Annotated in this window: 53 protein-coding genes, 1 other RNA gene and 1 pseudogene (2 of these 55 only partly in view); 24 read left to right on the forward strand and 31 right to left on the reverse strand. The window is 64.4% G+C overall.

Translation table 11 applies throughout. The features are described from left to right. The 4 genes in view from WBG56_RS12790 to WBG56_RS12805 are tightly spaced (at most 52 nt apart) and all read right to left on the reverse strand, a layout consistent with a single transcriptional unit that may run on beyond the window. Positions 1–189, reverse strand: the 5' end (the start) of a protein-coding gene (locus WBG56_RS12790; RefSeq protein WP_424268908.1) for an efflux transporter outer membrane subunit. Its footprint begins 1,347 nt before the window's first position; 189 of the gene's 1,536 nt are visible here — the first part of the coding sequence; its start codon is at positions 187–189; the stop codon falls past the left edge of the window. Between the two features lie 52 nt (positions 190–241). Then, complete coding sequence (locus WBG56_RS12795) at positions 242–646, reverse strand: cupin domain-containing protein (RefSeq protein ID WP_424268909.1); 405 nt, start codon at positions 644–646, stop codon at positions 242–244. Between the two features lie 29 nt (positions 647–675). After that, entirely contained in the window at positions 676–1,155 is a 480-nt protein-coding gene (locus WBG56_RS12800; RefSeq protein ID WP_424268911.1) for a carboxymuconolactone decarboxylase family protein, read from the reverse strand. Between the two features lie 40 nt (positions 1,156–1,195). Further along, positions 1,196–1,954 (reverse strand): SDR family oxidoreductase, encoded by a 759-nt coding sequence (locus tag WBG56_RS12805; protein ID WP_424268913.1) that lies wholly within the window; start codon positions 1,952–1,954, stop codon positions 1,196–1,198. Between the two features lie 311 nt (positions 1,955–2,265). On the opposite strand from WBG56_RS12805, the gene WBG56_RS12810 reads away from it, so the two are divergent. Then, complete coding sequence (locus WBG56_RS12810) at positions 2,266–3,840, forward strand: winged helix-turn-helix domain-containing tetratricopeptide repeat protein (protein WP_424268915.1); 1,575 nt, start codon at positions 2,266–2,268, stop codon at positions 3,838–3,840. Positions 3,841–4,001: 161 nt separating this feature from the next. On the opposite strand, the gene WBG56_RS12815 is transcribed toward WBG56_RS12810, so the two are convergent. Next, positions 4,002–4,919, reverse strand: a complete 918-nt coding sequence (locus tag WBG56_RS12815; RefSeq protein ID WP_424268917.1) for a LysR family transcriptional regulator — start codon at positions 4,917–4,919, stop codon at positions 4,002–4,004. Positions 4,920–5,119: 200 nt separating this feature from the next. Here WBG56_RS12815 and WBG56_RS12820 point away from each other — a divergent pair, with 200 nt between their 5' ends. The 3 genes from WBG56_RS12820 (at position 5,120) to WBG56_RS12830 (ending at position 7,970) form a co-directional block, all read left to right on the forward strand. Beyond that, positions 5,120–6,379 carry a carboxymuconolactone decarboxylase family protein gene (locus WBG56_RS12820; RefSeq protein WP_424268919.1) on the forward strand — a complete coding sequence of 420 codons (1,260 nt, stop codon included), beginning with the start codon at positions 5,120–5,122 and terminating at the stop codon, positions 6,377–6,379. A gap of 250 nt (positions 6,380–6,629) precedes the next feature. Next, positions 6,630–7,079 (forward strand): acetyltransferase, encoded by a 450-nt coding sequence (locus WBG56_RS12825; RefSeq protein WP_424268921.1) that lies wholly within the window; start codon positions 6,630–6,632, stop codon positions 7,077–7,079. A gap of 540 nt (positions 7,080–7,619) precedes the next feature. Then, on the forward strand, positions 7,620–7,970 hold the full coding sequence (locus WBG56_RS12830; RefSeq protein ID WP_424268923.1) for a Spx/MgsR family RNA polymerase-binding regulatory protein: 351 nt from the start codon (positions 7,620–7,622) through the stop codon (positions 7,968–7,970). A gap of 175 nt (positions 7,971–8,145) precedes the next feature. Here the strand turns inward: WBG56_RS12830 and ssrA are convergent. Next, positions 8,146–8,510, reverse strand: a transfer-messenger RNA (tmRNA) gene (ssrA, locus tag WBG56_RS12835). 98 nt (positions 8,511–8,608) lie between these two features. Here ssrA and WBG56_RS12840 point away from each other — a divergent pair. Beyond that, positions 8,609–9,466, forward strand: coding sequence for a zinc-dependent peptidase (locus WBG56_RS12840; RefSeq protein ID WP_424268925.1), 858 nt, complete (start codon positions 8,609–8,611; stop codon positions 9,464–9,466). Between the two features lie 8 nt (positions 9,467–9,474). Here WBG56_RS12840 and WBG56_RS12845 read toward each other — a convergent pair whose 3' ends face one another. Further along, complete coding sequence (locus tag WBG56_RS12845) at positions 9,475–9,954, reverse strand: VOC family protein (protein WP_424268927.1); 480 nt, start codon at positions 9,952–9,954, stop codon at positions 9,475–9,477. After that, positions 9,951–11,522, reverse strand: a pseudogene (locus WBG56_RS12850) (S10 family peptidase); the annotation flags it as partial. The gene WBG56_RS12845 and the pseudogene WBG56_RS12850, both read right to left, overlap by 4 nt. 133 nt (positions 11,523–11,655) lie before the next feature. Between WBG56_RS12850 and WBG56_RS12855 the strand changes: the two are divergent. The 3 genes from WBG56_RS12855 to WBG56_RS12865 all read left to right on the forward strand — a co-directional run bounded on the left by WBG56_RS12855 (position 11,656) and on the right by WBG56_RS12865 (position 13,656). Next, complete coding sequence (locus WBG56_RS12855) at positions 11,656–12,372, forward strand: outer membrane protein (RefSeq protein WP_424268929.1); 717 nt, start codon at positions 11,656–11,658, stop codon at positions 12,370–12,372. A gap of 100 nt (positions 12,373–12,472) precedes the next feature. After that, complete coding sequence (locus tag WBG56_RS12860; protein ID WP_424268931.1) at positions 12,473–13,141, forward strand: dienelactone hydrolase family protein; 669 nt, start codon at positions 12,473–12,475, stop codon at positions 13,139–13,141. A gap of 191 nt (positions 13,142–13,332) precedes the next feature. Next, positions 13,333–13,656 carry a hypothetical protein gene (locus WBG56_RS12865; protein WP_424268933.1) on the forward strand — a complete coding sequence of 108 codons (324 nt, stop codon included), beginning with the start codon at positions 13,333–13,335 and terminating at the stop codon, positions 13,654–13,656. A gap of 92 nt (positions 13,657–13,748) precedes the next feature. Here the strand turns inward: WBG56_RS12865 and WBG56_RS12870 are convergent, their stop codons facing one another. Beyond that, complete coding sequence (locus tag WBG56_RS12870) at positions 13,749–14,324, reverse strand: NADPH-dependent FMN reductase (RefSeq protein WP_424268935.1); 576 nt, start codon at positions 14,322–14,324, stop codon at positions 13,749–13,751. A gap of 75 nt (positions 14,325–14,399) precedes the next feature. Further along, positions 14,400–15,278 (reverse strand): pirin family protein, encoded by an 879-nt coding sequence (locus WBG56_RS12875; RefSeq protein ID WP_424268937.1) that lies wholly within the window; start codon positions 15,276–15,278, stop codon positions 14,400–14,402. Positions 15,279–15,375: 97 nt separating this feature from the next. Here WBG56_RS12875 and WBG56_RS12880 point away from each other — a divergent pair, with 97 nt between their 5' ends. Beyond that, a complete protein-coding gene (locus tag WBG56_RS12880; RefSeq protein ID WP_424268939.1) occupies positions 15,376–16,290 on the forward strand; it encodes a LysR family transcriptional regulator in 915 nt (304 codons plus the stop codon). A gap of 46 nt (positions 16,291–16,336) precedes the next feature. Here WBG56_RS12880 and lipA read toward each other — a convergent pair whose 3' ends face one another. Beyond that, on the reverse strand, positions 16,337–17,323 hold the full coding sequence (gene lipA / locus WBG56_RS12885) for a lipoyl synthase (protein WP_424268941.1): 987 nt from the start codon (positions 17,321–17,323) through the stop codon (positions 16,337–16,339). 162 nt (positions 17,324–17,485) lie between these two features. On the opposite strand from lipA, the gene WBG56_RS12890 reads away from it, so the two are divergent. Continuing rightward, positions 17,486–19,066 (forward strand): glycosyltransferase family 39 protein, encoded by a 1,581-nt coding sequence (locus WBG56_RS12890; protein ID WP_424268943.1) that lies wholly within the window; start codon positions 17,486–17,488, stop codon positions 19,064–19,066. On the opposite strand, the gene WBG56_RS12895 is transcribed toward WBG56_RS12890, so the two are convergent. The 3 genes from WBG56_RS12895 to WBG56_RS12905 form a co-directional block, all read right to left on the reverse strand. Beyond that, a complete protein-coding gene (locus WBG56_RS12895; RefSeq protein ID WP_424268945.1) occupies positions 19,027–21,171 on the reverse strand; it encodes a putative bifunctional diguanylate cyclase/phosphodiesterase in 2,145 nt (714 codons plus the stop codon). The two genes, WBG56_RS12890 and WBG56_RS12895, sit on opposite strands and share 40 nt — an antisense overlap. Before the next feature lie 181 nt (positions 21,172–21,352). After that, the gene (ribA, locus tag WBG56_RS12900; RefSeq protein ID WP_424268947.1) at positions 21,353–21,997 is read right to left on the reverse strand and encodes a GTP cyclohydrolase II; all 645 of its coding nucleotides are present in this window, start codon (positions 21,995–21,997) and stop codon (positions 21,353–21,355) included. A 66-nt stretch (positions 21,998–22,063) separates the two neighbouring features. Then, positions 22,064–23,032, reverse strand: a complete 969-nt coding sequence (locus tag WBG56_RS12905) for a LysR substrate-binding domain-containing protein (RefSeq protein WP_424268949.1) — start codon at positions 23,030–23,032, stop codon at positions 22,064–22,066. A 135-nt stretch (positions 23,033–23,167) separates the two neighbouring features. Here WBG56_RS12905 and WBG56_RS12910 point away from each other — a divergent pair, with 135 nt between their 5' ends. From WBG56_RS12910 to WBG56_RS12920, 3 genes are all read left to right on the forward strand, one after another. Beyond that, positions 23,168–23,740, forward strand: a complete 573-nt coding sequence (locus WBG56_RS12910; RefSeq protein ID WP_424268951.1) for a DUF4863 family protein — start codon at positions 23,168–23,170, stop codon at positions 23,738–23,740. Positions 23,741–23,754: 14 nt separating this feature from the next. Next, positions 23,755–24,330 (forward strand): NADPH-dependent FMN reductase, encoded by a 576-nt coding sequence (locus WBG56_RS12915; protein ID WP_424268953.1) that lies wholly within the window; start codon positions 23,755–23,757, stop codon positions 24,328–24,330. An 84-nt stretch (positions 24,331–24,414) separates the two neighbouring features. Then, on the forward strand, positions 24,415–25,338 hold the full coding sequence (locus WBG56_RS12920) for a LysR substrate-binding domain-containing protein (RefSeq protein ID WP_424268955.1): 924 nt from the start codon (positions 24,415–24,417) through the stop codon (positions 25,336–25,338). 20 nt (positions 25,339–25,358) lie between these two features. Here the strand turns inward: WBG56_RS12920 and WBG56_RS12925 are convergent, their stop codons facing one another. The 11 genes from WBG56_RS12925 to WBG56_RS12975 form a co-directional block, all read right to left on the reverse strand. Continuing rightward, positions 25,359–26,579 (reverse strand): MFS transporter, encoded by a 1,221-nt coding sequence (locus tag WBG56_RS12925; RefSeq protein ID WP_424268957.1) that lies wholly within the window; start codon positions 26,577–26,579, stop codon positions 25,359–25,361. A gap of 187 nt (positions 26,580–26,766) precedes the next feature. Continuing rightward, complete coding sequence (locus WBG56_RS12930) at positions 26,767–27,930, reverse strand: MFS transporter (RefSeq protein WP_424268959.1); 1,164 nt, start codon at positions 27,928–27,930, stop codon at positions 26,767–26,769. Between the two features lie 224 nt (positions 27,931–28,154). Beyond that, on the reverse strand, positions 28,155–28,859 hold the full coding sequence (locus WBG56_RS12935; protein ID WP_424268961.1) for an ABC transporter ATP-binding protein: 705 nt from the start codon (positions 28,857–28,859) through the stop codon (positions 28,155–28,157). Continuing rightward, positions 28,846–30,738, reverse strand: a complete 1,893-nt coding sequence (locus WBG56_RS12940; protein WP_424268963.1) for an ABC transporter permease subunit — start codon at positions 30,736–30,738, stop codon at positions 28,846–28,848. Before WBG56_RS12940 ends, WBG56_RS12935 begins: the two co-directional genes overlap by 14 nt. Then, complete coding sequence (locus WBG56_RS12945; RefSeq protein WP_424268965.1) at positions 30,735–31,601, reverse strand: branched-chain amino acid ABC transporter permease; 867 nt, start codon at positions 31,599–31,601, stop codon at positions 30,735–30,737. Before WBG56_RS12945 ends, WBG56_RS12940 begins: the two co-directional genes overlap by 4 nt. Positions 31,602–31,688: 87 nt before the next feature. Further along, positions 31,689–33,050, reverse strand: coding sequence for a substrate-binding protein (locus WBG56_RS12950; protein ID WP_424268967.1), 1,362 nt, complete (start codon positions 33,048–33,050; stop codon positions 31,689–31,691). A 500-nt stretch (positions 33,051–33,550) separates the two neighbouring features. Beyond that, complete coding sequence (locus WBG56_RS12955; RefSeq protein ID WP_424268969.1) at positions 33,551–33,955, reverse strand: HIT family protein; 405 nt, start codon at positions 33,953–33,955, stop codon at positions 33,551–33,553. A gap of 77 nt (positions 33,956–34,032) precedes the next feature. Then, entirely contained in the window at positions 34,033–35,460 is a 1,428-nt protein-coding gene (locus tag WBG56_RS12960; protein WP_424268971.1) for a YdgA family protein, read from the reverse strand. Beyond that, positions 35,457–36,332, reverse strand: a complete 876-nt coding sequence (locus WBG56_RS12965; protein ID WP_424268973.1) for an NAD(P)-dependent oxidoreductase — start codon at positions 36,330–36,332, stop codon at positions 35,457–35,459. The genes WBG56_RS12960 and WBG56_RS12965 overlap by 4 nt, the downstream gene beginning before the upstream one ends. Positions 36,333–36,418: 86 nt before the next feature. After that, positions 36,419–37,396: a 4-hydroxy-3-methylbut-2-enyl diphosphate reductase gene (gene ispH, locus WBG56_RS12970; RefSeq protein ID WP_424268975.1), complete on the reverse strand. Its 978-nt coding sequence runs from the start codon at positions 37,394–37,396 to the stop codon at positions 36,419–36,421. Continuing rightward, entirely contained in the window at positions 37,396–37,866 is a 471-nt protein-coding gene (locus tag WBG56_RS12975; protein WP_424268977.1) for an FKBP-type peptidyl-prolyl cis-trans isomerase, read from the reverse strand. The genes ispH and WBG56_RS12975 overlap by 1 nt, the downstream gene beginning before the upstream one ends. A 51-nt stretch (positions 37,867–37,917) precedes the next feature. Between WBG56_RS12975 and radC the strand changes: the two genes are divergently transcribed. The 4 genes from radC to WBG56_RS12995 all read left to right on the forward strand — a co-directional run bounded on the left by radC (position 37,918) and on the right by WBG56_RS12995 (position 42,454). Continuing rightward, complete coding sequence (radC, locus tag WBG56_RS12980; protein WP_424268979.1) at positions 37,918–38,595, forward strand: RadC family protein; 678 nt, start codon at positions 37,918–37,920, stop codon at positions 38,593–38,595. Between the two features lie 108 nt (positions 38,596–38,703). Beyond that, the gene (locus tag WBG56_RS12985; RefSeq protein WP_424268981.1) at positions 38,704–38,964 is read left to right on the forward strand and encodes a type B 50S ribosomal protein L31; all 261 of its coding nucleotides are present in this window, start codon (positions 38,704–38,706) and stop codon (positions 38,962–38,964) included. Positions 38,965–39,263: 299 nt separating this feature from the next. Next, positions 39,264–41,018: an ArnT family glycosyltransferase gene (locus tag WBG56_RS12990; protein ID WP_424268983.1), complete on the forward strand. Its 1,755-nt coding sequence runs from the start codon at positions 39,264–39,266 to the stop codon at positions 41,016–41,018. Positions 41,019–41,044: 26 nt separating this feature from the next. Then, positions 41,045–42,454 carry an MATE family efflux transporter gene (locus WBG56_RS12995; protein ID WP_424268985.1) on the forward strand — a complete coding sequence of 470 codons (1,410 nt, stop codon included), beginning with the start codon at positions 41,045–41,047 and terminating at the stop codon, positions 42,452–42,454. 67 nt (positions 42,455–42,521) lie between these two features. On the opposite strand, the gene WBG56_RS13000 is transcribed toward WBG56_RS12995, so the two are convergent. From WBG56_RS13000 to WBG56_RS13015, 4 genes are all read right to left on the reverse strand, one after another. After that, positions 42,522–43,808, reverse strand: a complete 1,287-nt coding sequence (locus tag WBG56_RS13000; protein WP_424268987.1) for a quaternary amine ABC transporter ATP-binding protein — start codon at positions 43,806–43,808, stop codon at positions 42,522–42,524. 1 nt (position 43,809) lies between these two features. Then, positions 43,810–44,664 (reverse strand): ABC transporter permease, encoded by an 855-nt coding sequence (locus tag WBG56_RS13005; RefSeq protein ID WP_424268989.1) that lies wholly within the window; start codon positions 44,662–44,664, stop codon positions 43,810–43,812. A 12-nt stretch (positions 44,665–44,676) separates the two neighbouring features. Next, positions 44,677–45,732 carry an ABC transporter substrate-binding protein gene (locus WBG56_RS13010; protein ID WP_424268991.1) on the reverse strand — a complete coding sequence of 352 codons (1,056 nt, stop codon included), beginning with the start codon at positions 45,730–45,732 and terminating at the stop codon, positions 44,677–44,679. 322 nt (positions 45,733–46,054) lie between these two features. Continuing rightward, positions 46,055–47,254, reverse strand: coding sequence for a class I SAM-dependent methyltransferase (locus tag WBG56_RS13015; RefSeq protein ID WP_424269204.1), 1,200 nt, complete (start codon positions 47,252–47,254; stop codon positions 46,055–46,057). Between the two features lie 162 nt (positions 47,255–47,416). On the opposite strand from WBG56_RS13015, the gene WBG56_RS13020 reads away from it, so the two are divergent. From WBG56_RS13020 to rpmG, 3 genes are all read left to right on the forward strand, one after another. Next, positions 47,417–48,598 carry a Bcr/CflA family multidrug efflux MFS transporter gene (locus WBG56_RS13020; protein WP_424269206.1) on the forward strand — a complete coding sequence of 394 codons (1,182 nt, stop codon included), beginning with the start codon at positions 47,417–47,419 and terminating at the stop codon, positions 48,596–48,598. Positions 48,599–48,681: 83 nt separating this feature from the next. Continuing rightward, positions 48,682–48,918: a 50S ribosomal protein L28 gene (gene rpmB, locus WBG56_RS13025; RefSeq protein WP_066453342.1), complete on the forward strand. Its 237-nt coding sequence runs from the start codon at positions 48,682–48,684 to the stop codon at positions 48,916–48,918. Positions 48,919–48,937: 19 nt separating this feature from the next. Then, positions 48,938–49,105 carry a 50S ribosomal protein L33 gene (gene rpmG, locus WBG56_RS13030; protein WP_094854780.1) on the forward strand — a complete coding sequence of 56 codons (168 nt, stop codon included), beginning with the start codon at positions 48,938–48,940 and terminating at the stop codon, positions 49,103–49,105. A 245-nt stretch (positions 49,106–49,350) separates the two neighbouring features. Here the strand turns inward: rpmG and WBG56_RS13035 are convergent, their stop codons facing one another. Both WBG56_RS13035 and WBG56_RS13040 read right to left on the reverse strand, forming a co-directional pair. Continuing rightward, positions 49,351–50,145: an SDR family NAD(P)-dependent oxidoreductase gene (locus WBG56_RS13035; RefSeq protein ID WP_424268993.1), complete on the reverse strand. Its 795-nt coding sequence runs from the start codon at positions 50,143–50,145 to the stop codon at positions 49,351–49,353. Positions 50,146–50,294: 149 nt separating this feature from the next. Continuing rightward, positions 50,295–50,894: an NADPH-dependent F420 reductase gene (locus WBG56_RS13040; RefSeq protein ID WP_424268995.1), complete on the reverse strand. Its 600-nt coding sequence runs from the start codon at positions 50,892–50,894 to the stop codon at positions 50,295–50,297. Positions 50,895–50,994: 100 nt separating this feature from the next. Between WBG56_RS13040 and WBG56_RS13045 the strand changes: the two genes are divergently transcribed. The 4 genes from WBG56_RS13045 to holA form a co-directional block, all read left to right on the forward strand. Next, positions 50,995–51,876 (forward strand): LysR family transcriptional regulator, encoded by an 882-nt coding sequence (locus tag WBG56_RS13045; protein WP_424268997.1) that lies wholly within the window; start codon positions 50,995–50,997, stop codon positions 51,874–51,876. A gap of 117 nt (positions 51,877–51,993) precedes the next feature. Next, positions 51,994–54,645 carry a leucine--tRNA ligase gene (gene leuS / locus WBG56_RS13050; protein ID WP_424268999.1) on the forward strand — a complete coding sequence of 884 codons (2,652 nt, stop codon included), beginning with the start codon at positions 51,994–51,996 and terminating at the stop codon, positions 54,643–54,645. 5 nt (positions 54,646–54,650) lie between these two features. Continuing rightward, a complete protein-coding gene (gene lptE, locus WBG56_RS13055; protein WP_424269001.1) occupies positions 54,651–55,283 on the forward strand; it encodes an LPS assembly lipoprotein LptE in 633 nt (210 codons plus the stop codon). Between the two features lie 3 nt (positions 55,284–55,286). Continuing rightward, positions 55,287–56,311, forward strand: partial view of a DNA polymerase III subunit delta gene (gene holA, locus WBG56_RS13060; RefSeq protein WP_424269003.1) — the 5' portion only. It continues 22 nt past the right edge of the window; the window shows 1,025 of its 1,047 coding nt (coding positions 1–1,025); the start codon lies at positions 55,287–55,289; the stop codon falls past the right edge of the window.

Here is a 56,311-nt window from a genome sequence, read left to right on the forward strand (position 1 = left end):
CACCGGAACATTCTCCGAGGAGGTCTCCGGCGCCTGGGCATAATCCGCTCTGGGCGATAGCTGAACCGCGGCAAGCCCATCGGCGGGCCCCACAAAATCGGGGCCTACCGTGCAGCCAAGCAGCACAGCCACACAAGACGCCAAACCGGCCCGATACGCAATCTGCAGAAACCGGGACTGCCGGGTCATCGAGGGCGATATTTCGTTGCTTCTTCTCATAGCGGCGCACTGAGCGTGGGGATCAATCCACGGGCGTCAGAATCGGCGCACCGGCATCTTTCAACAGGAACACCACGAATCTCGCAGGCTCGGTCTGGCTGGCGTTGCGCCCGACTGTATGGACGTCGTCCGGCCCCTCGTAGAACGTCTGCCCCGGCGTCAAAGTCACATTCTTGCCGCCGCGCACCCCCATGACGATGGAACCCTTCAACACATAGACAAAAGCATGCGCGAAATGGCGGTGCACCGGGTCGACGCTGCCGGGCGGATAGTCGACCGTAATGATCTCGACCTCTTTGCCCGGAAAATCCTGCAATGCCTTGGTCAATAACGGCGTGACCTGAGCCTCCGGGGACTCGTGCGCCACTGCTGGCATGACATTCATCGACAGCAGCAGCGCCGCTGCCAGGCATGTGAAGATACGCATGATGATTCTCCTTTTATCGCTATCGGCGCTCAGGCCAGGCCCGACTTGTCCACACCAAAAGCCTTGTCGTAGATACCAGGCGGAATACGGAAGGCGACGTTGAGCCGGTTCCACGCGTTGATCGACATGACGTGGAAGGTCAGATCGGACAGCTCCTGCTCGGAAAACTGGGTCAGCGCGTGATCGTAGATATCGTCGCTCACGCCTTCCGGAGAAAGGCGGGTCAATGCCTCGGTCCAGGCCAGCGCGGCACGCTCGCGTGGCGTGAACAAGCCCGACTCCCGCCATGCGGCAACATGATGCAGGCGCAGCGGGCGTTCATGATCGATCGTGGCCTCCTTGACATGCATATCGAGGCAGAACGCACAACCGTTGAGTTGAGAGGCTCGCACATCGACCAGATGGCGTATGGCCACCTCGACAGTGGATTTGCGGAGCGCCAGGCTGAACTCGACGAACTTCTTGAAGAGTTCCGGGGATTGTTTTTGGTAATCAATGCGGGGCATCATGACTTCTCCTTTCTGTGATACGTGGGTGGAACGCAACTGACTAGCTCCGCGCGACAGAGCGGCTGAGCCAGGTATGGAAGTGCGTCGGGCCGACGCGATATCTATCGCCCATGGGGATCAGTGTCCGGTCATCCAGTTCGCTGCCAAAATAGCGGCAGCGGGCATCGGCCACCACGGGCCTGGAGTCCTTTCTCGCCGCCAGGAACTTGCGCGCGAGTTCATCCAGGGGAAAACGATCCTGACCGGCCACCTCGACGGTGCCGTTCAACGGCACGCCAACGGTAAGGTCCGCCAGCTCAGAAGCAACATCATCGGCAGCGATGGGCTGAATAAGCGCGGGCGACAGGTGCACCGCATCGCCTTGGGAACCGGCGTCGATGATGCTGCCGATGAACTCGAAAAACTGGGTGGCGCGCAGCAGCGTGTACGGCACGCGCGATGCCTTGATCAACTCTTCCTGCACGGCCTTCGCACGAAAGTAGCCGCTGCCCTGGAGCCGGTCGGTCCCCACGACGGAAAGCGCGAGATGATGCTCGACGCCGGCCGTCTGTTCGGCGGCCAGCAGATTGCGGCCAGCCGTATCAAAAAAGGCCATGACCGCCGCATCATCGAAAGATGGCGCGTTGGCGACATCGACGACCACCTGGGCGCCATCAAGCGCCTCGCTCAGCCCCCGCCCCGTAATCACGTCGACCCCGGTCTTCGGCGATGCCGCCACCACCTCATGACCATCCCCCATGAGCCGAGCGACAACATTCGAACCAATCAGGCCGCCACCACCAATAACGACAATTTTCATGATACTTTTCCTTGAAATGCGGAGGACGACAGGCCTCCAGCAGCATCAGGAAACGTCCGAACAAGCTTTCACGCCGCACGCATTCGCGCATCCAGCGAACTGCCGCATTGCTCATCACGCATCCCATCCCGAAGCACGGCGCCTGCTTTCCGCCCGTCTCGTTCTGGTTCCTGAATGACTGTCATTGTCTTTTCAGGTCATGGAGCCCGCTTTGCGAACATCTTGTATTTCTGTCCAGAATTTCTTGTATGGAACCCCGAGGCGCCCGATGCCTCCGGCCAGGCCGCGCGCCACCCCTTGAGGAGGCTTGAATGCAATGGCTTTTTGCCGACTGCTGTCTGGACCTGGAGCGCCGCGACCTGCGTCGCGCCTCTGAACCGGTAGCCACCACGCCCAAGGTGTTCAATTTATTGGTGCACCTGGCGACCCACCGCAATCGCGTGGTCAGCCGGGATGAACTGATCGACACGGTGTGGTCTGGGAGGATCGTTTCCGACTCCACCATCGCCAGCCACGTCAATGCCGCGCGTGCCGCCATCGGCGACGATGGCCGACGACAGCGCGTCATCAAGACGGTGCCCCGCCTGGGATTCCGATTCGTGGCCGACCTCAGCGAACGTCAGGCCACACCCCCATCCAGCGACAATGTCGGCCCATCGCCCGGTTCGCAAAACTCGAATCCGGAGATTCCCGGCAAGCCTTCGATCGCAGTCATGCCTTTCGTCAACCTGAGCGGGGACCCGAACCAGGATTACCTGGCCGATGGCGTGATCGAAGAGGTAATCACCGTGTTGTCCCAGTACCGCTGGCTGCTGGTCATCGCCCGCAATTCGAGTTTCACCTACAAGAACCGCAACGTGGACGTGAAGCAGATCGGGCGGGAATTGGGCGCTCGCTACATCCTCGAAGGAAGCTGGCGCCAGGCCCAGGGCCGGGTACGCATTACGGGTCAGTTGGTCGATGCGACAACCGGCGCTACCCACTGGGCAGGACGCTTCGAAGGAGTGCTCAACAACCTTTTCGAATTCCAGGATGACATTGCCGACAGCGTCGTCGGCGTCATCGCCCCCCAATTGGAACAGGCGGAAATCGCCCGCACACGGTACAAGCCCACGGAAAGCCTGAACGCCTACGATTACTATCTGCGCGGCATGGGCCAACTGCACCGCGGCACCCACGACGGAATCGACGCAGCGCTGCCGATGTTCCGCCATGCGTTCGAACAAGACGCCGACTTCGCTTCGGCCTATGCGATGGCGGCTTGGTGCTACTGCTGGCGCAAGATCAATGGCTGGATGCAGGATCTTCCAGCGGAAACGGCCGAAGGGGCGCAACTGGCTCGACGCGCCATCGAACTGGGAAAGTACGACGCGGTCGCCTTGGCGCGCAGCGGGCATGCGCTTGCTCACCTGACGGGCGATATGGTCGAGAGCATCGCGCTGTTGAACCAGGCGCAAGCCTTGAATCCCAATCTGTCCGCCGCCTGGTTTCTGGGCGCATTTTGCCATTTGCTGCATGGGCAAGCCGAGCAGGCCATCGCGCATTTCACGCGGGCCATGCGTTTAAGTCCGGTGGATCCGGAGCTTTACCGAATGCACGTCGGCATGGCCATCGCGCACTATTTCATGGGTGACTTTCCAGAGTCGAACATCTGGGCGGAAAAAGCAACGCTCAGCATGCCAAACCTGATAGCCGGTCAAATTGTCCTTGCCGCCAGCTACGCCATGCTGGGCAAACGGAAGGAAGCCCACCGAAGCGTTGCGCGGCTGCAGGAAATCGCCCCCACGCTGAGCCTGGACAAACTGACCGACTGGCTGCCGCTTCAAAATCACGACGACCTTGCGCTGTTGTCGGACGGCTTGGCGAAGGCGGGGTTCAAGGATTAGCGAATCCGGATGGCATACAGCGGGCATTCGACTCGATGCCAGCCTTGTGGCGGCGCACCAGCACACGGCGCCTTCCTTATCCGGCACACGGTTATCCTAGGCGGTCCACTGGGCGCAGCCCCGGCACCAGAAGCGACACAGGACGAACGACACGGCCGTGGCTATTCCGCGCCCGGAAGGAGCAACGCCATTTTGCGCCGCGCGATGCGTAACAACGCATCCAACTCTGATGCGTGTTGCGCATCCCTGTAGGCGAGGCCAAATCCGATCCAGAATTCCCTTTCCTTGAGTGGCCTGAAAGTCGCACCGGCGCGCCGCATCTTCGTCATCGACTTTGGTATGAAGCCAATGCCCCGTCCGTTTGCCACTTCGGCCAACAGGAGGTGGTGATCCGCGGGTTCCGTCAGTCTGCGACTCGGCGCATGCCCGAGCCTCGCGAACACTTCCTCGTAGTGATCGAAGAATCCGGGATTTGTTCGGCGCTGCGGCCAGAACACGGGTTGGTCACTCAACTGCGCGATCGACAGGACTTTATGCCGCGCGAGCGGATGCTGTGCGGGGATTACCGCGACCAGCGGCTCTTTGTGCAGCGGTTCAACCACCAACTCCCCCGTTGCGCTGGGCAGTCCGATCAAGGCGACATCGAGCGCGCCACGCCGCAGGCGCCGGATGAGCTCGACCGAAATAGCGGCAACGAAAACCAGCGACCCACCAGGAACCGCTTTCTCGAAGGCAGGCTCGAGGGAAGGAAAGACCTCCGGGTCGAAGACCTTGGTGTAACCGACCCTGAGTTGCCGAGGCGTTCCCTTTGAATGCCGTCGTGCGATTTCGATCGCCTCTGCGGCCTGAAGCAGCGTCTTCCGGGCCCCCTTCAGGAATGCGCGGCCCGCCGTCGTGAGTACCGCGCCCGACGAATCGCGACTGAGCAGTGCCACCCCGAGTTCGCTCTCGAGTTGTTTGATCTGGCGGCTTAGCGGCGGCTGCGACATGTGCAGTCGTTCGGCCGCAGCGCGGAAGGTGCCTTCCTCCGCCACTGCGACGAAACACTCCATTTGGCGCAGATCGATTCGTATCCTCATGCAGAAAAGGTATCACGAATTTGGTCTTTGCCCATTGCATCTTCCTGCCCGTATGCTCCGTTCTGCTGATTTCGATAGGGAGCAAATCAGACGTGGATACGTGCAAGCATGGGGACTTTCTGTAAAAGAACACCGCAACTGGAACGCTGGCAGCAGCCGAAGGAAAAACACAGATGAATGGATCTATGGATCAGACAGGCATGACGGCCCTCTTGGGCGTTTCCGCTGGCGAGACCAGTGCAGAACGTTTTACCCGGGGTATCGAGGTGCTGAAGAGGATCGGTGGCGCGGGCTACGATATCCCCGTTAACCGTCTGGCTCAGGTTGCCCCGGATTTGGCACGATTCACCGTTGAATTTGCCTATGGAGACATCCTGTCGCGGCCGGGGCTGGACCTACGCCTTCGCCAGATTGCCACCGTTGCCGCGCTGATGGCCCATGGCAGCGTGCAAGCGCAACTGAAATATCACATGACCGGCTTCCTCAATGCCGGCGGCGAACCGGCAGAACTGGTCGAAATGCTGTTCCTGGCGATTGCCATCCTGGGGTTTCCGGTCTCGATCAACGCCGTGGGCATCGTTCGCGGGATCTTTCAGGAGCGCCGTCTGGATTTCGATCCGATTGCCCCGGTGTCCGACGATGGCACTGCGCGATATCAGCGGGGTCTCGAGGTGCTCGACGGCTTGATGGCCAATCCGGAGGCGTACGTGGAAAAGCTGGAAAGCACTTCACCCGAGCTCGCCCGCTGGTCGGTCGAGTTCGCGTTCGGTGAGATCTTCGCTCGCGAGGGACTCAATCCAAAGGCGAGACAGATCGCGATCATCTCGATGCTCGCGGCAGCCGGCAATCGCAGCGATCTGCTTGGCCTTTATATCGAAGCCGGACTCGACTCGGGCCTGTCCCGCACCGAGATCACCGAAGCCCTGATGCAACTGGCTGTCTATGCCGGGTTTCCCAGCGCTCTCAATGCCCTTGGGGTTGCGGACGCCGCCTTCACGAAGCCGGAGCGGAAAGAGAAAGAAGGGGCAGGTGGCCGCGCAAGCGCGAATGTGATCGTCTCCGAAACTCGCAAGACTCGCAGGGAACGCGGATTGGCGACACTTGCCAGGACTTCTGCCCAGGCGGGCGAGGCCGTGGTCAACAGCTTCAATGACTTGGCCCCAGATATCGGCCGCGCAATCGTCGAGCACTCCTACGGCGACATCTTCAGCCGTGTCGGGCTCGACGCGAAGACGCGCGAGCTTGCCACATGCTCGGCGCTCGCGGCAGTGGGAAGCAAAGCGACGGAGACGCCGCTGCGGGTCCATGCAAATGCGGCGCTGACGGCGGGCGCGACGCGGGCGGAAATCGTCGAAACGCTCCTGAACGTCCTTCCCTATCGCGGATATCCCGCAGTCGAGGAAAGCATGCGTGTCATCGGCGAGGAATTCAGAAAGCGCACCGATGACGCCCAGACCTAAGGGGCGCACGAGCCGCCTACTGACTGTAGAAGACCGAAGTAGACGCTCTAATTGCCTGAATGTCGGCCTTGCCCCGATTCGATCACCGGTTCCGGGAGCGGTCTACGTCGGCTTTGGGTCAGAAACGGACAGTTTCAAAGACGGCTTTCGACCCAAAGCTGGCGTTCAGCACCATCAGCAGGTGCAGCGACGACTTTGCAGGTATGAACAGGCATACTTCACCTAAACCTGGACTCTTTTGAAGGTTGCCATGTACACACTGCGCAGATCACGTCCTGAAGATGGCCCCGCTCTCGTTGACCTTTGGCGGCGCTCCGTGGACGCCACCCATCACTTTCTCAGCATCGAAGATCGAAAGGCCATTGATGCCGAAGTGTGCGGTTTTCTGCCCCATGCACCAGTGACTGTCGCAGTCGATGAAAATGACAATCCCCATGGCTTCATGCTGATCGATGGGACACATATGGAGGCGCTCTTCATCGATCCCAATGTCCGTGGAAACGGTATCGGTCGCCAATTGCTGCAGCATGGACTATCGCTGCATGGGACCTTGACTACGGATGTCAACATGCAGAACTCTCAAGCGGTTGGCTTTTATCAACGGATGGGATTCGTCGAAACCGGACGTTCGGAGGTGGATTCACAGGGGCGACCTTATCCCCTGATCCATCTGCGTTACCCAGGCCAGCTGGAAAAGTAGGCCGCCGCGGCTACAGACGACCAAAGCGGACACTCACATGCCGATCGGATGGGATCAGGGGTGTCTCCACTACCATCCGTGTGTCCGGCTGTGCGTCGGCTTGTGGTCATGAACAGGCATCCACAGTTCCTGTGGACAGCCCTGTGTAAATCCCCTTGCCACTACCCCCAACAGCCAGCACCGGCGTGCCTCTCGCGCCTGTTGGCTGATTTTTTACCACCCTGTTTCCCGGGGTACCCCACGATCTCGCGCAGCCAGATCCATCAGGTCCGCGCGGCCCTCACGCCCCACCACCATGCCAACCGGGCCGACGACTACGCAGCCGAGTCAGGCGATCGCACACAATGAGCATCCCAAAAACCCGCTGATCGACACCTAGATTCACCGGCACAACGAGCGCCGGCTCATGATCTCACTGGCCAGTCGCAGTCCCATCGGGTATCGTCATGCACTAGGCTTGCTGCCTACTCACGCACCAGGCTTGCTGTCTACTTAAGCCGTCCAAAAAAAGGCCCACACCCCAAAAATGAGCAATCCAACATGACGGTTACCATCTACGGCATCAAGAACTGCGACACGATGAAGAAGGCCTTCACATGGCTTGGTGCGCAGGGCGTTGATTTCACATTCCACGATTATCGCGTCGAGGGCATCACCCGCGCCGAAGTCGCGGCATGGGTTGCCGAAGCAGGGCTCGACAAGGTGCTGAACAAGGCGAGCAAGACGTTCCGTGCCCTGCCTGAAGCGGCTCGCGACGGCCTGGATGAAGCCCGAGCGATCGACCTGATGGTCGCAGAGCCGACGATGATCAAGCGCCCGGTGCTGACGACGCCGCACGGCATTGAAGTCGGTTTCAAACCCGAGCGCTACGCAACGATTTTCGGGCTTTGAGCGCAGTAGCGAACCGCCAGGCCCTCGCGAACACTCGGGATGCCATTCTGGCCAGCCCTGCAGGCGATGGGATTGCCGGAGAGCGGAATGGCCGTGGCAAAGCCAGGAAGCCGCGATCAGCGCGGGGCTTCGGGCAAAAAAAATCCCAGCCGATCAAGGCTGGGATCCTGGTAGCTGGTGGAGCCGGGGGGAATTGAACCCCCGTCCGCAAGCCCTCCGCAAGTAGCTCTACATACTTAGTCGGCCTATTTTAAGTTTTAGCCTTGGATCATGCCGGACGACAGGCCCTTCCGCAGCGATTCACACTGATTTAAGAACCGACCCAGTGACCTGGTCGAATCCGATTCCCTGTAAGTGACGCTGCTGTAGGTTTTACCCCACCCGACCCAGGGACAGATCGGTGCAGCGGCTCACCGCTTAAGCGGCCAGAGCGAAACGCTCGTCGTTGGCGTTTGTAGTTTTCCAGTGGATTTACGAGCGAACTGGTGCTCGGTATGCACTATCCTGTTTTGTGACCCACGTCGAAGCCAAATCGGCCCCAGGACCCTCTATTGTACCGGCATTTTCCGGGCAATGAAATTACAATCGGGTCCCATGAGAATGCTTCCCCGCTCCCCCGCCCCGCCCTGGAGCCCGCCATGCTGCGCTGGCTGACCGGGCGCGATGCCCGCGACCGGGAATTCGATCAGGCCCTGGCATCGCTGGACGAGCGGGTCTGGCCGCGGCTGCTGCTGCAGCACGATTTCCTGCTCGGCCTGGACGGGCAGGACGCCGAGACGCTGCGTCGGCACACCGCCTGGATCCTGGCGAACAAGTCCTTCCACGGCGCCCATGGCATGCGGGTGACGCCGGACATGCGCCGCTCGATCGCGGTCCAGGCCGCCCTGCCGATTCTTGGGCTGGACACGTCCCTGTACCGGGGCTGGACGCAGATCGTGGTGTATCCAGGCGGCTTCCTGGTGCCGCGCACGGAGACCGACGAGGCAGGCGTGGTGCATGAATACGTCCAGGAAACTTCCGGGGAATCCTGGGAAGGCGGCCCGGTGATCCTGTCCTGGGAAGATGCCCGCGCCGGGGCGGACGCGCGGGCGAACGTGGTGATCCACGAGTTCGCCCACAAACTCGACCAGCGCGCGGGCGGCGCGGATGGCGTGCCGGGATTGCATGCGCACCGGGACCTGAACGTGCGCCGCTGGCACGAAGTGCTGGACGCGACCTTCGACGATTTCAACGGGTGGCTCGACGAGATCGAAGCTGCCATCCCGCCCGACGTGGACCCGGAATCCGACGAAGCCGCCGCATGGTACGTGGAGCTGCCGCTGGATCCCTACGCGGCCCAGGATCCGGCGGAATTCTTCGCGGTCAGTTCAGAAAGCTTTTTCATCGAGCCCTGGGCCATGGCCGCCGCATGGCCGGACTGGTACGGTTTGCTGACGCAGTACTACCGGCAGGATCCCCTGCGGCGCCTGGAAGGCGCCGGCGCGCAGGGGGCCTGAGACGGCCCTCATCCCTTCCAGGCTCGTTCGATGGCAGCGACATCGATCTTGACCATGTCCATCATCGCCGTGAAGACACGCCTGGCTGCCGCGCGATCCGGGTCCTTCAGCGCGGCCGTCAGCACCCGGGGCGTGATCTGCCAGGATATGCCCCATCGATCCTTGCACCAGCCGCAGGCGCTTTCCCGGCCGCCGTTCCCGACGATGGCCTCCCACAGGCGATCCGTTTCAGCCTGGTCCTCCGTCGCTACCTGGAACGAGAAAGATTCGTTGTGACTGAACACCGGGCCGCCATTCAGGCCCAGGCAGGGAATGCCCATGACGCTGAATTCGACCGTCAGGACGTCGCCCTCCTTGCCGGAAGGGTAGTCTCCGGGAGCACGCACGATGTCGCCCACGGCACAGTCGGGAAACACCTCCGCATAGAACCGGGCCGCTTCCAGGGCCGCGCCGTCGAACCAGAGACAGACCGTATTTTTGCTGCTCATGTCCTGCTCCTTCTCGCATGCTGCTCCTGCAGCGTCCGGATGCGGGCGACCGCCTTGCGGTCGGCGACGGCGGCATCCATCATGGCGGCCAGGTCGGCCTTCAACGCCGTGCGCGACCCGCCATCCAGGTAGATCATGTGTCCGGACGGATAGCAGCGCGTCGTCAGGTTCTTGCGCAGCGGCGCGCTGGCCAGGGGCATGTCCCGCAGGTCCCGCTCCGTCTGGAAGAACGGTGTGACGAAATCGTAATAGCCGTTGGCGGACAACACCTTCAGGTCCACGTTCAGGCTCATCGTCGCCGCCAGGTCGCCGGCCGTGTACAGGATGACGTTTCCCTGGGAATCCACGCCCTTCTGCGCCCCGGTGGGGTCCACATGATGAAAGTCCCAGTACTGGAATGCCTGATCGTTGAGATCCGTGAAGGCCGAATCTGACGTGAACTTCAGTTCGTCGTTCAGATAGTGATGCCACATGGCCGTGTACACGCCCGATACGGCCGTCATCGCCGGATCGTTGCCCCCCGAGTTGGGCGAAATATGGCGGGCGATTCCCGTGTCGACCCCTTTCACCCGGCCGTCGTACGCACCCAGCGCCAGGCCCTGATCATGCAGGAGCCGGATCAGGAACAGGGTGCGGCCCTCGCCGTCTCCGGCGGCGACGTCCAGGCGCCAGGACATGAGCGTCGGCTTGTCGATCCCCGTGTACTGGCTCAGCCGCTCCAGCGTGGCCGCCGCCACATCGGGATAAGCGTGCAAGGCCTGGCTGAAGTCGCCCTGAGCAAAGGCGCAGACTGCCCGAGCCAGGGCGGGAAGCTCGCCCGGCGCGGGGCGCAGGCCCAGCTTGTGGTGATACCAGGCGTCCGCCGCAGCGGTCGGCAGCGCCCCGACGGGATCGCCGGCGCGCGCGTAGTCCAGGATCGACGACTGCAGGGTTACGCCGTTCAGATCCACGCCGTCCTCGTGCAAGGCATAGGACAGCGCGGCGCTGCGGGCCGTGCCGTAGGATTCGCCGAACAGGAACTTGGGCAAGTTCCAGCGGTCGTAAGCGGTCAGGTAGCGCTTGATGAACTGCTTCAGCGATGCGACATCCTGATCCACGCCCCAGAACTCGCGATTCTTCCCCGGCGCGATGGCTGCGGAATACCCGGTTCCGACCGGATTGATGAACACCAGATCGCTTCTGTCGAGCAGGCTGTCCGTGTTGTCTTCCAGGGTATAGGGCGCGGGCGGCGTGAAATCGGGCATGGACGTCCGGATGCGCCGGGGCGCGAACGAGCCCAGCAGCACGAACACCGACGACGATCCGGGGCCGCCGTTGTAGAAAAACGTGACCGGCCGCTCGTGCGCCGCATCGCCGTCCAGCGTGAAGGCGACGTAGAAGATCTTCGCGCTGGGGCGCGAGCTGCCTGCGTCCACGGCGACCAGATGGCCGGCCCGCGCCGTGTAGGCCAGTGTCCGGCCGTTCAGACGCAGTTGATGATGCGTCACTGCGGCGTGCTCCGTCGCATCCGTCACGAAATCATCCGGACCATTGCCGTAGGCCACCGGATCGAAATAGGGTTGGTCTTTCATATCGCACCCCCTGCATGCGCCTGGATCGCCCCCCTCCATCTTCGTCATTTAACTGCCCGACCCAGGGATGGAACAAGCACGGCAAAGAGTGCTTACACATATAATCGGCTCGATACTTCAAGGATTTCTCATGCCATTTTCACGGGCTCGGCTTTCTGCGTTGATCCTCTCGGCCCTCATTCCCGGATCCGGCTTCGCCCAGGAACCGGGGTTTTTCACCGACGTGCACATCTCGGCCGGAATGACGCAAGGATCCTCCGACACTGCGGACGGCGGGGCGGATTTCGCCGGAGGCGGCGTGGTCAAGGACGTGAAATTCCAGAATACGGCAGGCATCGGAATAGACGCAGGCTATCAACTCGACCCGGCCTGGTCTCTTTTCCTCAGCTATCAATATGCCCACAGCGACGTTCGCTGGAATGCGGAATTCCCAGCCATCGGCGTCGCATCCCGATTCTCCGGCGACGCGCTCAGTCACACGGTTCTGGCCAATGTCGGATACGCAATCCCGCTGACGAGCGCCACCACCCTCAGGGCCACGGCTGGGCTCGGAGCCGCATTCAACTCCTTTTCCAACGTAGTCGAACGCGATAAGGCGACGTCGTTTTTCCTGAGCGACGTGGCGGATGGCACTCGGACCAGTCCCGCGGCTCGGCTCGGAATCGGGTTGCGATACGCAGTGACACGGAACACGATGGTCGGGCTGGATGCGTCAGTGACCTACCTGGGCGGGTTTCGCACCGGAGAGACGAGGAGCGGCAACCTCGGCGTCACACGCATCACCCCCTACGAAATCGACGACGTATGGCGCACCGGCCTGAGTGCCTCCGTGGGAGCGAGATTCTGACACGCTCGCGCCGCGGCGCCCTTCGTCCCTGATCCGCGCCGCCTCCGCGCATGCGGTACGATCGGACGGATCCCCCTCTTTCCGATCCTGGAGTCTGACCATGGACACGATTTTGACGGCCAGCGATGGCCACACCCTGACGGCCTATCTCAATGGCCCCGACAATGCCCGCGCCGGCGTGGTGGTGCTGCCGGAAATCTTCGGCATCAATCCGTACATCCGCAGCGTGGTGGACCGCTACGCCGCCCAGGGCTACCGGGCGATCTGCCCATCGTTGTTCGATCGCCGGACCGCGCCCGAGACCGGCCTGCAACTGGGCTACAGCCCGGAAGACGTCCAGCGCGGCCTGGGCTACAAAAAGGCCATCGCCGACGACACGGCCCGCCTGGACATCGAGGCCGCCGCCGCGGCGCTGCAAGGCCAGTCCGTCAAGCTGCTGACCGGCTATTGCTGGGGCGGCTACCTGTCCTGGCGCATGGCGTGCCTGAGCGACACCTTCGCGGCGGCATCCTGCTGGCATGGGGGCGGCATCGCCGGACACGCCCGGGACGCGGCCCGCATTCCGGTGCAGATGCACTTCGGCGGCCAGGATCACTCGATCCCGCTCTCCGACGTGGACCAGATCCGAGCCGCCCAGCCGAATGTGGAAGTGCACGTCTATGCGGATGCCGGTCATTCGTTCGGACGCGACGCCACGCCGGCCTATCGGCCGGAAGCAGCCGGACTGGCCTGGGAACGCACACTGGAATTTTTTGCCCGCCACGCCTGAATACCGCGCCCTCGCCGGCTACCGGCCCACCAAAATGGCCACAGACAGCGGCAACAAGCGTGAAGATTTGTTCCCGATCGGCGTCAAACATGCGCTCCGGTAGCCTTTTGAAGCGACTCTGCGCAAGGTATTCACCATTGGCCCCGCCGCTTCCGCCACAATCGGTGTCACGAATTGGCAGGAGAAAACCAATGAAAAAAGGCATCATCATGGCCGCTTTGCTGGCCGGCGCACTGGCGGCGGGGCCAGCGGCCCAGGCGGGCGACATCGACGTGGGGATTTCCATCGGGGTCCCCGGCGTGATCTGGGGCGGCCCGGCCTACTACCCGCCTCCTCCGCCCCGTTACTATCACCGGCCGCGCGTCGTCGTAGTCCCTGAACCCGTTTATGTGCCCGGACCCGGCTATCGCCAGGGCTGGGTGGATCGGGGACACTACGAGCGCCATGACCGGAAGTACTGGAAAAAGGGCTGGAAACACAATCGCGGCCACCGGGGCCGCGACTGGGACGACTGACAGCGGTAAAAAGGCGGGCGCCACAGGGCGCCCGCCTTTTTACATGCATACCGCTCCTGCGGCGGTCCTTCCGGACCGCCGTCACGGCTGCCTCAGGCGGCCTCGGCCACCGCGTCGCTGGCCCGCAGACGACGGGTATGGGCGACCAGGGCGGTCAGCAGACCGTCCAGGCCTTCGCGCGACGCCGCATCCGTCAGCTCGCCATCGGCGGCGAACTTGTCATGCGCTGCGGAAATGAACAATTCCGGCTTGTTCAAGGGATGCACGTCCAGAAAGACCAGCACCTGGCGCAGGTGATACTGGGCGCGCGAGCCGCCCATGCCCCCCATGGACGCGCTGGCAATCGCCGCCGGCTTGCCCTGAAACGGAGCGCCGGGCACACGAGACAACCAGTCAATGGCGTTTTTCAGCACGCCCGGAATCGAGTAGTTGTATTCGGGCGTGGCAATCAGGAACGCATCGGCCTGCGCCGCCTGCTCGGCGATCCTCAGCACGGACGCCGGGAAACCCTGCGCCTGCACATCGCCGTTATACAGAGGCACGTCGGACAAATCCGCGATTTCAATGCTCACGCCCTGGGGGGCCTGGCGCTGCGCCTGCTTGAGCAACAGATTGTTGTAGGAACCCTGGCGCAGACTGCCGCCGATGGCGAGGACACGAATAGACATACTGACTCCTGAAATTGGTCAACACGGGTCCGCACGCAATGCGCGGACCAAAAAACATCATGAAAATCCACGGGTTCAGGCTGCCGGCTGCGCCAGCACCCCGTCCCGGTAATCGCGCAGGGCCTGCTCGATCTCCTGCTGGGTATTCATCACGAACGGCCCATACTGGGCAATGGGTTCGTTCAAAGGCTTGCCCGCCAGCAACAGGACTCGCACGCCAGCAGCCGAGCCGGCAGCTGGAGCCACGCGCACCACATCGCCCTGCGGGCCATACCAGACGGTATGGCCGGACGGCACGGCCTGGTCGCCGGCCTCGAACTCGCCTTCAAACACATACAGCAGCGCCTGGTGCGAAGCAGGAACGGGAATATCGACCGACTGCCCCGCCATCACGCAGATGTCGGCGATCAACGGCTGCGTCGCGGACGCCGCCGCCCCCTGGCCCGGCCCCTTCAGCGGGCAGGTGGCCCAGGGGACGGTTCCGGCGATCAGCTTGATGAAACCGCCCTCCGGCAGATCGGCGGTCGTGATGTCGGCCGCGGGAATGTCCCGGTAGTGGGCCGGCTGCATTTTTTCCGCCGCAGGCAGGTTCAGCCAGATCTGGAAACCGCGCAGCAGGCCGTTTTCCTGTTGCGGCATTTCTTCGTGGATGATGCCGCGCCCGGCCGTCATCCACTGCACGCCGCCGGCCCGCAGATCGCCCTCGTTGCCCAGGTGGTCGCGATGACGCATGTGGCCATCCACGATGTAGGTGACGGTTTCGAAGCCGCGATGCGGATGCGGCGGAAAGCCGGCGATGTAATCATCGGGATCATCGGACGAAAAGGCATCCAGCATCAGGAAGGGATCCATCCGCACTTGATGCTGATAGCCCACGGCACGCAACAGCCGCACCCCTGCCCCGTCCTGAGTCGCTTGGGCAGGCAGGATCCGGGTGATGGCTCGTGTAGACATGGTCAGCTCCGTATTGAAATCTGATGAATGTCATTATGAATCATATAATTCGATAAACAATCGGAAAAATATCAACTTTTTGATCTATAAATTAGATATGTCAGACATCATCCCGATCACCTACTGGCAGGCGCTGATCGCCGTGGTGGACCACGGCGGCTACGCCCAGGCGGCCGAAGCCCTGGGTAAAAGCCAATCCTCGATCAGTTATGCGATCCAGCGCCTCGAAGAGCAACTGGCGCTGCGCGTCTTTCGCCAGGAAGGCCGCCGCGCCGTGCCTACCGCGGCAGGGCAGATCCTGCTGCAGCGCGCACGCTTGCTGGTGGAGCACGCCCAAGGGCTGGAATCCTCCGCCCGCCAGTTGGCCCAAGGCCGCGAAGCCCTGCTGCGCGTGGCGGTCGATGCGCTATTTCCCGACTGGCTGCTGCTGCAGGCCCTGGCCATTTTCAGCCCGGACTGCGCGGCCACCCGGATCGAGATCCTCGAAACCGTGCTCAGCGGCACGGACGATGCCCTGTTGCGGCGCGAAGCCGATCTGGTCATCACCCCGCGCATCCCGCAAGGCTTCAGCGGCGAGCCGCTGCTGCAGATCCGCTTCGTGGCAGTGGCTGCGCCCGCGCACGCATTGCACGCCCTGGGACGGCCGCTGGCATGGGCCGATCTGCGCCAGCATCGGCAACTGGTCATCCGGGATTCGGGGTCGCGGCGCCAAAGCGCCGGCTGGCTGGATGCGGAACAACGCTGGACCTTCAGCCATCCGTCCAGTTCCATCCAGGCGGCCTGCGCCGGACTGGGATTCGCCTGGTACCCGGAACTGCGCATCCGCGACGAGCTGGCCGACGGGCGCCTGCTGCCCCTGCCCCTGACCGAAGGCCGGCACCGCTACGCCATGCTGTACCGTATATTCGCGCGGCCGGACTTTCCGGGCCCGGCCTGCCGGGAGCTGGCCGACGTGCTGGCGCAGTTGGTGCGGACATCCGGACTGTCCGTGAATCCGCCGTCCCCGGCGTGAACGCGCATCCGGGCCATGGGCCGCCGGCACCCCGGCGGCCATGCCTTCAGAGGCCGACGTTTTCCTTTTCCAGGACCTGTTCGGCCCGGTAGCTGGAACGCACCAGCGCGCCGGACACGACCTCGCGAAAGCCTTTGGACAGCCCCAGGTCGCGGTAGGCGCGGAATTCATCGGGCGTCACGAAGCGGCGCACCGGCAGGTGGTTGGCCGTGGGCCGCATATACTGGCCGAAGGTCAGGATATCGACATTGGCCGCGCGGATGTCATCCATGGCCTGTTCGATTTCCTCGTCGGTTTCCCCCAGGCCCAGCATCATGCTGGTCTTGGTCAGGGTGTGCGGGGCATACGCCTTTGCGTGCGCCAGGACATCCAGCGTCTGCCCATAGCCGGCCCGGGCATCGCGCACGACGTGCGTCAGACGTTCGACGGTTTCGACATTCTGGGCAAAAGTCGTCAAGCCGGCATCCAGGATGGTCTCGATACAGCCATGATCGCCCCGGAAATCCGGTGTCAGGGCCTCGACCGCCGTCTGCGGCGAACGATCGTGGATGGCCCGGATACAGGCCGCGTAGTGCCCCGCGCCGCCATCCAGCAGATCATCGCGGTCCACGGACGTCAGCACCACGTATTTCAGCTGCATCAGGGCCACGGCGTCAGCCACGCTGACGGGCTCGTCGTGATCCAGCCAGCCGTGGGGATTGCCGGTGCTGACCGCGCAGAATTTGCAGGCCCGCGTGCAGACCGACCCCATCAGCATCAGGGTCGCCGTGCCGCGCCCCCAGCATTCGGCGATGTTCGGGCATTTGGATTCGGCGCAGACGGTATTCAGTTTATGGGTTTCGACGATCTGGCGGACTTCCTGGTAGCGGGCGCCGGACGGCACCCGCACCCGCAACCACGCAGGCTTGGGGGCGGAATCGGGGATTTCAGTGAGTTCGCTGGGCCGCATGCCGTCCTTGACGGCGCGGGTACCTTGCGGACTGATGAATTTGGATCCCGAACGGGCGCGGATGAGGGGGACTTCAGTCGTCATGGGGAAACCTGTGCAAAATGAAATTCGGACGCGCGTCAGCCCCGGCGCACGCCTGCGGCGATAGTACCATGCAGCGGGACGCCGGCCGGCGATTCCCCGACACCCCGCGGGGTCGGTATACTGGCGCCCATGCAGCAGGCCCTACGTCCCAGCATCCCTTTTTTGGCACGCCCTCCAAGGGCCGCGCTGGTACTGCTGTGCCTGCTGGGCATGGTGGCCCTCTGGACGATTCTGTGCGGGCTCAGCCATTCGGCCCCCGACCTGGACGGCATGGAAGAACTGGTCTGGGCCGCCAGCCTGGAACTGGGCTATACGAAGCACCCGCCCCTGCCCTCCTGGTTCATGCACTTCGCCACCGAATGGCTGGGGCGGCCGATCTGGCTGCCCTTCCTGATGGGGCAGCTGTTTTCCGCGCTGGGCCTGTGGTTCGTCTGGAAACTGGGCTGCGAACTGACTTCCCCCCGCCGGGCGTTGATGGCGACCCTGCTGGTTTCCGTCACGGCCTATTTTTCCCTGCGCGGCACGATCTACAACCACAATACGGCGCAGCTGTGGTCCATCGCCGCATCGATCTGGCTGTTCTACCGGGCGCTGCGCGACCAGCGCACGCGCGACTGGCTGCTGCTGGGGGTGGTCGGCGGGCTGGCCATGCTGACCAAATACAGCGCCCTGATCCAATTCGCCGCCTTTTTCCTGTATCTGCTGCGCAGCGGCGCCTGGCGCCAACGGCGCACCTGGATAGGCGCGGGCTGGGCCACCCTGGCCTTCATCCTGGTGATCAGCCCCCACCTGTGGTGGCTGGGCCAGCATCGTTTCGAACCGCTGCTGTATGCCGACGATTCCCTGCACGCGGGCGGACGCCTGGCGGCGCTGAACGACCTGCTGTCCTTCTCCCTGGACCAGGCCGGGCGCCTGGCCCCCATGATCGCCGCGCTGGCCGCCTGGTCGTTATGGCGCCGCCGCCGCGGCGACCGCGCGCCCGGCCACGCGGCCAACGACGAATCCTTTGCCGGATCGGGCGCCGCGCCGCGCTACATCCAGGACTTCACCGCGGCGGACCGTCAATTCCTGCTGTGGGTCGGCCTGGCGCCCTTCCTGTCCACTGTGGTGATTTCAACCCTGCTGGGGTCCCGTCTGGAGGCCTCCTGGGCCAGCACGTTTTTCGTGCTGTTCGGCTTCTACGGCCTATGGTGGCTGCGGGGTCCGGAATCCGTGCAGCTGCGGCGCATCCTGATCGTGGTGGCAAGCCTGCACCTGATCATGGCCCTGGGCTATGCCGCCGCGCGCGGCCCTCTGGCCCAGTCCCTGGGGCAGGCATCCCGTTCCACCTACCCCGGGCGGGCGCTGGCCGCGCTGGCCGTGCAGCACTGGCAGCAATACCAGCCGGGCCGTCCTCTGCGCGTCATCGTCTCCAATACATGGCTGGGCGGCAACATCGCCGTGCATGTCGGCCCCCGGACCCAGGTGTACATCGATGCCAGCGATGAACAATCACCCTGGTTCGCACCCGGCACGGCGCTGCACTGCGGCGCTCTCATCGCCTACAGCGCCCGGGGGCGGGCAGCCCCGTCCGAGCGGGTGCAGGCCCTGTACGATGCAGCGCCCTGGAAAGGCATGGATGAAGTCCCGTGGTCCGGCCCCAAGGGCCGCCTGATCGATCTGCACTGGGCCGTCCTGCCGGCCACCCCGGACTGCCTGCGCGATCAGCGCCCGGACGCCCAGCCCGCCGCGTCCCGCCCCTGAGCGCGCCCCGGGCGGATATCGGTGCCCGCCTGCAGCAGGGATTCGAACGCATGGGCCGGCATGGGCCGGGCAAACAGATAACCCTGCCCGTAATCGCAGCCAGCCGCTGCCAGCAGTTCGTACTGCCGGGGGGTTTCGATGCCCTCGGCCACCACGCGCAGCCCCAATTTATGAGCCAGCAGGATGATGGCCTCGCACAGGGCGTGATCGGCGCTGCCCTGGCGCAGATTGGCGACGAACGACTGGTCGATCTTCAGGAAGTCGATATCGAACTTGCGCAGATAGGACAGCGAGGAATAGCCGGTGCCGAAGTCGTCGAGCGCAACCTGCACGCCGGCCTCACGGAAGGCCTCCAGTTGCTGGCGGATGCGGTCGTCATCCGAATCCATCAGCAGCCCTTCGGTGATTTCGATGATGACATGGCGCGAAGGCAGGCCCAGCGTATTCAGGTGCGTGCCCCAGAAGGCCAGATCCAGGCCTTCATGGCGCAGTTGCGCCGGGGAAATATTGACGCTGACCTGGATGTCCTGGCTGAAGCGCTGGCGCCATTCGGCAGCCTGGCGGGTGGCCTCGCAGAACACCCAGTCGCCCAGCGCCCGGATAATGCCGGTTTCTTCGGCCAGGGGAATGAATTCCGCAGGCGATACCAGCCCCCGGACGGGATGATGCCAGCGCAACAGGGTTTCGGCCTTGACCACGCGGCCGTCGTTCAGATCCACGATGGGCTGGAAATGCAGGGAAAACTGATTCTGATCCAGCGCCAGATGCAGATCATTGACCAGGCGCATGCGTGTCTGGGCGCGTTCCTGCATGGAAGCTGTGAAATAGCGGCTGCGGTTGCGGCCATCGGCCTTGGCGGAATACATCGCCTGATCGGCGTTGTTCAGCAGGGATTCGGCGTCAGTCGCATCATCCGGAAAGAACGTGACCCCGATGCTGGTGGAAATGAAGACGGTCTCCACCCCCAGCCGGAAGGGCTCGGCCAAGGCGCGCAGGATGGATCGCGTCAGGCGTTCCACGTCGCGCGGCTCCCGGACGTCATCCAGCAGCACCGTGAACTCGTCCCCGCCCAGCCGCGCCACGGTATCGCTCTGGCGCACGCAGGCGCTCAGGCGCCGGGCGGCTTCCTTCAGCAGATCGTCGCCCATGGCGTGACCCAGGGTATCGTTGATTTCCTTGAAGCGGTCCAGGTCCAGGAACAGCAGGCCGATGCGCCCGTTGCTGCGACGGGCCTTGCGGATGCTCTGTTCCAGGCGATCATGGAACATCTGGCGATTGGGCAGGTCGGTCAGGCGGTCGAAATTGGCCTGTTTCCAGATGATGGCCTCGGCCTGCTTGATTTCGGCGATATTGGAAAAGATCATCACCCGGCGGTGGACCTCGCCGTCATCGCCGAACGAGGTATTGATGCTGAGCCATTCGGGATAGAGTTCGCCATTGATGTGCTGCCCCCAGTGTTCGCCCTGCCAACTGCCGGTATCCATCACGGCGCGCCACATGGCGCGATAGAACTCGCGATCGTGGCAGGGGGAATTCAGGCAGCGGACATGGCGGCCGATGACATCGGCTTCCGAACGGCCGCGCAGGCTGACGAACGCCGGATTCACATCCAGGATGAAGCCCTTGGGGTCGAGCACCAGCATGCCTTCGCTGGTGTTGCGATACACCAGCGCGGCCAGCTCCGCCCGGCGATCGGCATCGTTCAGGCCGGCGCGGCGCTGGCGCATGACGTACAGGTGGCTGCGCCCGGACGGCGAGGGAATGTGGGTAGCCGCGCCGGCCAACTGCAAGAGCCCGGATTGCCGATGCTGGCCGCGGCCGCGCCACAACAGGGTATTGCGGGCGCCTTCCTGGTCCAGCCGGGCATTGATGTCGCCGATCTCGGGCAGCAGGGCATCGACCGGCAGCCCGATGGCGGCCCCGCTGCGGTAGCCGAACAGCCGTTCGGCGCTGCGGTTCATATAGACGACGGCGCCCCGGGTATCGGTGGCCAGGAAAGCATCCTGCGAAAAATCGCCCAGGCGCAGCAGCGCCAGAATATGAGAGCGGTCGGACGCTTCGACCGGCAACAGCGTTGCGGCCTGAAGGCCAGAAATCTGGTCCACGGGCGGATACACAGGAGTGGGAGAGAGGACCATCACGCGAAGCGGGGCGGCTGCAGTGCTAAGACCATGACGGAGGTACCGAAGGAACTTGCAACAGCCAGTTTTTTAACACACCGTCAGGTTCGTCACCATCAGTAATATCCATAGGAACCTGGGAATAGCGCCCGCCGCTTCGCGCGGATCAGGGTGCCTCGCCGAAATATTCCTTGAACTGATGGCCCAGCTTGCGGGCCTTGGTGCGCAGGTACTGCTCGTTGTAGGGATTGCGATTCACCTGCAGCGGGATGTGTTCGGCGATCGTGATGCCCAGGTCGGCCAGCACGCGTTCCTTGCGGGGATTGTTGGTCATCAGGCGCACGCTGCGGATACCGAAATGCGCCAGCATGGGGCGGCACAGATCATAGCGCCGCATATCCGCCGGAAACCCCAGGCGTTCATTGGCCTCGACCGTGTCGGCGCCCTGGTCCTGCAACTGATAGGCGCGGATCTTGTTCAGCAGACCGATGCCCCGGCCTTCCTGGCGCAGGTACATCAGGATGCCCCGGCCTTCCTCGGCAATGCGCTGCAAGGCGGCTTCCAGCTGCGCCCCGCAATCGCAGCGCTGGCTGAACAGCGCGTCGCCCGTCAGACATTCGGAATGGATGCGGGCCAGCACGGGCGCATCGCTTCCGACATCGCCCAGCGTCAGGGCCACATGCTCTTTGCCGGTGTCGGGCTCGACAAAAGCGTGGATCTGGAAGACAGCCCAGGGCATGGGCAACTGGCTGGACGCGACATATTGCAGCAGATCGCTGTCTGCAGCGTCGGCACCGGAAGGGTTGGACATGGACAACAGGAAAGAAAACGAAACGGACTATAGATTAACACCGGAATCCACCCCGGCCCACGCGGCTCAGCCGACGTCCGGACAGGCGTCCGCCACCAGGCCGCGCAGCCAGGCATGGGCGGGATCCCGGTCGTTGCGCTGGTGCCAGATCATGCGCGTTGTCGTCGCGCCCGACCGGTAAGGCAGCGGGCGCGCCAGCAAGCCGCCTTGGCCGGCCAGGGCCCTGGCCAGGGTCGACGGCACGATGGACATCATGTCGCCGCCAAGCAACAGCGCGGGGATCGCCAGCGCGTGCGGGACGGCCACGTGCAAGCGCGGCTCCAGGCCGACACGCGCCAAAGCTTCCTGCAAGGCGCGGCGGTCGAATACTTCGGATTGGCGCGCCAGGCCCCGTTCGAGAATAAAGCCGTCGACGGCGCCCTCTTCCACCCCTCCCACTGAAACCGTGACGAGCGGATAGGCGGCGAAATCGCGCAAGGTCAACCGGCGCCGCGCGGCGGGATGGTCCTGCCGCATCAGAACCGCCTCATCCTGGACCATCAGGGTGCTCGCGCCAAAGCGCGACGGTATCTGGGCAAATGCGCCGATGGCCAGATCGATTCGCCCCAGGTCGATCTGTTCCGCCAGATCCAGCCGGGTGGAAGGCCTGACCACCAGATCCACGCCCGGGGCCGCGCGACGAAGCGTACTCAACAGGGGGGCGACGACCACCAGCGTCACGTGATCGTTGGCGGCGATCACGAACCGGCGCCCTGACGCGGCGGGAGAAAAGGATGTCGTTTCCAGGGCTTCCTTGATGCCATCCAGCGCCTTTTTCAGGATTGGCGCCAACTCAATAGCGCGCGCCGTGGGAACCAGACCCTTGCCGGTCCGCAAGAACAAGGTGTCGCCAACCCCGTCCCTCAAGCGGGACAGCGCATGGCTAACGGCCGATTGACTGAGATTCAGGCGCTGCCCCGCGCGCAGCAGATTCCGGTCTTCGTAGACCGCTTCGAAGACCTTCAGCAAATTAAGATCCAGCCCGCCGATGCTCATTCAGCCTCCTTGTTTTCTATATTGCATGAAATTCAACTTCATTTTGAAAAGACATCAATTCCATTCAGTTTATCGGGGCATGATAATCCTTTCCATGTCATGCGCGGCACGTCCCAAGGCCGACGAGGAGAGGACATGAAGACCCAGCAGGAAAACACGGACCGTGAAGCGCTCATCGCGCACAGTGCAGCGTTTCTTGAAACAGTGCAGGGCATGACGCCCGGCCCGGACACGGAGATCTGGCTGAACCGGCAGCACGGCCCCGACAGCGATCTCTACCGGACGCTCGCGCAGCTCGTGAAGAAAGGCGTGCGTGACGGATGGGCGGCCAACATCGAAGTGGACGGCCCCCGCTACCGGCGCAGCCTGATCGCCGCCCCCGAGGAACGTACGCGCTACTTCAGCATCACGGCCGTCTACATGGCCGCCAACGACCATGCGGCCGATCCGCGCGAGCAGACCTACCGCGGCCAGTATCACGCCCACCCCTACGGGGAGTTCAACATGATTGTGCCGCTGGATCAGAATGCCGCCCTCAAGGGGCCCGAAGGCTGGTGCCACGCCGGTTGGACCGCGCCCGCCCCGGGCAGCGAACACTATCCGGAAGCGACGGGCGGCGCGCTCATCGCGCTGTTCTACCTTCCCGCCGGTCGCATCCGCTACTGCCCCGCGCCGACCGACCCACACGGAAATGCGTCCCGCATCTGACCGGAGATTCCATCATGCCCATCCACATCCTCGCCATCGGCGGCAGCCTGCGCCGGAGTTCCTACAACCGCTTGCTGATCGAACAAGCGCGCAGGCAGGCACCCCAAGATGCAATCATCGAAATCGCCGACTTGTCGGACGTACCGCTATACAACGACGACACCGAGGCCCAGGGCTTCCCCGCGCCCGTGCGCCGGCTGGCCGCCCAGGCCGACCGGGCCGATGCGTTCCTGATCGCTACGCCCGAATACAACTATTCGGTGCCCGGCGTCCTGAAAAACGCCATCGACTGGCTCTCTCGTGCGCACAAAGCCCCCTTCGCCGGCAAACCAGTCGCCATCGCAAGCGCTTCCGCGAGCTGGCTGGGCGGCGCCCGCGCCCAGTACCACCTGAGGCAGATCCTGGTCTACCTGGATGCGCGGACGCTGAACAAACCCGAGCTGTTCATCTCCACGGCCCACGAAAAATTCTCGGCCTCAGGTGAATTGACGGACCCCGTCGCCCGCCAAGGACTCTTCAGCTTGCTGGCGACCCTCACCGCCGCCGCGCGGCAAGCTGAAGCGACTGCAAGCGACGCACAGGCAGCCTGAAGCGCCCCCAAGCCCGCCCTCCATTGCCGGGATCCCCGGCGGCCGGGGGCATTGCCTTTTCCGAAGTCCAGGAAGGAGACCCTCATGGACCCTCTCAGTGAAATCGGCGTCTTCGTCAAAACAGTGGAACTGCGCAGTTTCACCAAAGCCGCCGACCGCCTGGAGACTTCCAGCGCCACAGTCAGCCGGATCATCACAAAACTGGAACTCGGCCTGGGCGTCAAGCTGCTGGAACGCACAACCCGAAGAGTGGCCCCCACGCCTGACGGGATGGTCTTCTATGACCGCTGCAGGCATATCCTGGATGACCTGGAAAGCGCGAAAAGCGAACTCGTCAGCCTGCGCGACACTCTGCGCGGCACCTTGCGGGTCATTCTTCCGGCCAGCTACGGCGACCAGTGGATCATGCCGTTGCTGAACGACTTCACCCGGCGGTATCCGGAACTGACCCTGAACGTCGCGCTCTCGGACCGCAGCGAAGATCTGACCGGCGGCGACTTCGACGTGGCCATATCGGTCGGCGAGCCGGCGACGGACCGACTGGTCGCCCGCAAACTGCGCGTCTCCCGCATCGTCACGGCTGCCGCCCCCGCCTACCTGGCCGAGAAGGGCACGCCCGGGACGCCTGACGACCTGACCCGGCACAACTGCCTGCTGTACATCCGGCCCGGGCAACGATCGAAATGGCTGTGGGAATTCACGAACGACGGAAAAACGCTTCGCCACGTCGCCGTGCGCAGCAATCTGCTGATCGACAACGGCATGTCTCTCATGAAAGCGGCGGTCCATGGCGCCGGCATCATCCAGGCGCCCGACTACGTTGTGCAGCATCAGCTGAACAACGGCGCGCTGGTGGAGATCCTGCATGAATTTCAGCCGCCCGGTCCGGCGATCTGGCTGCTTTTCCCGCCAGGCGGCCAGCGCTCCACCCGGTCTCGCATGCTCATCGACCAACTGTTCGCCATGGCGGATACACTGCCCGGCATCAGCCCGCCGCCCGCTGCATGACACGAGGCGGGCATCTTCTTTCACAGCCCCAGGCTTCCATGGCGCAGATCGGCGTCCCACACGGCACGGCACGGGCCGTCTCCTTCCACCTGACGGGCGCGTCCGGCCCCTCGGGCCAAGGCGACCATCGCAAGGCACAAGGCAGCGCACGCGCCCAGTGCGGCCCGCCAATCCCCCGTGAATTCCCGCGACATCCCAGCCAGGATGGGACCCGCGGCCGCCAGCAGATACCCAATGCACTGCGTCATGCCGGACAGCGCCGCCGCCATACCGGCCGAGCCTGTCCGTAAATTCAAGAACGCCAGTCCCAGGATCACACCCATACCGGTCCCCGCGCCAAGCAGCGCAACCCATGCGACGCTCCAGCGAGGCCAGGCCAGCAGGCCTACGAGCCCCGCCAAACTCAGCAAGGCCGCCGCACTACCCAGCCCTTGCTGGTTCGCCCGACGTTTGAGCAACGGCCCCATCACCAGCGCGGGAAACAGCGACACCGCCTGCAACAGGCCGTGCAATGCGCCGGCCTCGCGAGGCGAATACCCCGCCTTGATCAGAATGGCCGGCAACCAGGCGATGCACACATAGAAAACCACCGCATTGAAGCCCATGTACAAGGCTACCTGCCAGGCCAGCGCCGAACGCCAGACACACCGCGCAGATACGGCCGCTGTTCCGCGCCCCTTTCGCAGGGCGCGCGCGGGCAGCGGCAGGCAGACAATGGCGGCCAGCAGCGGGATCACGAGCATGGCTGCCGCGGAACTCCGCCACGACCACGCCAGCGAAAGCGGCACCGCCACCACGGATGCAACACCCGCGGCCAGGCTCATCGCCAGCACATAAGCGGCGGTCAGCGAAGCCGCGCGATCCGCAAACCCCTGCTTCAGCAGGGTGGGCAGCAACACATTGCCGATCGCAATCGCCAGGCCCGCAGCCGCAGTGCCAGCGAACAAAGCCGCCGCGCCGCCGCCGGAGCGAAGCAGAATGCCGAAGACCAGAATCACCATGGAGGCGAACAGACTGCGCTCCACCCCCAGCCGTTGCCCGAGCGCAGGCGCGACCAGGGAAGCGCACGCGAAAGCCAGTAAAGGCAAGGCGACCAGCGCCCCTGCGGCCGCGCCCCCCAACCCCAGGTCGGCGCTGATCGCGCCGATGAGAGGCCCGATACCGGTGATGGGCGCGCGCAAGGACATGGCGATCAGCATGACGCCCAGGATGGAGGTGTCTCCGGGTCGACGGTGGTTCATGAAATGTCGGGTCTCGCTTGATGCCGCAAGGGCAGGAACGGCATTGTGGAGCGACGACGCGATTCACGGAATATCGATTTCCGTAGAACTGACTTTCAACCCCTGGCGCAATCCGCATCGATGCCCGCCTGGTCGGCGCCACGCCGCCACCGACATCCCGGCAGGCCGCCAACGCAGGACATGAAATTCAGGCGCATTGCGCCGCGCGCCGCCGGCCGGCCTGCCCCAGCCAAACCAGGCCCAGGCCGCCCGCGGCCAGCAAGGCCCCCGTCAGGGGCACGGCGGCATAGCCCAGCCCCTGGCCGATAGCGGCTCCGCCCAGCGCGGCGCCCAGCGCATTGCCCAGGTTGAACGCGCCCACATTGACGGACGAGGCCAGGCCAGGCGCCTGGGCTGCCGCCTGCATGACGCGCATCTGCACCGGCGGCACGATGCCGAAGGCGGCCGCGCCCCAGACCACCAGTCCGATGGCCGCTCCCACGTGCGTGGTCAGCAACAACGGCAGGACGGCCATGACGATTGCCAGCGCCGCGAGAATGAGTTTCGTCGCGCCATCGAGCGACCAGTCGGCCAGGCGTCCGCCCAGGCTGTTGCCCAGCGTGAAGCCGACGCCGATCAGCACCAGGGCGAAGGCGATGAAGCCCGGGCTGGCATGGGTGATGTCGGCCAGCACCGGAGCCACGTAGGTATACAGCGCGAACATGGCGCCGGCTCCCAGCACCGTGGTCCCCATGGCCATCAGCACTTCGGGGCGCGCCAGCACCTTCAGTTCGCGGCGCACGTCCGGCCGCGCGCCGGGTTCGCCGCGGGGCAATGCCAGCCACAACGAGGCGATGGTGATCAGGCCCAGCGCGGCCGTGCCGCCGAAGGCCACGCGCCACCCCACCTGCTGCCCGATCCAGGTCGCCGCCGGCACACCGCCGATATTGGCCACGGTCAGGCCCATGAACATGGCCGCGATCGCGCTGGCCTGCCGGTCCTTGGGAACGACGCTGGCCGCCACCACGGCCCCGATGCCGAAAAAGGCGCCATGATTCAGGCTGGTGACCAGGCGCGACAGCAGCAGCGTCGCGTAGCTGGGCGCAAACGCCGACAGCAGGTTGCCCAGCGTGAAGATCAGCATCAGCGCCATCAGCGCCGACCGCTTGCCGTAGCGGCTGAACAGCAGCGTCATCACCGGCGCGCCCGCCATGACGCCTGCCGCGTAGGCGAAGACCAGCATGCCAGCCGTGGGGATGCTGACCTGCACGTCGGCCGCGATCACGGGCAGCAGGCCCATGGGGGTGAATTCGGTGGTGCCGATGGCGAACGCCCCGATGGCGAGCGCCCATAGCGCGGCAGTGGATTTCATGACAGCAGGTCCTTGACGGAAATCGTCCGTTCTATCGAGAGACGGTATTGTGCCGGATTCATATTTGCCGATTAAGCCCTGCATTAGGGAAACTCTATTGATTTAAATTCAACAGTGGCTCCTGCAGACCGCGCCGGGCCCAAGGCCCCGACACAGGGCGTCGCGCAAAAAAAAGGGTCTCACATCCGTGAGACCCATAAAGCGCCCGTCCGGGCCGGCATGAATCAGGCTTTGACCCCGAGATACCGCTCGATGATCTCGCCGTTTTCATGCAGGTCCTTGGGCGTGCCCTCGTACACCACATGTCCGTTGTTGACGATATAGGCGCGGTCGGCCAGGGACAGCGCCGCCCGCACATTCTGTTCGACGATCACGATCGTCTGCCCGGCATCGGCCATCTGGCGGCAGACCCCCATCAGGTCGCGCACGATCAGCGGCGCCAGGCCTTCGAAGGGTTCGTCCAGCAGGATGATGTCGGCATTGCGGATCATCGCCCGGGCGATGGCCAGCATCTGCTGCTCGCCGCCCGACAGCTGCTTGCCGCGATTGCGCTTGCGTTCCGCCAGGCGCGGAAAGGTCGCATAGATCTCGTCCAGCGAACGCGGCTTCTCGGCCGTCATGGCCGCCAGTTGCAGGTTTTCCTGCACGGAGATCGAGCCGAACACGCGGCGCTCTTCAGGCACCAGCTGGATGCCCAGCGCCGCCCGCCCATAAGGCGGCAAGTGCTGGATCTCGACCCCTCGATGTCGGATGGCGCCCGATTTGACGTCCACCATGCCCATCAGGGACTTCAGCGTGGTGCTCTTGCCGGCGCCGTTACGCCCCAGCAGCGCGACGACCTCGTGTTCCTCGATGTGCATCGAGACATCGAACAGGATGTGCGAATCCCCGTAATAGCTGTTGATCTTGTCGACTTCAAGCAGACTCATCGTCCATTCCTCCGAGATAAGCCGCCTGAACCGAGGGGTCATGGCGGATTTCGTCCGGCGTGCCCTCGGCCAGCTTGCGGCCTTCGTAGAGCACGGTGATACGTTCGGCCAGTTCGAACATGGCATCCATGTCGTGTTCGACGATGACCATGCTGCGGCCCTGGCGGATCGACTTCAGCAGCGACACGACCAGGACGCGTTCCTCGGGTCCCAGGCCCGCCAGCGGTTCGTCGAACAGCAGCACATTGGCCCCGGTGGCCAGCGCCAGGCCGATTTCAAGGCGCCGTTTTTCGCCATAGGACATGTCGGACACCCGGGTGTCGGCGTGATGCGTCAGGTCGACCATGGCGATGGCGGCATTGACCTGCGAGTCGAGCTGATCGGAGTGCAGGCCGGCCAGCAAGTCGGCGCGATAGCGGCCGCGCAAGCGGGCCAGCACCGGAATCATGACGTTCTGGCGCACCGTCAGGTGTTCGAAGAGCTGGTTGATCTGATAGGACTTGCTCATGCCCAGCTGGCAGACCGACGTCACGCCGATGCCGGTGATTTCCTGTCCCCGGAAAAAGACCTTGCCGGCCGTGGTGGGCAATTCGCCCGCCAGCATGGCGAAGAAGGTGGATTTCCCGGCCCCGTTGGGCCCGATCACGCCATGCAGTTCGCCGTCGCGCAAGGTGAAGTCGATGTCGGAATTCGCCTTCAGGCCGCCGTAATGCTTGCTGATGCCGCGAGCTTCCAGCACGGGAGCGCCGGGCCGGGTGGTGGCCAGCGGCGGCACGATATCCAGGGTGCTGGCCACGCGGGTGCTGGCGCCCTGATCCACGTCGGCCGGCAGGCTCTGGCGGCGATGGCGGAAGAAATCCAGGATGCCGCCGGCCACGCCGCGCCGGAACACCGTTACCAGCACCACGAAGACGACCCCCAGGATGAGCTTCCAATAGGGCCCGAGGCTGCCGACCTGCTGCAGGCCTTCGTACAGGTAGAGCCAGATGGTGGCGCCCAGCAGCGGCCCCAGCAGCGTTCCCGCCCCGCCCATCACGGTCTGGATCACCAGCTGGGCCGACGTGTCCAGCGCAAAGGCATCGGGCGGCATGTAGGATTGGAAGACCCCCAGCAGACCGCCGGCCAGCCCGCCGTAGGCGGCGGCCACCACGAAGACGATCAGCTTGTAGGACTGGATCGAGTGGCCCAGCGCCGTGGCGCGCTTGGGATTGCCCTGGATGGCCTTCAGCACGGCGCCGAAGGGCGAACGCACGATGCGCCGGGCGATCAGGTAGCCCAGGAAGAAAATCACCGCCACGAACCAGTACATGGGCCAGCCGCTGGAAATGTGGAGGTTGATGAAGCCCAGGGACAATTCCGGAGGCGGCACCCCGGCAATGCCGTTTTCACCCCCGGTGTAGTCCTTGAATGAGGAGTTCTCCAGGAAGTAGAACATCTCGCCGAAGGCCAGCGTGCTCATGGCGAAGTAGATGCCGGTGCGGCGCAGGGTCAGATAGCCGATGACCAGGCCCGCCACCGCGGCGACCACGGTGCCGATCAGCAAGGCGACCAGCATGTTGGGCACGATGCCGTCCGTCAGCAGATAGGCGGTGACGAAACCGCCCGTGCCGTAAAAAGCCGCCTGGCCGAAAGACAACAGGCCGGTATAGCCGAACAGCAGATCGAAGCCCAGGCCGAACAGGCCCCAGATCAGGATCCGCGTCAGCAGATCCGGGCTCATGCCGATGAGCGGCAGGATGAACGGGGCGACCAGCAGGCCCAGCCCCACCAGCATTTCCGGCAACTGTCTGCGCATGATGCCATCTCCTGTGCGGACCGCGCCGGCGGGCTGCGCCACTGCGCCGACTTCGTCCACTGTACTTGTTCGAACCGAATTCATTCCCGACCCTCCTGGCCCATGAGCCCTTGAGGACGGAAGATCAGCACCAGCGCCATGGCGATGAACAGCATGACGTCGGAATACTGCGGATTGACCATGGCGGTCAGGCTGAGGATTTCGCCGGCGATGATGCCGCCGATCACCGCCCCGGGAAACGAGCCCACCCCGCCGATCACCACCACCACGAAGGAATCCACCAGATAACGGAACCCCATGTCGGGCGTCAGCGCCACGATCGGGGAATTGATGACCCCGGCGAACCCGGCCGCCATGGCGCCGATCCCGAACACCAGCAGGAAGGTGCGCTTGACGTTGATGCCCAGGGCATTGACCATTTGCGCGTCTTCGATGCCGGCCCGCACGATCAGCCCCAGGCTGGTGCGATACAGCACGAAATACAGCAGCAGCAGCGTGACCGCCGCGATCGCCAGGGTTTCCAGGCGATACAGGGGATAGATCAGCGAGCCGATGTGGGCGATGCCCATGCCCCAGCTGGGGGGCGTCACCGACAGGCTGACCCCGCCGTACAGGCCGCGCACGATTTCCACCAGCACGATGCTGATGCCGAACGTGACCAGGATCTGGTCCTCAGGGGGACGGCTGTAGAACTTGCGCATCAGGCCGCGTTCCATGACCAGCCCGCAGGCCAGCGCAACGGCGGAACCCCCCGCCACGGCCAGGACGAAGGAATCCGTCAGGCTGTAAACCGTATACCCCGCGTACCCCCCCACGACGAACAAGGCGCCGTGGGCGAAATTGATGACACCGAGCGTGCCGTAGATAATCGTCAAGCCGGTACTGATGAGCGCCAGCAACAGGCCGGTGGCCAGCCCGTTGAATAGCTGCGAGAGAAACAAAGACATGCTCGGCATCGAGTTGCCTCCTGTGAGAGTCCCGGGACCCGCTTCCAGCCATCCCCCGGACACCGGAGGATGGCTGAAGGGCGGCGTTTAGACGTAATCGCCCATCTTGCAGCCCAGCAGGCCGAGCTTGGGCAGAACGTCCTTGCCGCTGACGACCTGGACGATTTCAAAGAAGTCGTCCGGGTTCTTCATGTCGGACGGCTTCTTGCCGCGCAGGATCGGGAAATCGACGACGCCCTGGTGGTCCTCGCCGCGGAACGTGACCTTGCCCACCGGACTGTCGCGGACCTCGCCGGCTTCCAGGGCCTTGACGACATCCACCGGATAGAAGCCCTTGGCGCGTTCCACCGCATCCGCCCACAACACCAGGGCCAGATAGGCGTACATGGCCGAATCCCTGGGCTTGCCGCCGAATTTCTTTTCGTAGGCCTCGACGAAATCCTTGGCCACGGGATTGTTGTCTTCCATGGTCCACCAGAAGCCCTGGGCGGCGTACACGCCCTGCATGACGTCAGCGCCGACTTCTTTTTCCAGATAGGCGGACATGTAGGGGATGACGATCTTCATCTTGTCGAGCAGGCCGAACTGCTTGGCCTGCTTGATGGCGTTGGCGGCATCCGCGCCGTAGGCCACCACCACCAGCACGTTGGCGTCAGTGTTGGCGATGTTGATCAGGTAGGAACTGTAGTCCTTGGCGCCCAGCGGGTGGACCTGGTTGGTGACGGTCTTCCAGCCTTCTTTTTCGGTGAATTCCTTCATCGACTGGGTAGTGGTGTGGCCGTAGGTGTAGTCCGGCGTCAGATAGGCGGCCTTGCGGTCCTTGCCCAGTTCTTTCGCGACCACGGGAGCGATGGCTTTGCAGGCCATGTAGGCGAAATAGCACAGACGGAAACCGTAGCGCTGGCAGTCCACCCCGGTGGTTTCATTGGAACCGGAGATGGCCGTGAAGTACGGCGTGTGCTCGCGGTTGCAGACCTTTTGCAGGGCGATGGCCACGGCGCTGCTGGTGCTGCCGGCAATCATCATGGCCTTGTTGTCGTGAATGAAGCGGGTCGCGGCCTGCACGCCGGTGTTGGGTTTGGTTTCGGCATCGGCCGAACCCAGCACCAGTTTCTTGCCCAGGATGCCCTTTTTGATCAACGGAGAGATCTTCTGGACTTGCGGGGCGCCGGCATTGATCTGTTCGGCGGCCAGTTCGTAGCCGTTTTTCTGCTCCGCGCCCTGGGCCGAATACGGGCCGGTCAGGTCCACCGTCAGGCCAACGAACACGGAATCGCCTTCGGCGCCGGCTGGCCAGGCGCCCAGGGGCTTTTTGTCGTCAGCCAGCGCCACGCGCGCCGTGCCGGGCAGCAGCATGCCGCCGGCCACTCCGGCCGCGCCAGCCTTCAGCACGGAACGGCGTTTGACCTGTGACTGCATGGCTTGACCCAACGATTTCTTTTCATTCATTGCTTTGTCTCCTGATTTGAGTGGCCCCGGGCACCAAAAGGACCCGGCGGAGGTACTGCGTGTCAGTCAATCACCCGCGATTTGTTTTTATGGATGATCCAGCTTTGTTTTTATGACTGGGCAGAGAAATGGACGACCCAATTTCTGCGTGATGCTATTAAGAAATTTGAAACTTACGCAGAACTTACGCAGATTCTTACAGACTGGAACACGGTGAATCAGAAGGCGCAAAAGCGTGTTTTCAGTCTCTTCGAAAACACCGCCAAACCCTTGATGCAGCGTCTGTTTTCGGGATCGACAGAATTGACGCAATGCAATAAATCAGGGTTAATGCTTAAGGGAAATCATCAGGCCGGGATTTTCCCTTAATAGGGCGCCGCACCCATGAAAAACACCCCAAAGATTGGACTGGTGTCCAACTTTTGGGGTGCAGTTCATTCAAGCCTCTTTGATTCAAGCTGCAAGATTCGACGCGGCGCCGGGGCGCCCCCGCGCGGGCGTCAATCCAGCACGATGCGGGCGGCGTAATCGCGCAGCACATCGAGGCCCGGGTCCTTGCGCGGCCAGACCAGCCCCACGCCGTCATCCTCATAGCGAGGCAGCACATGGATATGGGCATGCGGCACGGTTTGCCAACCCGCCGGGCGATTGGCCTGCAGCAGGGTCAGGCCTTCGGGATGGAAGGCATCCTGGACGGCCCGCGCCACCCGCCATGCCAGGCGCATCAGATCGGCCGCCATCTCCTGATCCATGTCCAGCAGGGTGGGATACGGATGGCAGGGCGCCACCAGCACGTGGCCGGGGTTGAGCTGACCTGCGTCCATGAAGGCGAAGGCCCGTTCATCCCGATACACGATGGCGGCCGGAATGTCGCCGGCCAGAATGCGTGTGAAGACCGTATCCATGGATATCCTCGTCAAAACGGCACCGGCAGACGTTAGCATGACGCCCGGACGACGCCAGTCCGGCATTTACCCTGAGATCACTGATTCAATCCCAAAGCGGCATCGACCTGGGCGGCAAAGGCTTCGGGCGCCATCGACTGCCCGTTGACCGTCACCTGGCCATCGGCATAGGACACGTCCGCCTGAATCTGGCCATCCTGTTCCTTCACCAGTCCGGCCCGCGCCAGACGGCCCGAATACTGGTCAAACAGCATGCTCATCAGCGCCGCCATCATGTCCGGGCTGGCGCCCGCCTGGCTGCGGCCCAGGATGTCGACGAGCATGGGCTTGGACACCCCTGCGTGCGCCGAGATCCGGCCAATGCCCTGTTCAAGCAGGGCGCCCAGGTCCTGGGACGCATCATCGGCCGCCGGCCGGAACTGCGCCTGGACCCGCACGTCGGTCTTGCCTTTGGGGGTGGTCCAGCTGAAATCATCCAGCGACACGCGCGGAGAGGACGCCAGCACGGACATCACCAAGGGACGCAGGCGCTGCTCGTCCTGGGCCGAGAGCGGCGCGTCATCCTCGCTGGCCTGGAGCCGGTCCAGCGCCAGCAACAGCGCCTGCAAGGCCTGGACGTCCAGTTGCTCGGCCGAGGCTTTCACCTGGATGGCGCCCAGGTCCTGGCCGCCGGCCTGCAACTGCCCCAGGTCATACTGGACCCGGCTGTCCAGCAGGCTGCCGGTTCGCGCGGTCTCGACCTGCATGGACGGGTGCGCAAAGCGGATTTCCGGATCGTCGCCACCGATGATCTGCAGCTGCGCGAGCTGCAGGTGCTGGCGGGACTGCAGATCGGTTTCCCCGCTGCGGGTGGTGACGCTGTCCAATTGCAGGCCTTCGGCGTGAAGGCGCGTCGACAGGTCGGCATCCTGGATATCCAGGGACTGCGCCTGCGCGGACAGGCTGAGTTGCCGGGCCTGGGGCTGATAGGCAAGCCGCACCGTGCCGCCGCTGAAATCGACCTGCTTGCCCGGAGCATGCGCCGGGGCCAGCGTGACGAGCGAAGCCACGCTCCCGTCGAACCCGACCTGGGAATCCGCCCGCCAGGGGGTGGCCGCGCCATCGCCGACAGCCGCAAACCAGGGTTGCCACGGACCGCCCGGCAAGGGCCGCACGCGGCTATAGGCCGCCAAGGGCCGCCAGTGGCCTTCGCGCACCGCCGCCAGAGGCCAGGGGCCATGCTGCAGGTCGTCTTGCAGGGTCACGGCCTGCGCCGCCCCCTGATCGTCGTGAAATTCGAACACATAGCGGATCTGCGACGAGAACAGCCCGCGTTGGTACGCGTCCACCCGCAGCACGGGCGGCGCCTCGTCCGAAGCCCACTGGGCCTTGATATCCTGGTTGGCCTGAGCGACCCAGGACTCAATGGACTGCTGGGTCACCCGGCCCGCGTACCAGGACGCCGACCCATAGGCCAGCGCCAATACCGCCACCGCGCCGGCAGCCACATTCAAACGTCGATTCATGCAAGGTCTCCGGTCGCATCGTACAGGCGAATCAATTGGGAAGTATCGGCCGCCCCCCGGCCCTGGCGGCTGGACAGGCGGTAGGCCTGGACGGCCGCGGCCGCCACCGGAATCGGGGTCCCCTGGGCCTGGGCCAGCGCGGCCACGGTATCCAGGTCCTTCAACATGGTATCCAGGCTGGCCTGGGGCGGCGGCGCAGCCCGCGTCATGCGCGGCACGAACATCTGCAACAGCGTGGAATCCGCCCAGCCGCCGGCCAGCGCCTGCGGCAGACGGTCGGCATCGACCCCCGCATCCCGCGCCAGGGCCACCGCTTCCGCGATGGCGGCGATGGTGGCGGCGACGATGGTCTGGTTGCACAGTTTCGTCACCTGCCCGGCGCCGACCGGCCCCATGTGTGTGACACGCTGCGCATAGGCCTGCAATACCGGCGTCACCTGGGCGCAGACATCCGCCGGGCCTCCGGCCATGACGGCCAGGGTGCCGGCCGCCGCCCCGCCCGTTCCGCCGGACACCGGGGCATCCAGCCAGACGGCGCCATTGGCTTGGCGCAGGCGATCGGCGAACTCGCGCGTCCGATCCGGCGCGATGGACGAATGATCGATCAGGACGGTCAGCGACGCGGCCCGGGCCAGGCCGTTCGGACCGAAGACCACGGATTCGACGGCCGCCGCATCGAACAGACAGAGCGCCACCCACGAGCAGGCCTCGCCCAAGGCCTGCGGCGTGGCGCACACCCGGGCGCCTTCGGCGGCCAACTGCAGCGCGGGGTCCGGCGAACGATTCCAGACACTGACCTGATGGCCTGCCTGCAACAAGCGCCGCACCATGGGCGCGCCCATGCGGCCCAGGCCGCAAAATCCGATATTCATGTCAGGTTCTCCTGTGGACCGGCAGGCGGCGACGCCGATCCGCGTCCGGCCAGCCAGCCGGGCGGGAACCCGCCCGCCGGCGGGATTCAGCCGTCCTGCATTTTGCGCGACAGCTCGCGCGGCAAGGGAAAGGATACCTGCTCGCGCACGCCATCCAGCGGGCGCACGCTGCGCACGCCCAGTTCACGCAGCCGGGCAAGCACTTGCTGAACGAGCGCTTCGGGCGCGGAGGCGCCGGCCGTCACCCCCACGCGCCGCGCTTTTTCCAGCCATGCCGGCTGGATCATGTCGGGGTCGTCCAGCAAATAGGCGGTCACCCCCTTGCGCTCGGCGACTTCGCGCAGGCGGTTGGAATTCGAACTGTTCGGGCTGCCCACCACCAGCACCAGATCGCATTGCGGCGCCATGATGCGCACGGCGTCCTGGCGGTTCTGGGTGGCGTAGCAGATATCGCTCTTTTTGGGCTCGGCGATATCGGGAAACCGGGCCCGCAAGGCATCGGCCACCTGGGCCGCGTCATCGATCGACAGCGTGGTCTGCGTCACGAAGGCCAGATGACGCGGATCGCGCACCTGCAAGGCCTGCACGTCCTGCACGGTTTCCACCAGATACATGCCGTCATCGGCCTGCCCCAGCGTGCCTTCGACCTCCGGGTGGCCCCGGTGGCCGATCATGATGACCTCGCGGCCTTCCTTGCGCATGCGGGCGACTTCCACGTGGACCTTGGTGACGAGCGGGCAAGTGGCATCGAAGATGCGCTGGCCGCGCTGGTCGGCCTCGGTTCGCACGGCTCGCGAAACCCCGTGCGCCGAAAAAATCACGATGGCATCCGCGGGAGCATCTTCAAGTTCGTCGATGAAGATGGCGCCTTTGGCCCGCAGGTCTTCCACGACATAGCGGTTATGGACGATTTCATGACGCACGTAAATCGGCGCCCCATGGATTTCCAGAGCGCGTTCGACGATCTCGATGGCTCGGTCGACCCCGGCGCAAAACCCGCGGGGCTGCGCCAGCACGACTTCCGGGGCGGCGTCGGGGCGGCCGTCCGCCGCAGGCGCCGTCATCACAACACCCCCAGGATGCGGATCTCGACCTGCAGGTCGATGCCGGCGAGCGGGTGATTGAAATCGAACAGCGCATCATCGCCCTGCAGGGTCTTGAGCACGCCCGAATAACGCCCGCCGTTGGGCGCCACGAATTCAATCATGTCCCCCGCCTCGAACACCGTATCGGGCGGGGCATTGCGCACCATCTCGTCGTGGGAAATCCAGCGCAGCAATTCGGGATTGCGTTCGCCATAGGCCTGGGCGGCGGGAACATCCCGCGTGAAATGCGCGCCTTCGGGCTGGTCCACCAGGAGCGATTCCAGGCCCGGCGCCCACTGGCCGATGCCCATTTGCAAGGTGGCCGGCCGATCCAGAAAGGTATCCACGAACGCGGTCCCGGCGGCGGGACCCGACAGGGGTTCGATGCGATAGTGCAGCGTGACATAAGAGTCCGCATGGACGTGCGCGACGTCAGGGGAAGAGGTCAAAATGAGTTACCCGTGAAAAATCAGACAAACCCTTTTATTTTAAGGCCTATCATGCCACAAGACAGCCTATCACCCTGTAGCGAACGTCCTCGCGAACGCCTGCTGCGGCACGGCGCGCAGGCGCTGACGTCCGCCGAGCTGCTGGCGGTGCTGCTGCGCACCGGCACGCGCGGACGCAACGCCGTGGACATGGGCCGCGACCTGATCCTGCATTTCGGCGGGCTGAGGCGTCTGCTGTCGGCGGAAAGCAGCGCCTTGCTGGCCTTCCCCGGCCTGGGTATGGCCAAGACCTGCGAGCTGCTGGCCGTTCAGGAACTGGGACGCCGTTCGCTGGAAGAACCCTTGCGCAACGGCCAGGCCTTGAGTCAGCCCGACCGGGTCAAGCAGTTCTGCGCCATGCGGCTGGCCCACCTGCGCGTGGAACATTGCATCGCTCTCTTCCTGGACACCCAGCTGCAGCTGATCGACTGCGCGGACATTGCGCGAGGCACCCTGTCGCACGCCTCCATCTATCCGCGCGAGGTCGCCAGGGCCGCCCTGGCCCACCACGCCGCGGCCCTGATTCTGGCGCATAATCACCCCTCCGGGCTGGCCGAGCCCAGCCCGGCCGACATCGCCCTGACCCGGCAGTTGAAGCAGGCCCTGGCCCTGGTGGACGTGCGCCTGCTGGACCACCTGATCGTAGGCGCCACCGAGGTCACGTCCTTGGCCGAGCGGGGTCAAGTGTGATAGAATTTCTGGCTAACCTTGGATACGTTGCCAGGATTTTGATGTGGGCGCACCGCAGCTTTTCACATCCGTCCGGCTGGCGACCCCACTAAATTTACGGATTTCATCATGAAAGAAGGCATCCACCCCGAATACCGCGAGGTCGTGTTTCTGGACCTGCAGACCGGCAATAAATTCATTTCGCGTTCTTCCCTGAATTCCCGGGAAACGACCGAGATCGACGGCACGTCCTATCCCCTGTTCAAGTGCGACGTGACCTCCGAATCGCACCCCTTCTATACGGGCGCCCAGACCCGCATCGTCGAAACGGGCCGCGTGGAAAAATTCCGCGCCCGCTTCGCCCGCACGGCCGGCACGGTCAAGAAGTAAGGCCCCACGCTGTTTGCCTGCCCCCCTTGCGGCCTGCATGCCGCTCGGATTCGCCAGGCGTAGCGCAGTTCTCAAGGACTGCCCTACGTCCGGGCTTATCCCTCAAGGGGGCGTTTTTGCCTTGGGGCGGCCCGGCGGCAAAAAGCAGGCCAAGTCGCGTTGTCTTCCAGCGCCGGCCTACGCGCCCCCGAAGCGCTCGCACCGACCTGGCTGGCCAGCGCCGCAATCCCCGAAAAGGCAGCCGCCAGGCTGCCTTTTTCATTTAACATGGGTCCTACCCCTTCCCGGTGACCGAGCCAGTGCGCACTGAAGACCTGCGATCCACGCCCGCCCGGCTGACCGCCACAGCGGCGGCCAAACTGCCCCGCCTGTTTCTGCTGACGGTCGGGCTGGTCTATATCCTGGCCGGGCTGTTCTATCGCGACCCCTGGAAAACCGACGACGTCACCAGCCTGGCCACGATGCTGACCGCGCTATCGGGTCAGGATCACGCCTGGCTGCTGCCCCAGGTCGGCCAATTGGCGCAGGCCCAGGACGGGCCGCTGGTGACCTGGGTCGGCGCCTTTTTCATCTGGGCGCTGCGGCCGGCGCTGGAACTGCTCTTCACCCCGTTGAACGCCGCCATCATCGCTTCGCGGCTGCCCAACATCCTGTGGTTCGCCATCCTCACCAGTTCGGTGTGGTACGGCACGTATCTATTGGGGCGGCGCGCCGAAGCCCAGCCGCTGGCCCTGCCGTTCGGCGGGGAACCCTCCGAACGCGACTACGGCCGCATGCTGGCCGACGCCGCGCTGCTGCTCATCGTGGCGACAGTGGGCATCATCTGGCGCATGCACGAAACCTCGGAAGTGCCCGCCGTGATCGCCTTCCAGGCGCTGGCTTTCTATGCCATCGCCCGGATGCTGGATCACCCGGTGTCCGGCTCCATCACCCTGGGCGTGGCGACGGGCGCCGCCTTCCTGGCCCGGGGCTGGCTGGGCGGCCTGCCCCTGATGCTGGCCGCCCTGGTCATCTTCATCCCCAAAGGAGCGCTGGCGGACGCCCGCAAATGGCTGGTCATCAGCGCCCTGATTGCCGCCAGCCTGATCCTGCTCTGGTGGATTCCCGCTCGCGCATTCGGTCCGTACTGGACCACCAGCTGGCTGACCTGGACCGGCCACGCCTTCGGTTGGCCCAGCACACGCGCCTGGCTGAACATCGTGCGCGACCTGCCCTGGTTTCTATGGCCGACCTGGCCGCTGGCCCTGCTGGCGCTGTGGCGTTGGCGCGGCTGGTTTACCGCCCCCCACATCCGCATCCCGCTGGGTTTCGCCCTGGCGGCCCTGCTGGTGCTGCTGGCCGGAAGCGACCCCTTCGAGCCCGAATACAGCACCTTGGCGGTGCCCTGCGCCATCCTGGCCGCCTTCGCGCTGCCCACCCTGCGACGCGGCGTGGTCAACACCCTGGACTGGTTCGCCGTCATGTGCTTTTCCCTGACGGCCGCCACAGTCTGGCTAGGATGGATCGCCCTGCAGACCGGCTGGCCGGCGCAGATCTCCGCCAATATCGCCCGCCAGACCCGGGGCTTCGACATCCATATCGCCTGGCCGGCGACTCTCATCGCCATCCTGGGCACACTGGCCTGGATCGCCCTGGTGCGCTGGCGCCTGCGCAACCACCCGGCCGGGCTCTGGCGCGGCACGGCGCTATCGGCGGGCGGCCTGCTGACCACCTGGCTGCTGCTGGCCACCCTGTGGATGCCGGCTCTGGACTACGTGCGCAGCTACCGCGACGTCTCGGCATCGCTGGCGCGCGCCCTGGCCCGCGACCAGCGCCCCGGGGAATGCATCCGCACCCAGGGGCTGGGCAGCGGGCAACGGGCCTCATTCCTGGTATTCAACGGCATCGAACTGTCCTTTGACGAGGGCTGCCCGCTGCTCCTGCAGCAACTGGACATGCACGGCGCCGAGGCCACCCAGACCTCGCGCCCCGGCTATGAAATCCTCTGGGAAGGCCGGCGCGGCCCCGACCGACACGAAATGTTCCGTCTGGCGCGGGTGCGGCCCGCCCCCTGACCACCGATCATTCACCCTTCGAAGCCATGTCCACCCCTCCGGCGACGGCCGCTCCGTGGCGCACCATCCTGCAACAATCCTGGCCCATCCTGATCAGCGCCTGGGCGGGCATCGTCTTCGCCGTCCTGGACACGGCCATGGTCGGCCACACCGATGCCGTCGACCTGCAAGCGATGGCGCTGGGGGCCTCCATCTACATCACGGTCTTCGTCGGACTGATGGGTGTGATCCACGCGCTCATCCCCATCATCGCCCAGCATTTCGGCGCAGGCCGCCTGGACCAGGCCGGCCATGCCTGGGGACAGGGCGTCTGGCTGGCCTTGGCGCTGTCCCTGCTGGGGGGCGCCAGCCTGCTGTTCCCGAACACCTGGCTGGCCTTGTCGGGCAGCATCGAACCCGCCGTCCGCGAACGCGTCGCCGGCTACCTGATCGCCCTGGCGATGGCCCTGCCCTCGGCGCTGCTGTTTCGCACCATCTACGCCATGGCGACCGCGATTTCGCAGACGCGAGGCGTGATGATGATCAATCTGGGAAGCGTCGCCTTCAAGCTGTTGTTCAATACCTGGTTCATCTTCGGCGGCCTCGGGCTGGAGCCCATGGGCGCCGTCGGAGCGGGCGTCGCCACCCTGGTGGTGAACTGGATCATGCTGGCCGCCGGCCTGTGGATGATCCGGCGCCAGCCGGCCTTCCAGGTCCTGCGGCTGCGCGTGGGCAGGCCGCGCTGGCAGGACCAGAAGGAACTGCTGCGCCTGGGCCTGCCCATGGGGGGGTCCTATCTGATCGAGGTCTGCGCCTTCAGTTTCATGGCCCTGCTGGTCGCCCGGGATGGGCTATACGCCAGCGGCGCCCAGCAGATCCTCGCCAATCTGATCGCCCTGTGCTACATGCTGCCCATGTCGCTCAGCCTGTCGACGGCGTCCCTGACGGCCCAGGCGGTCGGGGCGCATCAACTGGCCGCGGCCCGGCGCACCGGGCTGCACGGCATTTCCCTGGTGCTCCTGGGCGCGCTCCTGACCAATCTGATCCTGATCAGCGCCCAAGGCCCGATCGTGCGCCTGTACACCGACGACCTGCAGGTCGCCGTCATTGCCCTGGCGCTGCTGCAGATCGCCCCCTGGTTTCACTTCTGGGACGCCATGCACTGCATCAGCGCCTACGTGCTGCGGGCCTACAAGATCGCCATCGTGCCGCTGATCCTGCAGATCACGGCGCTGACGGGCCTGGGACTGGTGGGCGGGTGGTGGCTGGGATACGGGCCGCAAGCCGGCGCCCTGGCCCCCGTGGCCGCCTGGTTCATGCCGGGCGCCCCGGTGGGCGCCGCCACCATGTGGATCATGGCCATGGCGGGGCTGGCGCTGACCTCGCTGCTGCTGTTCGCCTGGTACGGCCACGTGCTGCACCGCCAGGGCCGGGCCGGGCGCCGAACCCCGACCTGAAAAAGAAATCGGCCGAACAGGGATCGACGCCCCATTCGGCCGATTCTCCGACCGGACTGACTGACCGCTAGGCGGCGCGGGCTCCGGGCCTGTCCTTGGCGTCGGTGGCGGACGCGGCGTGCGGCGGCTGATCAGCACTCCCCTCTGCCTGTCCGGAAGCGCCAGATCCCGACTCGGCGGTCGTCCCGGGCGTCACCAACTCGACGACCTTGCTGCGCGACAGCACCCCGATGAATTCACCTTGCGCGCCCGTCACGGCCACAGGTTCGGGCGTGCGCAGCAGCTGGGCCAGCACCTCGTCCAGGCCGGCGGATGCCGGCACCGAGGCCATGTCGCTGAGGTAGCGGGCGATATCGCGGGCGCCATCCCGCACGGCGCGCTCGGCATCGGCGCGCACCAGCACGCCGGCCAGGCGCTTGCCGTCCAGCACGGCCGCGTAATCGTAGCCACGCGCGGCAAGTCGTTCCAGCGCATGGACCGGCTTGCTGCGCGTGGTCAGCGTCAGCGGACGCTCGTTGCACGCATGCGAGGCGTTCAGGACCTTGCCCCGGTTGACGTCCTGCAGGAAGGACTCGATGTAATCATTGGCCGGCGACAGCAGGATGTCTTCGGGCGTGCCTTCCTGGATCAGTTCGCCGTCCTTCAGGATGGCGATGCGGTTGCCCAGCCGCAGGGCCTCATCCAGATCGTGCGTGATGAAGACGATGGTCTTGTTCAGCCTGGCCTGCAGGGCCAGCAGCTGATCCTGCATCTCGTGGCGGATCAGGGGATCCAGCGCGGAAAAGGCCTCGTCCATCAGCAGGATCTCGGCGTCGGTGGCCAGGGCCCGGGCCAGGCCGACACGCTGCTGCATGCCGCCCGACAACTGGTGCGGATACTGCGATTCGAAACCGGCCAGGCCGACTTGTTCCAGCCAGTGCTGGGCGCGTTCGTTGCGCTGCGCGCGGCGCACGCCCTGCACGGCCAGGCCATAGGCGGCGTTGTCCAGCACGGTGCGGTGCGGCAGCAGGCCGAAGCGCTGGAACACCATGCTCATCTTCTGCTGGCGGAAGCGTTCCAGTTCCTTGGATTTCAGGCCCACCACGTCCACGCCGTCCACCAGGATCTGCCCCGCGCTGGGTTCGATCAGACGGTTGAAGTGGCGAATCAGCGTGGACTTGCCGGATCCCGACAGACCCATGATGACGTGGATGTCGCCGTCCTTGATGGACAGGCTGATGTCGCGCAGGCCCAGGGTGTGGCCGCTGCGTTCCAGCAGGGCTTCCTTGGACAGGCCGTCCCGGGCGGCCTGCAGCCAACGATCCGGATGCGGGCCGAAGATCTTGTAGATGTTGCGGACTTCGATCTTGTTCATGTCAGGCCCTCCGGGCTTGTTGCCGTTGGCCGAACTGCTGCGTGATCCGGTCGAAGATGATGGCCAGCACCACGATGCCCAGGCCCGCCAGCAGCCCCCGGCCCACCTGCAGGCGGTTGATGCCCTGCAGCACCTCGTAGCCCAGGCCGCGCACCCCGATCATGGACGCGATCACGACCATGGCCAGCGCCATCATGGTGGTCTGGTTGATGCCCGCCATGATGTTGGGCAGGGCCAGCGGCAGCTGCACGCCGAACAACTGGCGGGTGCGGCTGGCGCCGAAGGACCGGGATGCCTCGAGGACTTCCGCGTCGACCAGCCGGATGCCCAGGTCGGTCAGGCGGATGACCGGCGGCACGGCATAGATCACGGTGGCGAACAGCGCCGCCAGCTTGCCCAGGTTGAACAGCATCACCACCGGAATCAGGTAGACGAAGCTGGGCATGGTCTGCATGATGTCCAGCACCGGCAGCATGATGGTGCGGGCCCAGCGGAAACTGGCCATGACGATGCCCACGGGAATGCCGATCACCACGGAAAAAATGACGGCGACCAGCATCAGGGACAGCGTCTGCATGGACGCTTCCCACAGGCCGATGGCCCCCAGCAGGCACAGCAAGGCCCCCATGGCCAGGCTGAAACGCCATTTCCGGCTGGCAAGCCAGGCGATCCCCATCACGACGATCACGATGGCCCACCAGGGGGAATGACGCAGCAGGTTGTCGGCCCAGATCAGCAGATCCAGCAAAGGCTGGGTGATGGCCCGCAGCACGTCGGAATACTGCGTGACCAGCCCATTGACGAAATCGTCGATGGGCCGCTGCAGTTCCCGGGCTGAAATCAGTTCAGGAAACATGGACGGCCTCCTTTACAAGGCGGCCTTGACCCGCTCCGTCACATCGGCTGGCAGCCATTGGGTCCAGACATCCTGCTTGCTCTTCAGGAACCACATCGCGGTCGGCTGGGGCTCGGCGTCGTTCTTCTCCATGTAGGCCATGGTCTGGTTCATGTCGTCCAGCGGGACCTTGATCTTCGACAGGAAGGCCGTCAGTTTGGGCGCCTGCTCGGTGAATTGGGTCGTCACCGCCGTGAACACCGGGTTCTCCGGATAGTCGGATGCCTGCGGGTTTTCGCAATTGGGGTCGGTCAGGCACTTCTGCTTGGCCGCGTCATAGGGCGGCAGTTCCAGCTTGACCAGATCCATGGACCCGACCAGGGGCGTCGGATACCAGTAGTAGAAGGCCACGTTTTCCTTGCGCTTGTAGGCTGCCGTCAGGGCCGCCTTTTGCGTGGCGCCCGTGCCGGGGGAAAACAGGGTGAAGGTTTTTTCCAGGCCCAGGGCCTTGAACAGGTTCGTGCTGACAACCTCGCAGCCCCAGCCCGCCGGGCAGCCATAGAAGCGGCCTTTGGAAGGTTCCTCGGGGTCTTTGAAATCTTCCCAGTATTTGGGCAGGTCGGCGGCCTTTTTCAGATCCGGCAGACGGTCAGCCGTGTATTTCGGGATGAACCAGGCTTCGCCGCCCATGTAGATGTCGCCGATGCGCTTGACCTTGCCCGAGGCCTCGGCCTTGTTCCAGGGTTCCAGTGTGCTGTTCAGCCAGATCTCGCTGTTGATGTCCAGGTCGCCGCGCTGAAGAGCCGCCAGCGCCGGCAGAGTTTCCGTGGGCAGGACTTCCGAATCGCAACCGTAGCCATGCTTGATGATGAAGCGCTCGACTTCCACCAGGACCAGGTTGGATTCCCAGTTCATGCCGCCAAAGCGCATGGGTCGATCCAGTTCGCACTGCGGCGCGCCGGCCGCCTGGGCAACCGACGGAACGACCGACAGGCCGGCCAGCGCGGCCGTCAGGGCGAGCCCCAGGACGGATTTCGACCAACGGGGGGACAGAGTCGCATTGCGCGACGAAGACAGGGAGATAGACATTGAAGCCTCCTTTGGGTTACGGAGACGCCGGACGCAACACCACTGCGCATCAGACGCCATAGCTTAGGGGAGGGTGTGCGGAAGACGGTGAAGACCGCCAATACATACCAGCACTGCCGGTGCCAGGCACCGTAGACAGTCGAAAGCGAATCACCAAGGATCGGTATTCGCTGCGAACAGAATTGAAAATAAATAGAACAGCAGAAACGTTATTTTACACGCAGGATGACAGAAAATAAACCCCTTTACTGTTAACAAGCAAATTCACCCCCTACGGGAAGCCATCCCGGAAGGGGGTGAATCAGTCGATCGGGCGGCTATTTCAACGCTGCGTGTAGATGTAGTCCCTGCGCCAGGGATACGCCTGATCCGCCGGATAATCCAGCTCGTCGGAGCGGCCGGACGGCTGGGGCTGCGCGATGATCTGGTGCAAAGCAATCCAGCCATGCTCGAACCCCATGGCGCAGCCGGCCAGGTACATGCGGTAGGCCCGCAGGGATCGTTCCCCCTGGGGAGTATTCAGGATGGCCTTGGCCTCGGCCAGCTTGGCTTCCAGGGCATCGCTCCAGGCCCACAACGTGCGGGCGTAGTGCGGCCGGATATTTTCGACATCCAGGTCTTCAAGGCCCGCTTCGGCCATCGCTTGCAGCACGTAATGGATATGGGACAACTCCCCGCCGGGGAAGATGAACTTTTCAATGAAGTCGCCCATGCCGGCGCCCAGCTCGGTGTTGCTGATGCCTCCGGCCGTAATCCCATGGTTCATGATCAGGCCGCCGGGGCGCACCAGCCGGCGCAGCTTGCTGAAGTAGCCGACCAACTGCGCCCGCCCGACGTGTTCGAACATGCCGACGGAGGAAATCTTGTCATACGGCCGCGATTCATCGAGCTTGCGGTAATCCAGCAGTTCCATGCGCACCCGGCCGTCCAGGCCCTTTTGCTGGATCAGCTGATTGACGTAAGCATGCTGGTTGTGCGAGAGCGTAATGCCGGTCACATCGACGTCGTAGTGCTCGGCGGCCCACAACATCAAGCCCCCCCAGCCGCCGCCCACGTCCAGGAAGCGCTCGCCGGGCTTCAACGCCAGCTTGCGGCAGATGTGGTCCAGCTTCGCTTCCTGGGCCTGGGCCACGGTCATGCCGGGCTCGCGGTAATAAGCGCAGGAATAGACGCGGCGCGGATCCAGCCACAAGGCATAGAAATCGTCTGACAAGTCGTAGTGGAATTCGATCTGCCGCGCATCGCGATCCACCGAATGGCGCCAGACGGAGACCAGGCGCCGCACCAGGCTGCTCAACCAGCCCAACTGCGCGGCATCCACCGGCGAGCCGGGCAGGATTCCGGCGGCCAGTTGCATCAGATCCCGCATGGAACCGTCGAAATCGAACTTGCCATCGACGTAGTCTTCGCCCAGGGCGCCGACCTCGCCCGCCGCAAAGTGCGCCAGTGTGGAGGTGTCCCTGATCGCGAAATGCAGCTGCGCGTCGGCGGGACCGATGTTCTCGCCATCCGGCAGAGTCATGGACACCGGGATAGGCAAAGATCCAAGTTTGTTCTCGATGATGGATGCGATGGCAGTCAACAGAGCCTCCTGAGTTCACGATGGACCTTGTTATAGTAGCGCCAAACACGCCCTCTTCAAGCCCGATTGCCGCTCTTCATGCACCATAAACCCCCCGCCCCGATGCCTTCCTGGCTGGTGCTCATGGGCGCCCTGGCCGCTCTGGGTCCGGTTGCCATCGATATGTACCTGCCGGCCTTCGGCGCCATGGCACGCGATCTGCGGACGTCCCAGGGATTGGTTGAACGCACGTTGGCCAGTTACCTGCTGGGCCTGGCTGTGGCGCAATTGGCCTATGGCCCGCTGGCCGACCGCTACGGCCGGAAACTGCCGCTGCTGATCGGGCTGGCGCTGTTTTCCATCGCCTCGCTGGCCTGCGCCCTGAGCAACGACATCGATCACCTGATGCTCTGGCGCATCGTCCAGGCGTTTGGCGGCGCCGCCGGCATGGTGGTGCCCCGGGCGGTGATCCGCGACCACCTGGACACCCGCGAGGCCGCCCAGGCCCTGTCCCTGCTGATGCTGGTCATGGGGGTCATGCCGATCCTGGCGCCGCTGCTGGGCGGCCAGGCGGTGACGCTGGGATCATGGCGCACCGTGTTCTACCTGATGGCCCTGGCCGGCGCCGGCCTGTGGGTGGCCGTACTGCGCAAGATGCGCGAATCCCTGCCCGCCGACCGGCGCACGCCGCTGGCCATCAGCACCATTCTGGCGAATTTCCGCCTGCTGCTGACGCACCGGGGATTCATGGGCTACGCCCTGGCGGGCGGTCTGGGGTCGGCCGGCATGTTCGCCTATATTTCCGGATCGCCCCTGGTCTTCATCCAGATCTACGGCATCGATCCACGCTGGTTCGGCCTGGTGTTCGGCCTGAACGCGACCTCCCTCATCCTGGCCGCCCAGGTCAGCGCCCGCCTGCTGAACCGCCATTCGCCGCTGGAACTGCTGATCCGGTCCCAGACCACCTTGGTCCTGATGACGGCCGCCGCCCTGCTCCTGACCCTGGCGGGCTGGATCAACCTGCCCCTGTTGATGCTGTGCCTGATGGGGTTCATGGCCAGCCAGGGCTTCGTCGGCCCGAATGCGGCCGCCCTGGCCCTGGCCGAACAAGGCCCGCGCCTGGGCACGGCTTCGGCGCTGATGGGGGCCTTGCAGATGTTCTGCGGCGCCTTGTCCGGCTTCGTCGTCAGTCTGTGGCATACTGACAGCCCTTTGCCCCTGACGGCGGTACTGGCCGCCTGCGCGGCGCTATCGTGGCTGTCCAGCCGCCTGGCCATGAAGCATGCGCCACGCCGCCCTTGGTGAAGGGTATGAATACAGCTTGATTCGAAAGCCATTTTCAGTATAGAATGCTAGGCTTTCCTGATATAGATTACAGAGGTGAGACCATGGCACGCGTATGCCAAGTAACCGGCAAAGGCCCGATGGTGGGCAACAACGTTTCGCACGCGAACAACAAGACCAAGCGTCGTTTCCTGCCCAACCTGCAATCGCGCCGGTTCTGGGTCGAATCCGAAAACCGCTGGGTGCGCCTGCGCGTATCCACCAAGGCCCTGCGCACCATCGACAAGAACGGCATCGATTCCGTTCTGGCCGACCTGCGTGCCCGTGGCGAACTGGCCTGATCGGCCCTAGGAGCACATCATGGCAAAAGGTATCCGCGAAAAAATCAAGCTGGAATCCACGGCTGGCACGGGTCATTTCTACACGACCACAAAAAACAAGCGCAACATGCCGGAAAAAATGCTGATCAAGAAATTTGATCCGGTCGCGCGCAAGCACGTCGAATACAAGGAAACCAAGCTGAAATAATCCGGGGCGCCTCTCCCGGACCGTCTCACCGGTTTCGCAAAATCCCCGCCTTCGTGCGGGGATTTTTTTTGGTTCGCGATGACTGAGCACCGCATCCGCTGTACGTGACGCGAGTCCAGGGACGGGATCACTGACCGGCTTGCGACGAAGCGCCCGATGGGGCGCTCCTGATCCTATGCATGCTCGAAGCGTTCACCCCGCTCCGGCACGGCAGTCCGTCTCGAATGATTCACCCCGGGAAGCCGTCAGGCAATGGAGCGCAATACGCCTCCGTCCACGCGCAAAGCTGCGCCGGTCGTCGCCGAGGCTTGTTCCGAAGCGACGTAGACCACCATGTTCGCCACTTCTTCCGTAGTGGCGAAACGCCGGATCAGCGTGGTCGGGCGCATCGTTTTCAGGAAATCCTGCTCGGCCTGCTCGGGCGTGATGCCTTGCTCTTGCGCAACCGACTTCATCCAGTTGGACAGGATCTCCGAATCGGTCGGACCAGGCAGCACCGCGTTGACGGTGACGCCGCTGCCCGCGACGAGCTCGGCCAACCCGCGCGATACGGCAAGCAACGCAGTCTTGGTCACACCGTAGTCGATCATTTCCTTCGGGATGTTCAAGGCCGATTCGCTGCTGATGAACACCACGCGCCCCCAACCGCGCGCCGTCATCCTCGGCAGGTAGTGGCGCGCCAGGCGCACGCCGCTGAGCACATTGAGCTGGAACAGGTCGAGCCACTCTTCATCGGTTTGATCGAAGAAGTTGTTCGGGCGCGCGGTGCCGGCGTTATTGATCAGGACGTCGGCATCCGGCGCTTGCGCGATCAGCGCGGCGCAGCCTTCCGGCGTGGCGATGTCGGCAGCGACGCCGCGCAGTTCCGCCTGCGGCAACAGCGCGCGTATTTCGCGCAGCGCCGTGTCCACGCGCTCCTGCGTGCGGCCATTGACTACGACCGACGCGCCGGCGCGCGCCAGGCCTTCGGCAATCGCGCGGCCGATGCCGGCGGTCGAGCCGGTCACGATGGCTTGGCGGCCTTTGAGTTCGATATGCATGGGATTCGTCTCCGGTGGGATGGTGGTTCAGATAGTGGTATTCGCAACTTCGGCTTCCGCCGCGCGGGCAAGGCGTTCGACCCAGTCTTGATGATAGCGATACAGCGCACCGGGATATCGGCGGCCGATCACGTCGGACGCGCGCCGCTTCAGTCGGGCTTGACAAGATCCTGGAAGATCAGCGGCGCCCACTCATGACCGCGCGCCTGCACCAGCGCGCCGCCCTCGGCGAGCTTGCCCAGCCGCACCGGCGCGAAGCCAAGCCGCTCGGCAAGCGCTGCAACGGGCGGCATAGCGCTGTCGTTGTCACCGGCGAGGAACACGACGCGGCGCCCCCCATCGACGCGTGGATCGGCGGCCAGCAAGCCGGCGGGCAGATGATTGAAGCCTTTCACGAACTTCGCGCCGGCAAAGGCCTTGGCGACGACCGCGGAAGACGGCAAGCCGCCAAGCTCTTCGACCGGCACGCCATATGCGTTCGTCGCATCGATGACGGTCTTGCCCTGCCAGTCCGGCAGCGTCTCGGCAACGGCGACGTGCTCCCGGAACGGCACGGCGAGAAAGATGACATCGGCCTGCAAGGCGTCGCGCAGCGTCGCGGGACTGACGCTCGCGCCAGTCGCCCGGGCTTGCGATGCCAACGCTTCAGGCGTGCGCCGGCTGGCGACGGTGACTTCGAGGTTCTGACGGGCGAAGGCGCGGGCAAGAGCTTGCCCCACGGCGCCGAAGCCGATGATCGAATACGACATGGAATTTCTCCTGCATGAATGTTTGCCTAGGGAGAATACTAATTGCATCCTAATTCGGCGATAATCAGGTGATTTTTCATAAAACCTATTCCCAATAAGAATGGATAGATTCCAGGAATTGAACGCCTTCATCGCCGTGGTCGAAACCGGCGGATTTTCCGCGGCCGCACGCAAGACCGGAGATTCGCAATCGACGATCAGCAAGGCGGTGAACGCGCTGGAGAAACGTCTCGGCGTCGCGCTGCTCCACCGCAGCACGCGCAAGGTGACGCTGACCGACCAGGGCCGGAAATACTATGAACGCACCAAGCCGCTGCTGGACGAAATCCAGGTGGCCGATGGCGAATTGACCAGCAGCGTGCAGGATGTTTCCGGCCTGGTTCGCATCGCCGCGCCTTCGACATTCGGACGCCTGCACGTGCTGCCGCTGATTCCCGAATTGCTGTCGCAGCATCCCGGCTTGCGCATCGATCTGGTGCTGTCCGATGCGTTGCGCGACATGGTGGAAGACCGGATCGATCTGGCAATCCGCGTCGGCCAAGTCCATGATCCGGATTCCGTGGCACGTCGCGTGGCGGGCACGGCGCTCGTGTGCGCCGGCTCCCGCCGCTACTTCGAGCGACACGGCATCCCGAAGACGCCCGCCGACCTGGCCGATCACAACTGCCTGATCTACGGCGAGATGGCAGAGTGGCCGTTCAGGGGGGCGGAGGGTCGTTCCAGCGTGTCGGTGCGCGGCACGCTTTCCTCCAATAGCGCTGAAACGATCCTGGCCGGCGTGATGGCGGGTGTAGGCATCGGCCTGTTCCATCGCGCTTCGCTGGTCGGTGAATTCCAACATCCGGATATCATCGCCGTGCTCGATGAATTCATGCACGAGCCACGCGACGTCAGCCTTGTCTGGCCGCAGCGCCGGTTCGTGCCCACGCGCGTGCGCCGCGCGACGGATTTTCTTGCATCGGCGCTCTCGAAACGCATCTAATCTCCGGACGCAGGGCGGTCCCACGGAAACACACCGCCTGCAGGTCTTTTCTTACCGCCACCCACAGCCTCTATAATGGTCAGCTTGGCCCACACCTCTAACCGTCCAGACAGATCCATGCAGGAACGCTACATCCCGAACCAGGTCGAATCCGAAGCCCAGGCCCATTGGCGCGAAGGCGACGTCTATCGCGTCACCGAACACGCCGCCAACGCCGACGGATCCCTCAAGCCCAAGTTCTACGCCTGCTCGATGCTGCCCTACCCCAGCGGCAAACTGCACATGGGCCACGTGCGCAACTACACCATCAACGACATGATGACCCGCCAACTGCGCATGCGCGGGTACAACGTGCTGATGCCCATGGGCTGGGACGCCTTCGGAATGCCGGCGGAAAACGCCGCCATGAAATCCGGCGTGCCGCCCGCCAAATGGACTTACGACAATATCGCCTACATGAAAAAGCAGATGCAGGCGATGGGGCTGGCCATCGACTGGTCGCGCGAAATGTGCGCCTGCGATCCGTCGTACTACAAATGGAACCAGTGGCTATTCCTGAAGATGCTGGAAAAGGGCGTCGCCTACCGCAAGACGCAGGTCGTCAACTGGGACCCCGTCGACCAGACCGTGCTGGCCAATGAGCAGGTCATCGACGGACGCGGCTGGCGCTCGGGCGCCCCGGTCGAAAAGCGTGAAATCCCCGGCTACTACCTGCGCATCACCGACTACGCGGACGAACTGCTGAACACCCTGGAAGACGGCCTGCCCGGCTGGCCCGAACGCGTGCGCCTGATGCAGGAAAACTGGATCGGCCGCAGCGAAGGGGTCCGCTTCGCCTTCCGCCACGACATCCGCGACGCCGACGGCCAACTGATCCAGGACGGCCTGCTGCACGTCTTCACCACCCGCGCCGACACCATCATGGGCGTCACGTTCTGCGCGGTGGCTCCGGAACACCCGCTGGCCACCCGCGCCGCCCAGGGCAACCCCGAACTGACCGCCTTCATCGACGCCTGCCGCCAGGGCGGCACGACCGAAGCCGAACTGGCCACCCGCGAAAAAGAGGGCCTTCCCACGGGCCTGTCCGTCACGCATCCGCTGACGGGCGAACCCGTCCCCGTCTGGGTCGGCAACTACGTGCTGATGAGTTACGGCGACGGCGCCGTCATGGGCGTGCCGGCGCACGACGAACGCGATTTCGCCTTCGCCCGCAAATATGGCCTGCCCATCCACCAGGTGATCGCCGCCCAGGACCAGGCCTGGTCCGACGCCGCCTGGCAGGACTGGTACGGCGACAAGCAAATCGGCCACACCGTCAATTCCGGCAAGTTCGACGGCCTGACCACGGCGCAGGCCATCCAGGCCGTCGCCGCAGACCTCAAGGCCATGGGACTGGGCGAATTGCGCACCACCTGGCGCCTGCGCGACTGGGGCATTTCCCGCCAACGCTACTGGGGCACTCCCATCCCCATCATCCATTGCGCCGACTGCGGTCCCGTGCCGGTTCCCGAAAAAGACCTGCCCGTGATCCTGCCCGACGATCTCGTGCCCGATGGCAGCGGCAACCCGCTGGCCAAGCACGAGGGCTTCCTGTCCTGCCATTGCCCGTCCTGCGGCAAGCCCGCGCGGCGCGAAACAGACACCATGGACACCTTCATCGACTCGTCCTGGTATTTCATGCGCTACACCTCGCCCGGCAACGACCAGGCCATGGTGGATGCCCGCAACGACTACTGGATGCCGATGGACCAGTACATCGGCGGCATCGAGCACGCCGTGCTGCACCTGCTGTACGCGCGCTTCTGGACACGCGTCATGCGCGACCTGGGCATGCTGAAATTTTCCGAACCCTTCACGAAACTGCTGTGCCAGGGCATGGTGCTCAACCACATCTATTCGCGCAAAAACGAACGGGGCGGCATCGAATACTTCTGGCCCGACCAGGTGGACAACATCACCGACGACAAAGGCGCCATCACCGGCGCCCGCCTGAAGTCGGACGGATCGATGATCGACTACGGCGGCATCGGCACCATGTCCAAGTCCAAGAACAACGGCGTGGACCCCCAATCCCTGATCGACGGCCTGGGCGCGGACACGGCCCGTCTGTTCGTCATGTTCGCCAGTCCGCCGGAGCAGACCCTGGAATGGTCGGACTCCGGGGTGGATGGCGCCAACCGGTTCCTGCGTCGCCTGTGGGCCTTCTGCCAGTCGCAGCAGGATACCCTGCGCGGCCACCTGAACCCGCCCGCCGACTGGTCCGGCCTGGACGACGAAGCCGCCGCGCTGCGACGCGCCATCCACGGCCTGCTGAAACAGGCGGACTACGATTACCAGCGCATTCAGTACAACACGGTGGTGTCCACTGCCATGAAAATGCTCAACACCCTGGAATCCGCCGCCCAGGCGGGGGTGGGCGGTCCGGCGCTGGCGGAAACCACGTCCGTTCTGCTGCGTGTGCTGTACCCGGTGGTGCCGCACATCACCTGGCAGCTGTGGCGCGATCTGGGCTTTGCCGACGCACAGGGCGATCTGCTGGACGCCCCCTGGCCTGCCGTGGACGAGGCCGCGCTGCTGGCCGATACGGTCGAACTGGTGCTGCAGGTCAACGGCAAGGTCCGCGGCCAGCTCAGCGCGCCCCAGGATGCCGACAAAGCCGCCATCGAAGCGCTGGCCCGCGCCCACGAAGCCGTCGAACGCTTCCTGGAAGGTCGCATCCCGAAACGCGTGGTGGTGGTCCCCGGCCGCCTGGTCAACGTCGTCGGGTAAGCGCCATGACCCTCCTCACTTCCTTCGCACGCCGCTTGCGCCTGACCCTGGGACTGGCATGTCTGCTGGCGCTGGGCGCCTGCGGCTTTCACCTGAAGGGCGCCACCCCGCTGCCCTTCCACAGCATCTACACGAACATCGACCTGGATTCCGCATTCGGCGCCCGGCTGCAACGCACGATTCTGGCCAATTCACCCGACACGCGCTTCACCCGCGAACGCTCGCAGGCCGACGTCTACCTGCACCAGATCTCGGAAAGTCAGAATCTGCGCCAGTTGTCGATCGATGCCGAAGGCCGGGTCGAGGAATACGAGCTGAACCTGGACTTCTCCTTCCAGTTGCTGGACAAGACCGGCCACGTCCTGCTGGCGCCGACCACGCTGCACAGCGTCCGCGAACTGCCTTATAACGACCGCATCGTCCAGGCCAAGGAAAGCGAGATCACGCGCACGTTCAAGGACATGCGCAACAGCCTGATCGACCAGATCCTGCGCCGCATCAGCGCCCCCGACGTCCAGGACGCCTATCGCAACGCGGCGGACCGGCCGATCGTCTCGATCCCCGACGCCAGCATCCGGCGCGACAACCAGGGCTATCGGACAGGCGGCCCCGGCACCCCCGGCGGCATGCCTTACTGATCCATGTCCAGCCGCACGCCCGACGCCGATCAGCTCATTGCACAGTTCGCGTCCGGGCGCGATCTGCCGCCCTGCACCGTTTTGTCGGGCGACGAGATCCTGCTGGTCACCGAAGCGGCCGACGCCTACCGCGCCGCCGCCACCCGCCAGGGCTGCAGCGAACGCACCCATCTGGTGATGGATGCCCGCAGCGACTGGAGCACCGCGCTGATGGCCGCCCGCAACACATCCCTGTTCGGCGATCTGCGCATGGTCGAAATCAGCCTGCCCACCGGCAAGCCCGGGAAGACGGGCGCCGACACGCTGCAGGCGCTGGCCGACATGGCGGCGCAAGGCCAACTGCCCGATGTCCGCATGCTGATCCGGCTGCCGGCGCTGGACTGGACGACGCAAAAGGCCAAATGGGTCCAGTCCCTGAAAAAACAGACCCACTGGATCGACGTGCCGACCATCTCGCGCGCCGGCCTGCCCCAATGGATCGCCGGCCGCCTGGCCCGCCAGGACCATACGGCCGACGCCGACACCCTGGCCTGGCTCAGCGACAAGGTCGAAGGCAACCTGCTGGCGGCCCATCAGGAAATCCAGAAGCTCGCGCTGCTCCACCCGGCCGGCCCCCTGAGCCTGGACCAGATGCAGGCTGCCGTGCTGAACGTAGCCCGCTACAATCTCTATGACTTGCGCGATGCCATGCTGGCCGGACAGGCCGACCGCGCGCTGACGGTGCTCAGCGGCCTGCGGGCCGAGGGCGAGGCCCTGCCGCTGGTCCTGTGGGCCGTCGGCGAGGAAATCCGCATCCTGGCCCGCGTCAGCGCCGATGCCAATCCGGAAGGCGCCCTGAGGGCCTACCGCATTTTCGGCCCGCGCGAACGGCTGGTCCGCCAGGCGCTGCAGCGGGTGCCGGCCCGCGCCTGGCCCGCAGCCTTGCGTCACGCTCACGAAGTCGACCGGCTGATCAAGGGGATTCCGGTGACCGGCCGGCTGCGGGACCCCTGGGATGAACTGGCCCGGCTCGTCCTGCGCATTGCCAG

The organism is Castellaniella sp., from assembly GCF_049671645.1.
Taxonomy (GTDB): Bacteria; Pseudomonadota; Gammaproteobacteria; order Burkholderiales; family Burkholderiaceae_B; genus Castellaniella.

Coding starts and splice junctions, on each gene's coding strand:
- WBG56_RS12875 (WP_424268937.1), bottom strand. CDS start 15,278: ATGTCTACACGAGCCATCACCCGGATCCTGCCTGCCCAAGCGACTCAG.
- WBG56_RS13005 (WP_424268989.1), bottom strand. CDS start 44,664: ATGTTTCCTGAACTGATTTCAGCCCGGGAACTGCAGCGGCCCATCGAC.
- WBG56_RS12945 (WP_424268965.1), bottom strand. CDS start 31,601: ATGTCTTTGTTTCTCTCGCAGCTATTCAACGGGCTGGCCACCGGCCTG.
- WBG56_RS12865 (WP_424268933.1), top strand. CDS start 13,333: ATGAAAAAAGGCATCATCATGGCCGCTTTGCTGGCCGGCGCACTGGCG.
- WBG56_RS12815 (WP_424268917.1), bottom strand. CDS start 4,919: ATGAGGATACGAATCGATCTGCGCCAAATGGAGTGTTTCGTCGCAGTG.
- WBG56_RS12930 (WP_424268959.1), bottom strand. CDS start 27,930: ATGAAATCCACTGCCGCGCTATGGGCGCTCGCCATCGGGGCGTTCGCC.
- ispH (WP_424268975.1), bottom strand. CDS start 37,396: ATGACGGCGCCTGCGGCGGACGGCCGCCCCGACGCCGCCCCGGAAGTC.
- WBG56_RS13000 (WP_424268987.1), bottom strand. CDS start 43,808: ATGAACAAGATCGAAGTCCGCAACATCTACAAGATCTTCGGCCCGCAT.
- WBG56_RS12795 (WP_424268909.1), bottom strand. CDS start 646: ATGCGTATCTTCACATGCCTGGCAGCGGCGCTGCTGCTGTCGATGAAT.
- WBG56_RS12960 (WP_424268971.1), bottom strand. CDS start 35,460: ATGAATCGACGTTTGAATGTGGCTGCCGGCGCGGTGGCGGTATTGGCG.
- WBG56_RS12820 (WP_424268919.1), top strand. CDS start 5,120: ATGACGGCCCTCTTGGGCGTTTCCGCTGGCGAGACCAGTGCAGAACGT.
- WBG56_RS12800 (WP_424268911.1), bottom strand. CDS start 1,155: ATGATGCCCCGCATTGATTACCAAAAACAATCCCCGGAACTCTTCAAG.
- WBG56_RS13010 (WP_424268991.1), bottom strand. CDS start 45,732: ATGTCTATCTCCCTGTCTTCGTCGCGCAATGCGACTCTGTCCCCCCGT.
- WBG56_RS12825 (WP_424268921.1), top strand. CDS start 6,630: ATGTACACACTGCGCAGATCACGTCCTGAAGATGGCCCCGCTCTCGTT.
- WBG56_RS12810 (WP_424268915.1), top strand. CDS start 2,266: ATGCAATGGCTTTTTGCCGACTGCTGTCTGGACCTGGAGCGCCGCGAC.
- WBG56_RS13020 (WP_424269206.1), top strand. CDS start 47,417: ATGCCTTCCTGGCTGGTGCTCATGGGCGCCCTGGCCGCTCTGGGTCCG.
- WBG56_RS12955 (WP_424268969.1), bottom strand. CDS start 33,955: ATGGATACGGTCTTCACACGCATTCTGGCCGGCGACATTCCGGCCGCC.
- WBG56_RS12950 (WP_424268967.1), bottom strand. CDS start 33,050: ATGAATGAAAAGAAATCGTTGGGTCAAGCCATGCAGTCACAGGTCAAA.
- WBG56_RS12915 (WP_424268953.1), top strand. CDS start 23,755: ATGCCCATCCACATCCTCGCCATCGGCGGCAGCCTGCGCCGGAGTTCC.
- lptE (WP_424269001.1), top strand. CDS start 54,651: ATGACCCTCCTCACTTCCTTCGCACGCCGCTTGCGCCTGACCCTGGGA.
- WBG56_RS12845 (WP_424268927.1), bottom strand. CDS start 9,954: ATGAGCAGCAAAAATACGGTCTGTCTCTGGTTCGACGGCGCGGCCCTG.
- radC (WP_424268979.1), top strand. CDS start 37,918: ATGCCACAAGACAGCCTATCACCCTGTAGCGAACGTCCTCGCGAACGC.
- rpmG (WP_094854780.1), top strand. CDS start 48,938: ATGGCAAAAGGTATCCGCGAAAAAATCAAGCTGGAATCCACGGCTGGC.
- WBG56_RS12910 (WP_424268951.1), top strand. CDS start 23,168: ATGAAGACCCAGCAGGAAAACACGGACCGTGAAGCGCTCATCGCGCAC.
- WBG56_RS12855 (WP_424268929.1), top strand. CDS start 11,656: ATGCCATTTTCACGGGCTCGGCTTTCTGCGTTGATCCTCTCGGCCCTC.
- WBG56_RS13045 (WP_424268997.1), top strand. CDS start 50,995: ATGGATAGATTCCAGGAATTGAACGCCTTCATCGCCGTGGTCGAAACC.
- WBG56_RS12965 (WP_424268973.1), bottom strand. CDS start 36,332: ATGAATATCGGATTTTGCGGCCTGGGCCGCATGGGCGCGCCCATGGTG.
- WBG56_RS12935 (WP_424268961.1), bottom strand. CDS start 28,859: ATGAGTCTGCTTGAAGTCGACAAGATCAACAGCTATTACGGGGATTCG.
- WBG56_RS13040 (WP_424268995.1), bottom strand. CDS start 50,894: ATGTCGTATTCGATCATCGGCTTCGGCGCCGTGGGGCAAGCTCTTGCC.
- WBG56_RS12870 (WP_424268935.1), bottom strand. CDS start 14,324: ATGTCTATTCGTGTCCTCGCCATCGGCGGCAGTCTGCGCCAGGGTTCC.
- WBG56_RS12840 (WP_424268925.1), top strand. CDS start 8,609: ATGCTGCGCTGGCTGACCGGGCGCGATGCCCGCGACCGGGAATTCGAT.
- WBG56_RS13035 (WP_424268993.1), bottom strand. CDS start 50,145: ATGCATATCGAACTCAAAGGCCGCCAAGCCATCGTGACCGGCTCGACC.
- ribA (WP_424268947.1), bottom strand. CDS start 21,997: ATGTCCAACCCTTCCGGTGCCGACGCTGCAGACAGCGATCTGCTGCAA.
- WBG56_RS12925 (WP_424268957.1), bottom strand. CDS start 26,579: ATGAACCACCGTCGACCCGGAGACACCTCCATCCTGGGCGTCATGCTG.
- WBG56_RS12940 (WP_424268963.1), bottom strand. CDS start 30,738: ATGAATTCGGTTCGAACAAGTACAGTGGACGAAGTCGGCGCAGTGGCG.
- WBG56_RS12985 (WP_424268981.1), top strand. CDS start 38,704: ATGAAAGAAGGCATCCACCCCGAATACCGCGAGGTCGTGTTTCTGGAC.
- leuS (WP_424268999.1), top strand. CDS start 51,994: ATGCAGGAACGCTACATCCCGAACCAGGTCGAATCCGAAGCCCAGGCC.
- lipA (WP_424268941.1), bottom strand. CDS start 17,323: ATGACGACTGAAGTCCCCCTCATCCGCGCCCGTTCGGGATCCAAATTC.
- rpmB (WP_066453342.1), top strand. CDS start 48,682: ATGGCACGCGTATGCCAAGTAACCGGCAAAGGCCCGATGGTGGGCAAC.
- WBG56_RS12995 (WP_424268985.1), top strand. CDS start 41,045: ATGTCCACCCCTCCGGCGACGGCCGCTCCGTGGCGCACCATCCTGCAA.
- WBG56_RS12805 (WP_424268913.1), bottom strand. CDS start 1,954: ATGAAAATTGTCGTTATTGGTGGTGGCGGCCTGATTGGTTCGAATGTT.
- WBG56_RS12860 (WP_424268931.1), top strand. CDS start 12,473: ATGGACACGATTTTGACGGCCAGCGATGGCCACACCCTGACGGCCTAT.
- WBG56_RS12830 (WP_424268923.1), top strand. CDS start 7,620: ATGACGGTTACCATCTACGGCATCAAGAACTGCGACACGATGAAGAAG.
- WBG56_RS12905 (WP_424268949.1), bottom strand. CDS start 23,032: ATGAGCATCGGCGGGCTGGATCTTAATTTGCTGAAGGTCTTCGAAGCG.
- WBG56_RS13015 (WP_424269204.1), bottom strand. CDS start 47,254: ATGACTCTGCCGGATGGCGAGAACATCGGTCCCGCCGACGCGCAGCTG.
- WBG56_RS12920 (WP_424268955.1), top strand. CDS start 24,415: ATGGACCCTCTCAGTGAAATCGGCGTCTTCGTCAAAACAGTGGAACTG.
- WBG56_RS12880 (WP_424268939.1), top strand. CDS start 15,376: ATGTCAGACATCATCCCGATCACCTACTGGCAGGCGCTGATCGCCGTG.